This window comes from Candidatus Competibacter phosphatis, from assembly GCF_012939995.1.
GTDB lineage: Bacteria > Pseudomonadota > Gammaproteobacteria > Competibacterales > Competibacteraceae > Competibacter > Competibacter phosphatis.
The window spans coordinates 1-48,644 of sequence record NZ_SPMZ01000013.1 but is presented as its reverse complement, the minus strand read 5'-3'; the positions used below and the strand labels follow the sequence as shown (position 1 = coordinate 48,644).

41 protein-coding genes and 7 pseudogenes are annotated in these 48,644 nt (G+C 61.0%); 23 read left to right on the top strand and 25 right to left on the bottom strand.

Going from position 1 to position 48,644, the window contains the following annotated elements:
• From E4P82_RS04700 to mgtE, 4 genes and pseudogenes are all read left to right on the top strand, one after another.
• A partial coding sequence (locus E4P82_RS04700) for a bifunctional DedA family/phosphatase PAP2 family protein (RefSeq protein ID WP_169247810.1) occupies positions 1 to 1,880 on the top strand: 1,880 nt, incomplete at its 5' end.
• Between the two features lie 45 nt (positions 1,881 to 1,925).
• Positions 1,926 to 2,471: a hydrolase gene (locus E4P82_RS04695; protein WP_169247809.1), complete on the top strand. Its 546-nt coding sequence runs from the start codon at positions 1,926 to 1,928 to the stop codon at positions 2,469 to 2,471.
• 72 nt (positions 2,472 to 2,543) lie between these two features.
• Positions 2,544 to 3,792: pseudogene (gene ispG, locus E4P82_RS04690) on the top strand (flavodoxin-dependent (E)-4-hydroxy-3-methylbut-2-enyl-diphosphate synthase).
• A gap of 37 nt (positions 3,793 to 3,829) precedes the next feature.
• Entirely contained in the window at positions 3,830 to 5,278 is a 1,449-nt protein-coding gene (gene mgtE, locus E4P82_RS04685) for a magnesium transporter (protein ID WP_312914142.1), read from the top strand.
• 25 nt (positions 5,279 to 5,303) lie between these two features.
• On the opposite strand, the gene E4P82_RS04680 is transcribed toward mgtE, so the two are convergent.
• Both E4P82_RS04680 and E4P82_RS04675 read right to left on the bottom strand, forming a co-directional pair.
• Positions 5,304 to 5,831, bottom strand: a complete 528-nt coding sequence (locus tag E4P82_RS04680; RefSeq protein ID WP_169247808.1) for a hypothetical protein — start codon at positions 5,829 to 5,831, stop codon at positions 5,304 to 5,306.
• 128 nt (positions 5,832 to 5,959) lie between these two features.
• On the bottom strand, positions 5,960 to 6,313 hold the full coding sequence (locus E4P82_RS04675) for a hypothetical protein (RefSeq protein WP_169247807.1): 354 nt from the start codon (positions 6,311 to 6,313) through the stop codon (positions 5,960 to 5,962).
• A 216-nt stretch (positions 6,314 to 6,529) separates the two neighbouring features.
• Here E4P82_RS04675 and E4P82_RS04670 point away from each other — a divergent pair, with 216 nt between their 5' ends.
• Complete coding sequence (locus tag E4P82_RS04670; protein ID WP_169247806.1) at positions 6,530 to 7,294, top strand: ParA family protein; 765 nt, start codon at positions 6,530 to 6,532, stop codon at positions 7,292 to 7,294.
• A gap of 61 nt (positions 7,295 to 7,355) precedes the next feature.
• Here E4P82_RS04670 and E4P82_RS04665 read toward each other — a convergent pair whose 3' ends face one another.
• Positions 7,356 to 8,522: a glycosyltransferase gene (locus E4P82_RS04665; protein ID WP_169247805.1), complete on the bottom strand. Its 1,167-nt coding sequence runs from the start codon at positions 8,520 to 8,522 to the stop codon at positions 7,356 to 7,358.
• Positions 8,523 to 8,555: 33 nt separating this feature from the next.
• On the opposite strand from E4P82_RS04665, the gene E4P82_RS04660 reads away from it, so the two are divergent.
• The gene (locus E4P82_RS04660; protein WP_169247804.1) at positions 8,556 to 9,332 is read left to right on the top strand and encodes an NAD-dependent protein deacylase; all 777 of its coding nucleotides are present in this window, start codon (positions 8,556 to 8,558) and stop codon (positions 9,330 to 9,332) included.
• Here the strand turns inward: E4P82_RS04660 and E4P82_RS04655 are convergent.
• On the bottom strand, positions 9,327 to 10,418 hold the full coding sequence (locus tag E4P82_RS04655; RefSeq protein ID WP_169247803.1) for a hypothetical protein: 1,092 nt from the start codon (positions 10,416 to 10,418) through the stop codon (positions 9,327 to 9,329). The genes E4P82_RS04660 and E4P82_RS04655 overlap by 6 nt on opposite strands.
• 223 nt (positions 10,419 to 10,641) lie before the next feature.
• Between E4P82_RS04655 and E4P82_RS04650 the strand changes: the two genes are divergently transcribed.
• The gene (locus E4P82_RS04650; protein ID WP_169247802.1) at positions 10,642 to 10,959 is read left to right on the top strand and encodes a hypothetical protein; all 318 of its coding nucleotides are present in this window, start codon (positions 10,642 to 10,644) and stop codon (positions 10,957 to 10,959) included.
• A 346-nt stretch (positions 10,960 to 11,305) separates the two neighbouring features.
• Positions 11,306 to 13,816, top strand: a complete 2,511-nt coding sequence (locus E4P82_RS04645; protein ID WP_169247801.1) for a glycogen/starch/alpha-glucan phosphorylase — start codon at positions 11,306 to 11,308, stop codon at positions 13,814 to 13,816.
• Positions 13,817 to 13,918: 102 nt separating this feature from the next.
• On the opposite strand, the gene E4P82_RS04640 is transcribed toward E4P82_RS04645, so the two are convergent.
• Positions 13,919 to 14,731, bottom strand: a complete 813-nt coding sequence (locus E4P82_RS04640; RefSeq protein WP_169247800.1) for a M23 family metallopeptidase — start codon at positions 14,729 to 14,731, stop codon at positions 13,919 to 13,921.
• Positions 14,732 to 14,887: 156 nt separating this feature from the next.
• On the opposite strand from E4P82_RS04640, the gene gorA reads away from it, so the two are divergent.
• Both gorA and E4P82_RS04630 read left to right on the top strand, forming a co-directional pair.
• Positions 14,888 to 16,237 (top strand): glutathione-disulfide reductase, encoded by a 1,350-nt coding sequence (gorA, locus tag E4P82_RS04635; protein ID WP_169247799.1) that lies wholly within the window; start codon positions 14,888 to 14,890, stop codon positions 16,235 to 16,237.
• Between the two features lie 56 nt (positions 16,238 to 16,293).
• A pseudogene (locus E4P82_RS04630) lies at positions 16,294 to 16,815 on the top strand (gamma carbonic anhydrase family protein); the annotation flags it as partial.
• A 43-nt stretch (positions 16,816 to 16,858) separates the two neighbouring features.
• On the opposite strand, the gene E4P82_RS04625 reads toward E4P82_RS04630, so the two are convergent.
• Complete coding sequence (locus E4P82_RS04625; protein ID WP_169247797.1) at positions 16,859 to 17,479, bottom strand: LysE family translocator; 621 nt, start codon at positions 17,477 to 17,479, stop codon at positions 16,859 to 16,861.
• Positions 17,480 to 17,596: 117 nt separating this feature from the next.
• Here E4P82_RS04625 and E4P82_RS04620 point away from each other — a divergent pair, with 117 nt between their 5' ends.
• The 4 genes from E4P82_RS04620 to prlC all read left to right on the top strand — a co-directional run bounded on the left by E4P82_RS04620 (position 17,597) and on the right by prlC (position 21,959).
• On the top strand, positions 17,597 to 18,169 hold the full coding sequence (locus tag E4P82_RS04620) for a LemA family protein (protein WP_169247796.1): 573 nt from the start codon (positions 17,597 to 17,599) through the stop codon (positions 18,167 to 18,169).
• Positions 18,170 to 18,187: 18 nt separating this feature from the next.
• Positions 18,188 to 19,138 carry a hypothetical protein gene (locus E4P82_RS04615; RefSeq protein ID WP_169247795.1) on the top strand — a complete coding sequence of 317 codons (951 nt, stop codon included), beginning with the start codon at positions 18,188 to 18,190 and terminating at the stop codon, positions 19,136 to 19,138.
• A 269-nt stretch (positions 19,139 to 19,407) separates the two neighbouring features.
• Entirely contained in the window at positions 19,408 to 19,884 is a 477-nt protein-coding gene (locus E4P82_RS04610) for a bacteriohemerythrin (protein ID WP_169247794.1), read from the top strand.
• Positions 19,885 to 19,919: 35 nt separating this feature from the next.
• Positions 19,920 to 21,959 carry an oligopeptidase A gene (gene prlC, locus E4P82_RS04605; protein ID WP_169247793.1) on the top strand — a complete coding sequence of 680 codons (2,040 nt, stop codon included), beginning with the start codon at positions 19,920 to 19,922 and terminating at the stop codon, positions 21,957 to 21,959.
• A 90-nt stretch (positions 21,960 to 22,049) separates the two neighbouring features.
• Here prlC and E4P82_RS04600 read toward each other — a convergent pair whose 3' ends face one another.
• The 4 genes from E4P82_RS04600 to E4P82_RS04585 are packed head-to-tail and all read right to left on the bottom strand — an operon-like array spanning position 22,050 to position 26,715.
• The gene (locus E4P82_RS04600) at positions 22,050 to 22,661 is read right to left on the bottom strand and encodes an HAD family hydrolase (RefSeq protein ID WP_169247792.1); all 612 of its coding nucleotides are present in this window, start codon (positions 22,659 to 22,661) and stop codon (positions 22,050 to 22,052) included.
• 2 nt (positions 22,662 to 22,663) lie between these two features.
• Positions 22,664 to 23,851: a PilT/PilU family type 4a pilus ATPase gene (locus E4P82_RS04595; RefSeq protein WP_169247791.1), complete on the bottom strand. Its 1,188-nt coding sequence runs from the start codon at positions 23,849 to 23,851 to the stop codon at positions 22,664 to 22,666.
• Positions 23,852 to 23,898: 47 nt separating this feature from the next.
• Positions 23,899 to 25,425: a gamma-glutamyltransferase family protein gene (locus tag E4P82_RS04590; protein ID WP_169247790.1), complete on the bottom strand. Its 1,527-nt coding sequence runs from the start codon at positions 25,423 to 25,425 to the stop codon at positions 23,899 to 23,901.
• Between the two features lie 27 nt (positions 25,426 to 25,452).
• On the bottom strand, positions 25,453 to 26,715 hold the full coding sequence (locus E4P82_RS04585) for a DEAD/DEAH box helicase (RefSeq protein WP_169247789.1): 1,263 nt from the start codon (positions 26,713 to 26,715) through the stop codon (positions 25,453 to 25,455).
• Positions 26,716 to 26,982: 267 nt separating this feature from the next.
• Between E4P82_RS04585 and trxA the strand changes: the two genes are divergently transcribed.
• The 4 genes and pseudogenes from trxA to E4P82_RS04565 all read left to right on the top strand — a co-directional run bounded on the left by trxA (position 26,983) and on the right by E4P82_RS04565 (position 30,634).
• A complete protein-coding gene (gene trxA, locus E4P82_RS21775) occupies positions 26,983 to 27,312 on the top strand; it encodes a thioredoxin TrxA (protein WP_169247788.1) in 330 nt (109 codons plus the stop codon).
• A gap of 203 nt (positions 27,313 to 27,515) precedes the next feature.
• Positions 27,516 to 28,773 (top strand): annotated as a pseudogene (gene rho / locus E4P82_RS04575) (transcription termination factor Rho).
• 39 nt (positions 28,774 to 28,812) lie between these two features.
• A complete protein-coding gene (gene ubiT, locus E4P82_RS04570) occupies positions 28,813 to 29,331 on the top strand; it encodes a ubiquinone anaerobic biosynthesis accessory factor UbiT (protein ID WP_169247787.1) in 519 nt (172 codons plus the stop codon).
• 40 nt (positions 29,332 to 29,371) lie between these two features.
• Positions 29,372 to 30,634 carry an ATP-binding protein gene (locus tag E4P82_RS04565; protein ID WP_169247786.1) on the top strand — a complete coding sequence of 421 codons (1,263 nt, stop codon included), beginning with the start codon at positions 29,372 to 29,374 and terminating at the stop codon, positions 30,632 to 30,634.
• Positions 30,635 to 30,955: 321 nt separating this feature from the next.
• Here the strand turns inward: E4P82_RS04565 and E4P82_RS04560 are convergent, their stop codons facing one another.
• From E4P82_RS04560 to E4P82_RS21760, 12 genes and pseudogenes are all read right to left on the bottom strand, one after another.
• The gene (locus tag E4P82_RS04560) at positions 30,956 to 31,468 is read right to left on the bottom strand and encodes a GIY-YIG nuclease family protein (protein ID WP_169247785.1); all 513 of its coding nucleotides are present in this window, start codon (positions 31,466 to 31,468) and stop codon (positions 30,956 to 30,958) included.
• A gap of 110 nt (positions 31,469 to 31,578) precedes the next feature.
• Positions 31,579 to 32,496 (bottom strand): U32 family peptidase, encoded by a 918-nt coding sequence (locus E4P82_RS04555; RefSeq protein ID WP_246327363.1) that lies wholly within the window; start codon positions 32,494 to 32,496, stop codon positions 31,579 to 31,581.
• An 11-nt stretch (positions 32,497 to 32,507) separates the two neighbouring features.
• Positions 32,508 to 33,504 (bottom strand): annotated as a pseudogene (ubiU, locus tag E4P82_RS04550) (ubiquinone anaerobic biosynthesis protein UbiU).
• Positions 33,505 to 33,574: 70 nt separating this feature from the next.
• Positions 33,575 to 35,635 (bottom strand): serine hydrolase domain-containing protein, encoded by a 2,061-nt coding sequence (locus tag E4P82_RS04545; RefSeq protein ID WP_169247784.1) that lies wholly within the window; start codon positions 35,633 to 35,635, stop codon positions 33,575 to 33,577.
• 64 nt (positions 35,636 to 35,699) lie between these two features.
• Positions 35,700 to 36,998 carry a phosphoribosylamine--glycine ligase gene (gene purD / locus E4P82_RS04540; RefSeq protein WP_169247783.1) on the bottom strand — a complete coding sequence of 433 codons (1,299 nt, stop codon included), beginning with the start codon at positions 36,996 to 36,998 and terminating at the stop codon, positions 35,700 to 35,702.
• A gap of 43 nt (positions 36,999 to 37,041) precedes the next feature.
• The gene (gene purH / locus E4P82_RS04535; RefSeq protein WP_169247782.1) at positions 37,042 to 38,622 is read right to left on the bottom strand and encodes a bifunctional phosphoribosylaminoimidazolecarboxamide formyltransferase/IMP cyclohydrolase; all 1,581 of its coding nucleotides are present in this window, start codon (positions 38,620 to 38,622) and stop codon (positions 37,042 to 37,044) included.
• Positions 38,623 to 38,685: 63 nt separating this feature from the next.
• Positions 38,686 to 39,354: a carbonic anhydrase gene (locus tag E4P82_RS04530; protein WP_169247781.1), complete on the bottom strand. Its 669-nt coding sequence runs from the start codon at positions 39,352 to 39,354 to the stop codon at positions 38,686 to 38,688.
• Positions 39,355 to 39,360: 6 nt separating this feature from the next.
• The gene (locus E4P82_RS04525; protein WP_312914131.1) at positions 39,361 to 40,944 is read right to left on the bottom strand and encodes a complex I subunit 4 family protein; all 1,584 of its coding nucleotides are present in this window, start codon (positions 40,942 to 40,944) and stop codon (positions 39,361 to 39,363) included.
• A gap of 104 nt (positions 40,945 to 41,048) precedes the next feature.
• A complete protein-coding gene (locus E4P82_RS04520; RefSeq protein WP_169247780.1) occupies positions 41,049 to 41,435 on the bottom strand; it encodes a type II toxin-antitoxin system VapC family toxin in 387 nt (128 codons plus the stop codon).
• Between the two features lie 3 nt (positions 41,436 to 41,438).
• Positions 41,439 to 41,699 (bottom strand): type II toxin-antitoxin system Phd/YefM family antitoxin, encoded by a 261-nt coding sequence (locus E4P82_RS04515; RefSeq protein ID WP_169247779.1) that lies wholly within the window; start codon positions 41,697 to 41,699, stop codon positions 41,439 to 41,441.
• Between the two features lie 63 nt (positions 41,700 to 41,762).
• Positions 41,763 to 43,508 carry a complex I subunit 4 family protein gene (locus tag E4P82_RS21765; protein ID WP_338140964.1) on the bottom strand — a complete coding sequence of 582 codons (1,746 nt, stop codon included), beginning with the start codon at positions 43,506 to 43,508 and terminating at the stop codon, positions 41,763 to 41,765.
• Between the two features lie 324 nt (positions 43,509 to 43,832).
• Positions 43,833 to 44,315: pseudogene (locus E4P82_RS21760) on the bottom strand (proton-conducting transporter transmembrane domain-containing protein); the annotation flags it as partial.
• A 10-nt stretch (positions 44,316 to 44,325) separates the two neighbouring features.
• Between E4P82_RS21760 and E4P82_RS04505 the strand changes: the two are divergent.
• The gene (locus tag E4P82_RS04505) at positions 44,326 to 44,538 is read left to right on the top strand and encodes a hypothetical protein (protein ID WP_169247777.1); all 213 of its coding nucleotides are present in this window, start codon (positions 44,326 to 44,328) and stop codon (positions 44,536 to 44,538) included.
• Positions 44,539 to 44,553: 15 nt separating this feature from the next.
• Here the strand turns inward: E4P82_RS04505 and E4P82_RS21755 are convergent.
• Positions 44,554 to 44,697 (bottom strand): annotated as a pseudogene (locus tag E4P82_RS21755) (hypothetical protein); the annotation flags it as partial.
• Between the two features lie 685 nt (positions 44,698 to 45,382).
• Between E4P82_RS21755 and E4P82_RS04495 the strand changes: the two are divergent.
• Positions 45,383 to 45,568, top strand: a pseudogene (locus E4P82_RS04495) (tyrosine-type recombinase/integrase); the annotation flags it as partial.
• A 39-nt stretch (positions 45,569 to 45,607) separates the two neighbouring features.
• On the opposite strand, the gene E4P82_RS04490 reads toward E4P82_RS04495, so the two are convergent.
• On the bottom strand, positions 45,608 to 46,006 hold the full coding sequence (locus tag E4P82_RS04490; RefSeq protein ID WP_169247772.1) for a hypothetical protein: 399 nt from the start codon (positions 46,004 to 46,006) through the stop codon (positions 45,608 to 45,610).
• 407 nt (positions 46,007 to 46,413) lie between these two features.
• On the opposite strand from E4P82_RS04490, the gene E4P82_RS04485 reads away from it, so the two are divergent.
• The 3 genes from E4P82_RS04485 (at position 46,414) to E4P82_RS04475 (ending at position 47,970) form a co-directional block, all read left to right on the top strand.
• Complete coding sequence (locus tag E4P82_RS04485) at positions 46,414 to 46,809, top strand: lysozyme inhibitor LprI family protein (RefSeq protein WP_169247775.1); 396 nt, start codon at positions 46,414 to 46,416, stop codon at positions 46,807 to 46,809.
• A 377-nt stretch (positions 46,810 to 47,186) separates the two neighbouring features.
• On the top strand, positions 47,187 to 47,570 hold the full coding sequence (locus E4P82_RS04480) for a hypothetical protein (protein WP_169247774.1): 384 nt from the start codon (positions 47,187 to 47,189) through the stop codon (positions 47,568 to 47,570).
• A gap of 25 nt (positions 47,571 to 47,595) precedes the next feature.
• Positions 47,596 to 47,970, top strand: coding sequence for a hypothetical protein (locus E4P82_RS04475; RefSeq protein WP_169247773.1), 375 nt, complete (start codon positions 47,596 to 47,598; stop codon positions 47,968 to 47,970).
• A gap of 327 nt (positions 47,971 to 48,297) precedes the next feature.
• On the opposite strand, the gene E4P82_RS04470 is transcribed toward E4P82_RS04475, so the two are convergent.
• Positions 48,298 to 48,644 (bottom strand): IS4 family transposase (locus tag E4P82_RS04470; protein WP_281383645.1); only part of this gene is annotated, 347 nt, incomplete at its 5' end.

Sequence of the window (48,644 nt, the reverse complement as noted above, 5' to 3'; positions counted from 1 at the left end):
TCATCATCCCCGGCGCTCTGGTCATGTTCGGTCTGGGCGCGTTGATCGGTCTCGGTCACCTGGAATTCTGGTCGGCCTACTGGTGGTCGACGTGGGGCGCCATTGTCGGCGATGCCATCAGTTTTTGGATCGGCCGGGTGTTCCACCAGAGTATCCGCCAAGTTTGGCCATTCACCAAACACCCCGAAATGATCGCCCGCAGCGAGGCGTTCTTCCGTAAGCACGGCGGTAAGGGCGTGCTGTTCGGCCGTTTTTTTGGCCCCGTGCGCGGCACCATTCCCACTGTGGCCGGCATGATGGACATGACTTGGCGCAATTTCATGATCGCCAACGTCATATCGGCGGTACTGTGGGCGCCCGCCTACCTGATTCCCGGCATGGCGTTCGGCGCGTCCCTGGACATCGCTTCACGGGTGGCGGGGCGACTGGCGGCGCTGATCCTGATCGTCGCCGTGCTGCTGTGGTCGACCGCCTGGCTGGTCACCCATGTGGCGCGACTGTTTCAGACCCACGCCACCGACTGGTTGCAACGGTTTCACGCCTGGAGCCGAGGCCGGCGCTTCATCGGGCCGATCAGCGCCTCGCTGCTGGACCCGGCCCAGGGCGAACTGCGCGGTTTGGCGACGCTGGCGGTGCTGCTGCTGGGCGGAGTGGTACTGGTCAGCCTCAGCCTGAGCGCCGCCGGCCGCCAGTTGCCGAGCGGCCTCGACCAAAGCCTGTCTCATTTCTTTCAGGAACTGCGCACGCCATGGGCCGACGCCCTGATGGTATTCACCGCCGAACTGGGCGACTATCAGGTGATGCTACCGGTCAGCCTGGTCGTGTTCGGCTGGCTGGTCTGGCGGCGCAACCATTCCGCGGCCTGGCACTGGTTGGCGGCGTTGTGCTTCGGCATGGCCACCAATCTGTTGTTCAAGTGGCTACTGCCGGTGTCCAGCCCCGTCGAAGTCGCGCAAGGCCTATCAGGCTATTCGTTTCCCTCCAGCCATGCGACGTTCAGTACCCTGATCTTCGGCTTTCTGGCCGTGCTGATCGCCCGGGAAATCCCGTTGACCCGTCGCTGGATCGTCTATCTGGCGGCGGCGTTTCTCATCGTGCCGATCGCCTTCGCCCGCTTGTATTTAGGCGCTCACTGGCTGACCGACACTTTGGCCGGTCTCTGTCTGGGATTGATTTGGGTGACCGTGCTCGGTATCGCCTACAACCGCCATCCCAAGGCGGCGGTCCAATGGCGCGGGCTGCTGGCCTATAGCGTGATCGCCCTGCTGGCGACTGGCTTGCTGCACGTTGGATCCGATTACGGCGCCGACCTGCAACGCTACCAGCCCAAAACGACGCCGCGAGTGCTGACGCGAGAGCAATGGTGGATGGAGAGCTGGCGGGAACTGCCACAGCAGCGACTGGATTTCCGGGGCCACCGTCGACAGGACTTGGTGCTGCAATGGGCCGGCAGCCGCGAGGAACTGGAATCGCGACTGCGGGCAGCGGGTTGGCAGCCGGCCCCCGACCTGGATTTGCGCGGCATGCTGCTGTGGCTAAACCCGCAAGTGGAACTGCGGGAATTGCCGGTCCTGCCGCAAACTCACGCCGGCCGGGAGGACGCGCTCGCGCTGGTGCGCTACGATGATCAGTCCAACGCGCGCTGGGTGCTGCGCTTCTGGGACATCGACGCACACTTGCGCGAGGGCGGCCTGCCGATCTGGATGGGTAGTCTGATCCGCCAAAAGAAGGAACCGCGGATGGGGCTGTTCACCTTTGCGGTGGACGATCCGCAAAGCCGCGCGCCGAGCGATCTGCTGGCGCCGGCCTGGCGAGGTTTGCGGACTCGGGTGGTCAACGGCGCCAATCCCCAGGAGCGCATCACCCTGATTGCCGATTGACGCGATCCGCCCCGGCGGATTCCCAACCTCTGTGGGAGAACGCAAATGTTGATGAAGATCGAAACTTCCTGTCTGTTGGCGGTCGACTTTCAGGAACGGCTGATGCCGGCGATCCATGATGCCGACCGCATCGTGGCCAACGGCGCGTGGCTGATCCAGACTGCCCAACGGCTCAACGTGCCGGTGTTGGCCTCGGAACAGTATCCGCGCGGACTCGGTCACACGGTGGCGGCGATCCGCGAACGACTGCCGGCGGAGGCCTTCATGGAGAAGCTGCATTTCTCCTGCGCCGCCGAGCGGGACTGCATGCGGCGCATCGACGCCCTGGGACGCCAGCAAATCGTCGTGATCGGGGCAGAGGCACACGTTTGCGTGTTGCAGACCGCGCTGGATTTGCGAGCGGCCGGCAGGGACGTCTATCTGGTCGCCGACGCCGTGTCTTCCCGGTCGCCGCGCGACATCGAACTGGCGCTGGAGCGGATGCGCGCCGAGGGCGTGCGGGTGGTCAGCCGCGAAATGGTGGTTTTCGAGTGGCTGCATCAGGCCGGCGACGACCGCTTCCGCGAGATCAGCCGCGAGTTCTTGCGATAACCACCTCCCTCCAGCCCATCCCTCCCCACCATGGCGAGGGAATATTCACGACACTTCTTGGGAAATCACACCATGGCTCGTGCTGAGTTTGCCATCCCGCGCCGTTCCCGCGTCGCCGTCCGTATCGGCGCCATCACGGTCGGCGGCGACGCGCCCATCGTGGTGCAGTCGATGACCAACACCGATACCGCCGATATCGCGGCAACCGCCGCCCAGGTGGCGGAACTGGCGCAAGCAGGTTCAGAACTGGTGCGGATCACCGTCAACAACGAAGAGGCCGCCGCCGCCGTGCCGGCGATCCGTGAACGGCTGGATGCGCGAGGCGTCTCCGTGCCGCTGATCGGCGACTTTCACTTCAACGGCCACCGGTTACTGAGCAAATATCCGGCCTGCGCCAAACTGCTCGACAAATACCGCATCAACCCCGGCAACGTCGGCCGTGGCAAGAAAAAAGGACGAGCAGTTCGCCACCATCGTCGAAATCGCCTGTCGGCATGACAAACCGGTACGGATTGGGGTCAATTGGGGCAGTCTGGACCAGGAACTGGCGGCGCGACTGATGGACGACAACGCCCATCTGCCGCAGCCTCGACCCGCGAGCGAGGTCATGCACGAGGCGATGATCATTTCGGCGTTGGATAGCGCGGCGCGGGCCGAGGAGATCGGCCTGGGTCACGACCAGATCATCCTGTCGGTCAAGATGAGCGGCGTGCAGGACCTGATCGCGGTCTACCGCAAGCTGGCGGCGCGCTGCGATTACCCGCTGCACCTCGGTCTCACCGAAGCCGGCATGGGCAGCAAGGGCATCGTCGCCTCCACCGCCGCGCTGGCGGTGCTGTTGCAGGAAGGCATCGGCGACACCATCCGCATCTCGCTCACCCCCGAACCGGGCGGCAGCCGCAACCAGGAAGTGATCGTCGCCCAGGAAATCCTGCAAGCGATGGGGCTGCGCTCGTTCACCCCGGCGGTGGTGGCCTGCCCCGGCTGCGGGCGCACCAGCAGCGATTATTTCCAGCATCTGGCCCAACAGATTCAGGGCTACCTGCGCGAGCAGATGCCGGTCTGGCGCGGACGCTATCCCGGCGTCGAGGCACTGACCGTGGCGGTGATGGGCTGCGTGGTCAACGGCCCCGGCGAGAGCAAGCAGGCCCACATCGGCATCAGCCTGCCGGGCACCGGCGAAGTGCCGGTGGCGCCGGTCTACGTGGACGGCACAAAGACCGTAACGCTCAAGGGCGAGAATATCGCCGCCGAATTCCAACAAATCGTGACCGATTACGTGATCCGCCGCTACGGCGGGCGCGAGCACGTCGCCGGTTGATCTCGCCATCCCGCCATCCCGGACCCGCGACCCTGCCGTGACCGATGCCACCGCTTCTCACCAATCCACTCACAAGGTGGAGGATCACCTGCGGCAGATCGTCAAGCTGCTGGAGAAACACCGGCTGGTCGAGAGCATGGTGGATCGTGACCGCGCCAGCCCTCGCCATAATCTGATCGAATCGCTGGTGCACCGTCAGCACTTGGTCGAACTGCAACTCAAGCTGCGCAGCCTGCATCCGGCGGACATCGCCTACATCCTGGAGGCACTGCCGCTGGACGACCGCTTACTAGTCTGGCGGCAGATCGAGGACGGGCGCGGCGGCGAGGTGCTGCTGGAAGTCTCGGATGCGGTGCGGGATTCGCTGATCGAGACTTTGGAGCGGCCGGCGCTGGTGCGGGTACTGGGCCAGCTCGACGCCGACGATTTGGCCGAACTAGCCGAGGCGGTACCCGAAGAGATCCTGACGGAAGTCCTGCAATCGCTGAACGCCCGTGACCGCGACTGGCTGCAAGCCACCATGGCCTACCCGGAAGACGCGGTCGGCCACTTGATGTATCAGGATGTGCTGACGGTGCGCGAAAACCAACGGGTCGAACAGGTGCTGCTACTGCTGCGCGGCCGGGACGATCTACCACCCAACACCGACAGCCTGTTCGTGGTCGATGGCCGTCACCTGTTCAAGGGTGTGCTGCCGTTGCGGGCCCTCCTGCTCAACGATCCGCAAAAGCAGGTCGCCGAATTGATGCTGGCCGATCCGGTGATATTCCACTGCAACGAGGACGCCGCCGACGCAGCCCGGGCCTTCGAGCGCTACGACTTGGTATCGGCGCCGGTGGTCAACGAACGCGGCAAGCTGGTCGGTCGGCTCACGGTGGACGAAGTGATCGACTACATCCGCGAGGAGTCGGAGGAAGACGCGCTGAACATGGCCGGTCTGCGCGGCGACGAGGACCTGTTCGCGCCGATCTGGGACAGCGCTCGCAACCGTTGGCTGTGGCTGTCGATCAATCTGTGCACCGCCTTCATCGCCTCGCGAGCCATCGGTCTGTTCGAGGATGCCATCACCCAGATCGTGGCGCTGGCCACGCTCATGCCAATCGTGGCCGGCATCGGTGGCAACTCCGGCAACCAGACCACCGCCCTGGTGGTGCGCGGTCTGGCACTGGGCGAAATCACGCCGGAAAATACCTGGCACCTGGTGTTCAAGGAAATCGGCGTCGGCTTGCTGAACGGCGTGGCGTGGGGAAGCACGGTGGGGCTGTTCGCCTACCTGTTGTATTGGAACTTGCCACTGGGGCTGGTGATGGCGGCGGCGATGTTGCTGAACTTGTTGCTCGCGGCCCTGATGGGCGTGGCCATTCCCCTGATCCTGCATCGACTGGGACGCGATCCGGCACTCGGGTCGAGCGTGCTGCTGACCTTCATCACCGACGGCATGGGTTTCTTCATCTTTCTGGGACTGGCGACGGTGTTTCTGCTGTAGCTCGCGCCGGATCGTTGGAGCAGCCCTATTGCAAGGTCATGACCGGCGCCAGCGTGGCGCGGATTTCCGCCACGGTCAGATGACGCGGGTTCTGATCGCTGTTCTGCAAGTGCCCGCAGGCCAGCCGGAACACATCCGGCTGCCGTTCCGAACGCAGATATAGAAAGGTGGTGAACAACAGCAGGTGAGGACCATCCCGTTCGAACAGGGCGACGTAACGCAGGCCAGAAGCCCGGCTGGAAAAGATTTCCCACTCGCGACCGACCCGCTCCACCGTGAAATGGTCGGTTCGCACGGGATGCGGCGAATCGTCAACGGTTAACACCTCCAATCGGCAGACGGCGTCGTAGCGATACCGATCGCCGATGGCCGTGCCCTGAATGTTGACACCCGCCTGACCCGGCGGAACGATCAGATCCCGATGCAGTTCGAGCACGGTTCCGGTTGGAATGCGATAGGCGGGAGCCTGGCCTTCATAGTCCAGCGCCTGGCAGGCGGTCAGCAGTAACGAAACCACCAGCACCCATCCAGCCACCCAGAAACCCGCCCACATGGCTGCGCTACCCGTTAGCCGAGATCGGACACCGGGCCGCTCGCTGCAACTGCGACCGTTGGTGGATTTCGCTCACTCTCAGTTGATGTTTGTAGGCACGGAGCAGATTCAGCACCGCTTCCACGTAATCATGCGAGGAAAGCTCCTCGTCGGCGTAGCGCCGCAATAGAGTCAGCCAGCGGGCGTGAATGGCGCATGGCGACGACTCGTCGCCCCCCAGTCAACGGACAATCGGCACATCGCATCTGAGCCAGGGCATCGATCACGGCCTGTCTCCGCCACTGCCGGCGATATTGCAAGGCGTAGGTTTCTATCCATTCCAGCGCTCGCGCCTGACGCTCTTCGGCGGGAAACTGCTTGGTATAGTGCTCGATGGCCGCAACCTGTTGCAGTAGAAATTCCGCATCGGATAGTTGCAGATCGTGAGTATCCCCCACAAAACGACTGAGAAGCGCAAGCGTTGGATCATCTACGGTATTCATGATTATTTCTGCTTGGCGAAACCCCTTGACATCGGGCGATTCCACTATAGCAATAATTGTTGCGCTGCACAAATACCATATTCGACCTCGAAAAATTTAGCCCGGCGACCGTTGCGGCGATCGCTGGAAACCACTCCAACCATTCCATCCTCTCGACGCCTCCGCGCGGCTTGACTACACTTGCCTGAAACCACAGTAAAACCACGGAAAACCGCCATGCGCCGAGTCGTCTTCAATCAGAAAGGGGGAGTGGGTAAATCCACCATCGCTTGCAACCTGGCCGCCATCAGCGCGGCGCGCGGGCGACGCACCCTGCTGGTGGATCTGGACCCGCAGGCCAACGCCTCTCGCTATCTGCTGGGTAACGCGCTGGACGAGCAGAAAAAAACCCTCGCCCACTTCTTCGACGACATCCTGGCCTACAAGCTTTTTCCCGACAAACCAGACGCCTACGTCGCGTCGACGCCTTTTCCCAAGCTGAGCGTGCTGCCGTCCGATCCCCGGCTGGAAGAACTGCAACTCAAGCTGGAATCCCGCTACAAGATGTATAAGCTGCGCGAGGCGCTGGACACCCTCAAGGAATTCGACGATATTTTCATCGATACCCCGCCAGCGCTGAACTTCTACACCCGATCGGCGCTGATCGCCGCCGATACCTGCCTGATTCCCTTTGATTGCGACGATTTCTCCCGCCGCGCCCTGTACACTCTGATGGACAGCGTCCGTGAAATTCAGGCCGACCACAATCGCGCGCTGCGGGTGGAAGGCATCGTGGTCAACCACTATCAGGCTCGCGCCAACCTGCCGGTACGATTGGTCGAGGAACTGCGCGGCGAGGGGTTGCCCGTGCTGGACGCCTTCCTGTCGGCCTCGATCAAGATTCGCGAGTCGCACGCTCAGGCCCGACCAATGATCCATCTCGATCCCAAGCACAAGCTCAGCCGCGAGTTCGAAACGCTTTACGGCCTGCTGAACGGCTGATCCATCGGGCCGGCCCCCCGATGTTCCAGCGGGGAGCGCGTTCGAATCGCCAACCCGGCCATCAAACCGCGTCCCGGCCAGCCCGAATCTGCTCGTAAAACGCCAACAACGCCTGGGCCGGCCCTTCCGCCGTCCAATGCCGGGCGTACTCCCGCGCCTCTTGGCTCAGCCACCGACGCAATGCGGCATCGTCCAGCACGCGGCGGACCTGAGCGGCGAAATCGCTGACTTCCTCCTCCGCCACCAACGCGCCCTTGCCCGCCGCCAGGATGTCGCGGGTACCCATGACGGCGGTGGACACCACCGGCACCCCCAGACTCATGGCCTCCAGCAAGACCAAGCCTTGCGTTTCGGTGCGCGAGGCGAACACGAACGCCTCACCGGCCTGATAGCAGCTCGCCAGATCGGTCCCGCGCGCCAGATAACCCACGAACCGCAGGTTGTCCCGCACGCCAAGTTCGCCCGCCAAACGATGCAAGCGCCCTTCGGCCGGCCCTTCCCCGGCGACGATCAATACGATATCGGGATGGCTGGTCTGCTTGAGCGCCCGGACCACCTCCAGCAGGAATTCGATATTCTTCTCGAACGCCACCCGGCCCACGAATACCAAGGTCGGCTGATCGACCGCGATGCCGTGCCGAACGCGAAAAGCCTCTCTGTCGCCTTCCTGAAAGGCATCCAGCGGCATGCCGGTCGGGATCACCCGCATGGTCGTCCGCACCCCATAGCGTTCCAGCACTTCGCGCATCGCCCGCGAGGGCACCACTAGTCCATTCAGACGATTGCACTGGCGGCGCGAGAACAGCCGGGCGACCGCCCGCCAAGCGCTCTTCGGCAGCACCGGTAGATAATGAAACAGATACTCTTCGAAAAAGGTGTGATAGGTTTCGACGCAGGGCACGCCCCAGTGCCGCGCCAGCCGGAGGCCGGCGTAGTGAGCGACAAACGGAGTCTGGACGTGAACCAGATCGAAGCCTCGGCCGTTCAGTGCCCGCAACCGTCGGCCGAGCGGCCCCGACCGCATCATCCGATCCTCTGGATCGAACAATACTTGGCGGGATGGCACCCGATTGACACCCTCCTCCTCTGCGGTGGGCAAACCGTATTCCGGCGCCACCACCCAGACCTCATGCCCCAAACGCCCCAATTCGCGCCGAAAGGTCTGAATGGATGTGGATACGCCGTTCACGCGCGGAAAATACACATCGGAAAGCATTAGAATTTTCATTGGTTCCCCAACCCGTCCCAGCGAGGCCGCGCCATGAACGATCCAGATTCCACCACTGTCGCCCGCATCGTCGCGGAAATGCGCCGAGCCCGCCGGCTCCTGTTCATCACCGGCGCGGGCATCTCCGCCGATTCCGGTCTGCCGACCTATCGCGGCATCGGCGGGCTGTACAATAACGAATTGACCGAGGAAAACTTCTCGATCGAAACCGCTCTGTCCGGGTCGATGCTCGAAGCCGCCCCGCACATTACCTGGAAGTACCTGCACCAGATCGAAAATGCCTGCCGGGGCGCGCACTTCAACGATGCGCACGCCATCATCGCCAAATTGCAGGATCAGTTCGAGGTCTGCGTGCTGACCCAGAACATCGATGGCTTCCATCGCGACGCCGGTAGCCGCAATCTCATCGAAATGCACGGCGATGTCCACGACCTGTACTGCACCCGTTGCGACTATTCCGCCACGGTTGCCGACTACAGCCAACTGGACATTCCTCCGGCTTGCCCGCGCTGCCACGCGTTGGTGCGACCGCGAGTGGTGCTGTTCGGCGAAACGCTGCCATCACACGCCATCCAACATCTCTACCGGGAACTGGATGAAGGCTTCGATCTGGTGTTCAGCATCGGCACCACCAGCGTCTTTCCCTACATCGCCGGTCCCTTGGTGCAAGCCAGTCAGGCGAGTATCCCCACAGTGGAGATCAACCCCAGCGACACCAACGTCACTCGCTTCGTGGACTACAAACTGACCTCGGGCGCGGCGGCCAGCATGCGCGCCATCCACCAGGCTTATCAGGCACCGAATTCATAGAAGCGCTCGCTCCAGCCAAGCGGCGGCCTCGATCGTGCCGGACGGCGCCACCGGCGGTTTGGCCGGTTGCGCCAGCAGCACCCGCAAAGGTTCAGCCAAGTCGCCGGCCGCCAGTTGCCGGCGATCGATCTTGAGCGCATTCCCATGCTCCGTCAGCCAGCGACTCAGCCACGGTTCTTCCGGCCAGTCGTCGCGCCCGACGTAGAGCACTCGGGTCGCGTTGCACACCGCCTCGGCGAAAGCGCCGTAGCCGGGCTTGGTGAACAACACGTCGCAGGAACGGATCAGGTCCACCATCGAGCAATCATCGGTCAGAACCATCCAGCTTCGCACATCCGGTCGATCCACCTGGCCCCAATCCGGCGGGATCAACCAGCACACGTCCGCCAGCGCCGGCCATGCTTCCAACGGCGGGCGCAGGTTCACGCCTCCCAGGCCCATCAGCACCAGCGTTTCGTCGCCGTGCAAACCGAGCCGGCGATCGATCTCCAGTCGCCGGTCCCGGCCCAAGTCGGCGATGGGGCCGATGGACCGGGCATTGCGTAAATCCGGCATCGGCATGCTGGGCGCCGGCTGGAGAAAAACCATGGCACTATTGTAGGCCGTCAGCATCGGCGCGCGCAGCGCCGCCAGATCGGGAGCATCGGCACCGTAACCTTGCAGGATATCCGCCCAGTTCAGCGAACACAGCGCCAGCGCCGGAATCGCCAAGCGAGCCGCCGCCGCCAGACTCAGATAGGGAATATCGGCCAATAGCAGATCCGGCGCCGCCCGCCGCAGCATGCTTTCCTGCCAATCCAGCCGCGCCTCCCATTCACCATGAAAAGCCCGATAGGCAGCCAGACTATCGGCCAGCTTCACGTCCAGCGCATCCACCATCACCATGCCGAAATCGGCCGCGCCGGCCACGACCGTGAATTCGCCCGCGATCCGCCCGCGCAAGACCGGTTCCGGCAGCAGGCTCTGCACGGTCAGGCGAATCGCCGGATGACGCTGGCGAAGCGCGTTCAGCACCGGCGCCGTTTGCGCCAAGTGCCCGAACCCATGACCGGAAAGGGCGACGTAAAGATGGGAAGCCTCAATCACGCAAAACGTCCTCTAGATCAATGCGAAAGCGCTGTGATGACGCGCCGATGACAAATCGGCGACGATAAGCTTGCAATTCAGGTTGTTTGTATCGAAAAAAAACTTCTAGACTAAAATCGCAACAAGGTGTCTCATAATGTCAAATTGTTGTTTTTTTTGACACCCATCGTTCGCACCGAACGATTTTAGGCTGACCTCATTGTCAAGGCGCGAGGGCATGATCATGGCACAGATGCTGACTTTGCAAACCTTGGAAGCCGAAAACCAATCATTCGCGGGCACCGGCGGTATCAGTTCGGCCAACCGGCACTACGGTTTCACCCCTGGCTTCCTGGATCGGGAAACCGGCGCGGTCTACTGTTCCTGCTGGGCCGACGGCACTCCAGCCCCCTTCCACGCCCTGGATGGCCTACCCGACCATCTGGTATTGGCCCGCAACCCTTGCGGCCACATTGTCGCCATCAAATCCAGTGTCGTCGCCGGTTTCATCCGTTTCGGACTGTTCTACACCCGCGAACAGGCCGCCCACTGCCTTGAGTAGCGCCCCGCCCTGTCGGTTCCTCCGTTTGCCCCGACCCGATTGATCGGTCCACCTGGAAGACCATCCCGCCAGCCCGCCGTCGATTGTACCCGTAATTTCCTCTATCCTCCGCCGTGCCCGCGCCTGCCCATGGCCGGAAATCCAGCGCCTCCCATGTTCCCCCCCGACGGCATCGATAATGCCTTGCAATTGGCAATCGCCCGACTATCGTTTCTATGATGTTCAGCGAAGCCCTGACCGCAAGCCACGAGTTGCCGTCAGTAAAACCACTCAAGCATCTCGACGCCATCCGGCCCGGCGCCGGGTGCTTTCCATCTCACCAGCACATGCAACGGACTTTACCGCCATGACGATCCAAACCGTAGAAAGAAGCACGCCAGCATCCTGGCTGACGGAACTGCCGCCTTTGGGCATGGATGCCAAAAGCATCGCCGCCGACTTCCGACACTACTTCAGCCACACCCTGGGCCGCGACCGGCATACCAAATACACCTACTACATGTACGAAGCCCTGGTGCTCACCCTGCGCGACCGGCTGTGGGAGCGCTGGAAGAACACCCGCTATGCCTACGAGGCGGACGGTGGCGTGCGCCGGGCGTATTACCTGTCCCTGGAATTCCTGATGGGTCGGGCCCTGGGCAACGCCATGCTCAATCTGGGCGTCTCTGAACCGGTCAACAAGGCGCTGTACGACATGGGCCTGACCCTGGAGGAACTGGCCGAGTGTGAGAACGACGCCGGGCTGGGCAACGGCGGCCTGGGACGACTGGCGGCCTGCTTCATGGATAGCTGCGCCACCTTGCGGCTGCCGGTGATCGGCTACGGCCTCCGCTACGCCTACGGCATGTTCCGCCAGCGCATCGAAAACGGCTATCAGGTCGAGGAACCCGATCATTGGCTGCGCAGCGGCACTCTATGGGATCTGGAGCGGCCCGAGTATACGCAGCGAATCAAGTTCGGCGGTCGCACCGAAGGCTTCATGAAAGCCAACGGCGACATGGGCTGGCGCTGGCTGGATACCCACGACGTGCTGGCCGTACCCTACGATTTCCCGATTCCAGGCTACCAGAACGGTACGGTCAACACCCTGCGACTGTGGTCCTCGGCCGCCACCGACGAATTCGATCTGGAAGATTTCAACGCCGGCAGTTACACCGACGCCGTGGGCGCCAAGAACCTGGCGGAAAACATCACCATGGTGCTCTACCCCAACGACGCCACCGAGAGCGGCAAGGAGTTGCGGCTGCGCCAGCAGTATTTCCTGGCCTCCGCCAGCCTGCAGGACGTGATTCGGCAATGGGTACGGGTCCATGGCGAGGATTTCAGCCAGTTCGCCGCGAAGAACTGTTTCCAGCTCAATGACACCCACCCCACCATCGCGGTGGCGGAGCTGATGCGCCTGCTGATGGACGAGCACGATCTGGGCTGGGACGCAGCCTGGAGCATCACCAGCAAGGTCATGGCCTACACCAACCACACCCTGCTGCCCGAAGCGCTGGAGCGCTGGCCGGTGCGGCTGTTCCGGCAACTGCTACCCCGGCTGCTGGACATCATTTACGAAATCAACGCCCGCTTCCTGGCCGAAGTTGCCAGCCACTGGCCCGGCGACATCGACCGTCAGGGCCGGATGTCGCTGATCGAGGAAGGCTACGAACAGCAAGTCCGCATGGCCTATCTGGCCATCGTCGGCAGCATCTCGGTCAACGGCGTGGCCGCGCTGCATTCGGAGCTGCTCCAGCAAGGGCTGTTCCGCGACTTCTACGAATTGTGGCCGGAGAAGTTCAACAACAAGACCAACGGGGTCACCCAGCGGCGCTGGATGGCCAGTTGCAACCCCGGCATGAGCGCGCTGATCACCGAAGCCATCGGCCCCGGCTGGATCACCAAGCTGGACGAGTTGCGCAAACTGGCGCCGCATGCCGACGACCCCAAATTCCGGGCGCGCTGGCGGGAAATCAAGCAGGATAACAAGGTCCGTCTGGCCAGCTTGATCGAAGCCGACTGTGGCGTGGTCTTCAACCCCAAGGCCATGTTCGACGTGCAGGTCAAGCGCATGCACGAGTACAAGCGCCAGTTGCTGAACCTGCTGCACGTCATCCACCTGTACGACCGCATCAAGCGCGGCGATACCGCCAACTGGACTCCGCGCTGCGTACTGATCGGCGGCAAGGCGGCGCCCGGCTACTACATGGCCAAGCAGATCATCAAGCTGACCAACAACATCGCCAAGGTCATCAACAACGACCCCGAGGTCGGCGACAAGCTGAAGCTGGCTTTCCTGCCCAACTATCGGGTCACCGCGATGGAGATCATCTGCCCCGGCACCGATCTGTCCGAGCAGATTTCCACCGCCGGCAAGGAAGCGTCGGGCACCGGCAACATGAAGTTCATGATGAACGGCGCCGTGACCATCGGCACCCTGGACGGCGCCAACATCGAAATCCGCGAGGAAGTCGGCGACGAGAATTTCTTCCTGTTCGGCCTGACGGCGCGGCAAGTGGAAGAACGGCGGCGGGACTACAACCCGGTCGCCATCATCAACGCCGATGCCGACATTGCCCGGATCATGCACCTGCTGGAAAGCGGCCACTTCAACCAGTTCGAAAAGGGCATCTTCGACCCGATCCTGCACTCGCTGACCAGCCCGCACGATCCGTGGCTGACCATCGCCGACCTGCGCAGCTTCATCGAGGCCCAGCAGCAGGCCTCGCTGGCGTACCAGGATCAGGAAAAGTGGGCGCGGATGAGCATTCTCAACACCGCGTTCAGCGGCAAATTCTCCACTGACCGCACCATGCAGGAATACAACGCCGAGATCTGGAAGCTACAGGCGCTGCCGGAAATGCCGATGGCGTAAAACCCCGCCGGTCGTCTCACCCATACCCCTCTCTTCACCAAGAGAGGGGTAAATTTTGTTCGGATAGGCGCCAAGGACCGGTCGTCCTCTACCCTTCGCTCCCTATCGCGGCATCGGCGGCACGATCAGCGCCGGATCGATCCGCGCCTCGCGCCAATTCATCCGCCAGTCCAGATGCGGACCGGTTACCCGGCCGCTCTTGCCCACCGTGGCGACCACATCGCCCTTGCGCACCGGTTGCCCGACCCGAACATCAATCCGGTCTAGATGCATCAATGTCGAACTCAGCTGGTAACCGTGATCGATGATCAGCGTAGCGCCACTGTAGTACAAATCCGGTTCGGCCAGCGTGACGATCCCGTCGGCCGGAGCGCGTACCGGCGTGCCGACCGGCCTGGCAATATCGACGCCGTAATGCGGCTGGCGGGGTTCGCCGTTGAGAATGCGCTGGCTGCCGTACACCCCGCTGATGCGGCCGGTGACCGGCCAAGCGAAACCGCTCAGAAAATATGCTCGGGGAATCTCCTCCCGACGGACCGCGGCCACCTGGGTATTTTCCCGACGGATGCGCGCCAATACGGCGGGCGGCGGAGTGACCTTGCTCGACGGCAAACCGTCGAGCCGCTGGATGTTGTACTGGCGCGGCGAAATCGTTAGTTGTCGCTCGTCCCGGCTCCCGTCCGGGAACACGGCGCGCAAGCGCGCCATCGGCGGCGCATCGCGATGGAACCCGAACACAAACGCGCCTTCCGGGCTCACCGGCACCGCTTGCCCGTCCAGTTCCAGCCGGGTACCCGGCGGCGCCTGCCCGACGATCAGACCGCCCTGAGTCCATTGCCCCCGCCAGTGCAGTTCGCCCGCACCGACCCACAATGGCCACAGTAGTAAGATGAGACTCCATCCGAACCCACGCATCGATCACCTCCGGTCTTGTTCGGCCCACCCGGCAGATCCGTCGGGCACACGCTATAGTAACTGCTATTGTGCGCGGGATACCGCCGCCACTGGCCGCCTCTCCCCTCGCCCGAATTTTCGCCGGCATGATCATTACGCTCACCATTTGGAGGATGCATGACCCAGCATTACGACCTGATCGTCATCGGCGGCGGCAGTGGCGGCCTGTCGGTAGCGGAACGGGCAGCCCGCCACGGTGCCCGCTGTGCCCTGATCGAAGCCGACCGGCTCGGCGGCACCTGTGTCAATGTCGGCTGCGTGCCCAAGAAAATCATGTGGTACGCCGCCCACCTGGCTCATGCGCTCGATGATGCGCCCGGCTATGGCTTCCGACTGGATTATTTCGGCTTCGACTGGAAAAAGCTCAAGACCGCCCGTGACGCTTTCGTGCACAACATCAACGAATGGTACCTGGGCTATCTGGCCGAGGCAGGGGTCGAACTGATCCGTGGATTCGGCCGTTTCGCCGACGCCCGCACCCTGACGGTGGGCGATCAGCGCTATAGCGCCGACCATCTGGTCATCGCCACCGGCGGCCGACCACGGGTTCCCCAAGTACCCGGCGCTCAGTTCGGCATCACCTCCGACGGCTTTTTCGAGCTGAGCGCCTGTCCGCGACGGATCGCCATCGCCGGTAGCGGTTACATCGCGGTGGAGCTGGCCGGGATGCTGAACGCGCTGGGCGCCGAAGTGACGCTGCTGGTACGCAAGGACCAGGTATTACGGCCGTTCGACGCCATGCTGCGCGAGCAACTGATGGAGCGACTGCGCGAGGACGGCATCCATGTGCTGACCCGCACCCAGATCAATGCGGTGGCGCGTCTGGCCAAGGGCATGCTCAGCCTGCATTGCGACGGGCGCGGGGATACCCTGGAAGTGGATACGCTGTTGTGGGCCATCGGCCGCGACCCCAATACCGACACGCTCGATCTGGCGGCGGCGGGAGTGACGGCAAATCCGAACGGTACGATCCCGACCGATCCCTATCAGAACACCAACGTCGCCGGCATTTACGCCATCGGCGATGTAACCGAACACGCCCAATTGACCCCGGTGGCGATCGCCGCAGGCCGCCGATTAGCCGATCGGTTGTTCGGCCAGCAACCGGAGCGGCGCCTGTTTTACGAAAACATTCCCAGCGTGGTGTTCAGCCATCCGCCCATCGCCACGGTCGGACTGACCGAGGAGGATGCACGGCAACGACACGGCACGGCGGTACGAGTCCATCAGACCCGCTTCCGACCGATGTACCACGCCTTTACCCAGCGCCAGCCACCGACCGCGATGAAACTGGTGTGCGTCGGCCCGGAGGAAAAGATCGTGGGTTGCCACCTCATCGGCGAGAATGCCGACGAGATGCTGCAAGGCTTTGCGGTCGCCATCCGCATGGGCGCCACCAAGCACGATTTCGACGACACCGTCGCCATCCATCCGACCAGCGCCGAAGAGCTGGTCACGATGCGCTGAAGGTCGAAGGGCCACAAACAATCCAAAAATCCGCCCCTTGCATGAGAACCGATCCCATGGCAATCCGTCCTTTCGAACAACACACCCCGCAAATTCATGCCACCGTCTACGTCGACGACACCGCCCTGGTCATCGGCGACGTCGAAATCGGAGAAGACAGCTCGATCTGGCCGATGAGCGTGATCCGCGGCGACATCCAGCGCATCCGTATCGGCGCGCGCACCAGCATTCAAGACGGCAGCGTGATCCACGTCACTCACGACAGCCGCTTTTGTCCGGGCGGTCAGCCGACCCTCATCGGCAACGATGTCACGGTCGGCCACAAGGTCATCCTGCACGCCTGCACCATCGAGGATTACTGCCTGATCGGCATGGGCTCGATCATCATGGACAAGGCGGTGGTGCGATCGCGCGTGACCATCGGCGCCGGCAGCGTGGTACCGCCGGGCAAGGTGCTGGAAAGCGGTTTCCTCTATGTCGGCAGCCCGGTCAAGCAAGTCCGACCGCTGAACGAGCGCGAGTTGGAATTTCTCGAATATTCGGCCCAGAACTACCGGCGCTTGCGGGAGCGGCACCTGCAAACGATTGGCGCGGACAACGCCGCCGCCAGCGCTCCCGCCCCTAGCCCCAAACCGCCGAGGCCAGCGCCCAAAGCCCGAACCCGGCGACCAGCGCCCCCGAAACGCGGTTGATGCCACCCAGCGCCGCCGGAGTCAGTCGCCCGCGCAGCAACCCGACACCCCCAACCAACAACAGCCACCACAGCAGCGAGCCGGCGAACACCCCCAGCACCAACCATCCGGCCGCCGCGAAATCCCGTCCCTCGGCGGCCAGACCCAGCCCGGCAAAAATGGCCAGAAACGCCAGCACGGTGACGGGGTTGGCCAGCGTCAACGCCAAGGTGGACAGATAATCCCCCAATAGTCCGACGCGGTTGGGGCGAACGCACGCCTGCTCGCCAACCGGCGGAATCCGCCAGGTCCGCCAGCCCAGATACAGCAGAAACAGGCCGCCGATGATTTGCAACTCCATTTGCCAGGCCAACAGCAGATGCGCCAGCGAAGCCAGTCCGAAACCGGCGATACAGCCGTAAACCGCATCGGCGCTGGCTGCCCCAACACCGGACAGCAACCCCGCCCAACGGCCGCGCGTCAGCGTGCGTTGCACGCACAACAACCCGATCGGTCCCACCGGCGCGGCGATGGCGAAGCCGATCAGCATCCCCTTGAACCAGAACAGCATGGTGCTCTCTCCACGGCGCTAGCGTGTCTTTCTTTCCGCACCGTCAGCTAGACTTATATATAATTCTAGTGACTATTTACTTAAGCCACTCTCCACTATTCGCACGATACCGCCATCATGAACTTGTTCAGCATTGTCCTTATTGTCGCCTTGGTGCTGCTGGTCCTGTACGGCATCATCATCTACAACCGCCTGGTCAACCTCAAACACAACGCCGGCATATCCTGGTCCAACATCGACGTGTTGCTCAAACAGCGTCACGACGAATTGCCCAAGTTGGTCGAAACCTGCAAGCAGTACATGCGCTACGAGAAGGACACCCTGGAAGCGGTGATGCGTGCCCGCCAGGGCGTGGCCGATGCTCAGCAGCGCGGCGACGTACCGGCGCTGGGAGCGGCCGAAAGCCAGTTACGGCTTGGCCTAGGTCAGTTGTTTGCGGTGGCCGAAGCCTATCCCGAACTGCGCGCCAACGACAACTTCCGCCATCTGGAAAGCCGCATCACCGGCCTGGAAAACGCCGTCGCCGACCGCCGGGAGTTCTACAACGACAGCGTCAACCTGAACAACGTCCGCATCGAACAGTTCCCGGACGTGCTGATCGCCCGTTTCTTCAACTTCGAGCCATTCCGGCTGCTGGAATTCTCCGAACCGGAAAAACAGAACGTCGATCTCGCCAGTCTGTTCCGCTGAGCGGCGCGAAACGACCCGATGTACCGGCCCAGCCTGAAAGCGACGCTGGGATTCGTCGCCCTCTGGCTCGGTTTCTTTCTGTTGCTGCGGTACCCAGATCACGCCGGGCCGTCGTCGCCGACTCCGTTGCTGGCGCTGATACTGGCCGTCACGATCTTCGGTCTGTACGGCGCGCTGCATTTCGGGCGGAGAGCCTGGCGGCTGGCCGACACACCCATCGCCCGCATCCGTTCGGCGCCGCAGGGCTATGTGGAACTCCATGGCCACGCCCGGCTGTTGCCGGGACCGCCGATCCTGGCGCCACTCAGCTACCTGCCCTGCGCCTGGTACCGTTACCGGGTGGAGGAACGCACGTCGGGCAACCGCTGGTGGCCGGTGGATTCCGGCGAGAGCGATAGCCTGTTCCTCCTCGACGACGGCACCGCTCAATGCGTGATCGACCCCGAAGGCGCCGACTTCATCAAGACCCGTCACGAGGTCTGGTACGGTAATCCCAGCGGGGCGCGCACCCATGCGCTCTGGGGCATCGGCGCCACGTACCGCTATACCGAGCAACGCATCCTGCCCGACGAGGACTTGCACGTCATCGGCTTGTTCCGCACCGTCGGCGGTCTACGAGAAGCGCCCGACACCCGGCGCGAAGTCGCGGAACTGCTGGAGCGCTGGAAACGCGATCCACGACGGATGGCGCTGTTCGACCGCCGCCGCAATGGCCGGATCGATCCCGACGAATGGGAAGCCGCCCGCCGCGCGGCCTATCGACAAGTCCAGCGGGAACAGTTGCAACAAGCGACCCAACCGGATGTCCACCTAATAGCCGATCCTGGCGATACCAGCCGGCCGTTCATCATCGCTGCTTTTCGCGAGGAAAGCCGCTTGATCAATTACTTCTACTGGCGCGCGGCGCTGTCGCTACTAACGGCGTTGCTGGCAATAGGCTACCTAATATCACGATTGAATCTTAGCTGATGGAGCCGAAAAAAAACCCGGCTTGAATCCACGGAACCACTGATGGTAGACTAAAATTCCCTGATTTTTTAAAAGGATTTTGGGGCTTCTTCATAAGTCGGTCACAACCACTCAGGAGGCAAAACCCAGAAAACACGACTCGGGTAGGCATTGAACAGCTCTGGACAATGTCTTGGTTTTTCAGGAATCCGAATATCTCATCGATCATCGGACCCATCCAAAAAACTGGGTCAAATTTATTACATTACACAAATAGAGAGAATCCTGTCATGTCCGCCACACAAGAATATATCGCCTGGTCGCAAGAGCTCAGCGTGGGTATTCGGGAACTCGATGAGCAGCATAAAATCCTTATCGGACTAATCAATCAATTGTATAACGAAGCCATCTTGAAAAGACCCGACAACTCGGTTATCAGTGGTATCCTCAATGAATTGGCACAATACACGGTCATCCATTTTTCAGTCGAGGAAAGCCTGTTTCGCATATTCGATTATCCCAACACCGATACTCATCAGCAACACCATGAACAACTCAAGGAAAGCCTCTTCGATATTCAAAACAAATTCCGTCTAGGCACGCCTGTTACCCTTGAACTGATGGGCTTTCTAAGACAGTGGTTAAAACAACATATCATGAAGGATGACAAACAATATGAAGCCTTCTTCTTGGAAAAAGGCTTTAATGCCAACTGGTCTAAAAAAGCGGTCATGGGTTGGAAAAATCTGGAATTCAATTTATCTTAAGTAACCTCTTCAACACAAAGATTAACGTTCGCTCGATGACCAATCCATTGTTGACCACCGCTGACCTGCCCCGCTACGCCGCCATCCGGCCCGAACATATCGAATCCGCCATCGATCGGGTGCTGGCCGATAATCGTGTCGAACTCGAACGGTTGCTGGCCGCTCACCACACCTACACCTGGGACACTCTGATCCAGCCGTTGGAAGAGCTGGAGGACCGTTTGAATAAAGCATGGTCGCCGGTTAACCACCTGCACTCGGTCCGCGATTCCGAGGATTTGCGCGCCGCCTACAACGCCTGCCTGCCCAAGCTCAGCGCGTACTACACTGAACTGGGCCAACACGAAGGACTGTATCAGGCCTACCGGCAAATCGCCGACGGTCCAGAATACCCTCGACTCGATCCGGCGCAGCGCAAGGTCATCGACAACGCCTTGCGCGACTTCCGACTGTCCGGCATTGCCCTGCCGCCCGCACAACGCGACCGCTACAAGGCGATCATGCAGGAACTGGCGCAACTGAGCGCCAAGTTCTCGGAAAATGTGCTGGATGCCACTCAGGGCTGGACCCAACATCTCAGCGACGAGGCACAACTGGCCGGGCTGCCGGAATCGGCCAAGGCCCTGGCCCGGCAAACCGCCCGGCAGCGCGATCTCGACGGCTGGCTACTGACGCTGGAATTGCCATCCTATCTACCGGTATTGAATTACGCCGACGACCGGGAGCTGCGGCGGACGCTGTACGACGCCTACTGCACCCGCGCCTCCGACCAGGGACCGAACGCCGGCCAATGGGACAACGGCGCGGTCATGGAACGCATTCTGTCGCTGCGTCACGAAGTAGCCCAACTGCTGGGCTTCCATGACTACAGCGACTATTCGCTGGCCACCAAGATGGCCGACTCACCGGACCAGGTGCTGGCCTTTCTCGACGACCTGGCCCGCCGCGCCCAACCGCAAGCGCAACGGGAATTGGACGAACTGCGGCGTTTCGCCCACGACCGCTTCGGCATGGACGACCTCCAAGCTTGGGACATCGGCTATTACTCGGAAAAACTGCGCCAGCACCGCCATCGCTTATCGCAGGAAGAATTGCGCCCCTACTTCCCCATCAACCGAGTGCTGCCGGGGCTGTTCGCGGTGGCGGAACGGCTGTTCGGCATCGTCATTCACCCGCTGGACTCTATCGAAGTCTGGCATCCCGATGTTCGCGCCTACGAAATCGTCGATGGCGCCGGCACCCAACGCGGCCGGTTCTACCTGGACCTGTACGCGCGTCCGCACAAGCGCGGCGGCGCGTGGATGGACGGCTGCCTGCCGCGACGGGTCTTGAGCGGCGTCACGCGGCTACCGGTCGCCTATCTGGTCTGCAACTTCGCGCCGCCGGTGGACGACGAACCGGCGCTGCTGACTCATAACGAAGTTCAGACCCTCTTCCACGAGTTCGGGCACGGGCTGCACCACCTGCTGACCATGATCGACTACCTGCCGGTGACCGGCATCCACGGCGTGGAATGGGACGCGGTGGAACTGCCGAGCCAGTTTCTGGAAAACTGGTGCTGGTCGCGCGAAGCACTGAATCTGCTGGCCGGACATTACCAAACCGGTGTGCCCCTGCCGGAAGACTTGTACCAACGGATGTTGGCGGCCAAGCATTTCCAGGCGGGAATCCTCATGGCGCGGCAACTGGAATTCGCGCTGTTCGACTTCCGGCTACACCACGATTATGACCCGGCGCGGGGCGGACGAGCGCGGGAAGTGCTCGACGCGGTACGCCAACAAGTGGCGGTCATCCTGCCACCGGCTTACAACCGCTTCGCCAATGCCTTCACCCACATTTTCTCCGGTGGTTACGCGGCGGGTTATTACAGCTACAAATGGGCCGAGGTGCTGTCGGCCGACGCCTTCAGCGCTTTCGAGGAGAGCGGGATCTTCGACGCCGCGACCGGAGCGCGGTTTCGGGAAAACATTCTGGAGGTGGGCGGTTCGCGGCCGGCGCTGGCCAGCTTCGTCGCGTTTCGCGGTCGGGAACCACGTATCGAACCACTGCTGCGGTTGAGTGGGATCGCGGCATGAGTACCGTAAACCCCGCACCGTGGGGTTTATAACGGACTGAGGCAACCTTTACGTGCAGTCGCGCGCGGTTTACCTCGTCGGATCCATCCGTCAATAACCGCCCACGATCGGCCGGACATCGGTCGCCAGCATGCCGGCGCGGCGGGCGGCCTCCAGACCGGCGTCGGCGTCCTCAAACACCTGGCAATAGCAAGGTTCGATGCCGATCCGGCACGCCGCTTCCAGGAACAGATCGGGCTCGGGTTTCGGCGGCAAGCCGTCATCGGCGGTCAGCACCGCCAGAAATAACTCTCGCACACCAATCGCCCGTAGCGTCTGCTCCACATTGGCGCGGTTGCTGCCGGACACCACCGCCATCGGCATCTGGCCATGGTAACGCCGCGCCAGCGCCGCCACGGGCTCCATGGGCCGCACCCGCCGCAGTCGCGCCAAGGTCCGCCGCTCCTTGTCGGCGGTAAATCGTTCCACATCGACCTGCTGACCGAATTCCACGTTGTACAACGCCACGATCAGCGCGGTGGGCTTGCCGTTGTGCCGGATCAGGAATTCCAGCGGACATGCCAAGCCCAACGCGGCGAAGGTTTCTTCCCAAGCCGCATAGTGGGTGGGCAAGGTATCGGCCAAGGTACCGTCGCAGTCGAAAATGAGTCCCCTGACCCAAATCGGCACCTTGAGGATGGACGAGGAATCGACCGCCGCCACGCCTAGCCGACCCCAGGACGCGGCGGAGTGCGTGGACTCGCTACCCCTGGCACAGGCTTCTCTTCCTCCTCGGGTTCCGCCAGCGCTTCCAGCGACAACCCCATGCCGCCCGGCTTCTCTGCGCCCGGCGCCTCACCAGAGAGGTTGATCCGTAACCGCAGGTTGTTGGCGGAATCGGCATTCTTGATCGCCTCCTCGAAACTGATCTTGCCGGCCTTATGCAACTCGAACAGTGCCTGATCGAAAGTCTGCATCCCCATCCCGGTGGCCTTCTCCATGATCTCCTTGAGCCCGGCCACCTCACCGCGCTTGATCAGCGTCTCCACCATCGGTGAATGCAGCAGAATCTCGATCGCCGCCACCCGTTTGCCATCCACCGTCGGGATCAATCGCTGTGAAACGAAAGCCCGCAGATTGGCCGACAGATCGGTGAGCAATTGCGGACGCCGCTCCTCGGGAAAGAAGTTGATGATCCGATCCAGCGCCTGATTGGCACTGTTGGCGTGCAGGGTGGAAATCGCCAGATGGCCGGTTTCCGCGAACGCCAACGCATGCTCCATGGTCTCTCGGTCGCGGATTTCACCGATCAGAATGACGTCCGGGGCCTGTCGCAAGGTGTTCTTCAGGGCGTCAGCATAGCTGAGCGTATCCACGCCAACCTCGCGCTGGTTGACGATGGAACGCTTGTGACGGTGGATGAATTCGATGGGATCCTCGATGGTGATGATATGCCCACCGCTATGGGTGTTGCGATGATCGATCAGCGCCGCCAACGAAGTGGACTTACCCGAACCGGTACCGCCGACGAACAGGATCAGTCCGCGCTTGGACATGATCACCTCGGTCAAAACCGGCGGCAACCCCAAATCCTTGACGTTGGGCAAGTCGGTCTTGATGTTGCGAATCACCATCGACACTTCGCCACGCTGTTTGAAGATATTGACTCGAAATCGCCCCACCCCAGACTCGCTGATCGCCAAATTCAGTTCCAGTGTCTTCTCGAACTCCTTGATTTGCTCTGGATTCAGTATCGAATAGGCAATTTCCTTGACTCGACCATGAGGCAGTGGCTCCTTGTCCAGCGCGCGCAATACCCCTTGAAACTTGGCACAAGGCGGCGCACCCACGCTCAAATAAATATCGGAACCGTCTCGACGGGCCAGAATCAACAAATATTCCTTTAGGTCCATGTAGTTACTCCACGATGCCAATACCAGTTTCCAAGAATGCCAGTTTCTTAAGCGCGATCAAGCACCGCCGCATGCCCGCCTCGCCGTGGGTCACCGGCTCCCTGACCGTCGGGAGCCACCGCATGGACCCCGCCGAAGTACACATCCTGCACCGGCCAGCGGTTGAGCGGCCAGCGCGCCGCCAGATCCACCAGCGCCGCCTCGGCGAAGCCCGGCTCCACCTGCGCGTGCTGACCATCCCAGTGCAGGCGTGGTGCCTCGACTGCGGCACGCGGGCTCATGGCGAAATCCACCACGTTGCCGATCACCTGCAACATGGCGGTGCGAATGCGTTTGCTGCCGCCACTGCCCAGAACCAACTGGACCCGATCGTCGCTCAGCAGTAACGACGGCGCCATCATCGAGGCTACCCGCATGCCCGGCGGGCTGACGTGAAAGCCCTCTGGATGAAGATCGTCCTCACCCATCATATTGTTCAGCATGATCCCGGTACCAGGCACACAGTAACCGGAACCCTCACCGTTGGAGGTGGTCATGCTGGCGGCGTTGCCTTCGGCATCGCAGACGCTGACGTGGGTAGTGCCGCCGGACGCGGTGCGTACCCGCTCCATGCTTTCGTTCAAGCCCGACCCGCTCAGATCGGCCGGACTGAGATAGCCTTCGGCACGGCGGCGATCCACCTCCTCCATCACCGCCACCAGCAGCGCCAAGTGAGCTGGCGAACCGAAACCGAGTTTGGCCACGTCGCGCGCTTCCAGCAGGCGCAGCGACAGGGCGATCAGCGAACCCCCGAAGGAAGGCGGCGGGTTGGTCAGCAACCGGCAACCGCGATAATCCACTGGCAGCGGCTTTCGCTCGATCACCCGGTAGGCCGCCAGATCGGCCGCAGTCAGCAAACCGCCGCTTTCGTTCATATCGAAGATAAGGCGACGAGCCAGCTCGCCTTCGTAGAACTCCCGCTCGCCCTCAAGCGGCAGAGTTTCCAGAAATGCCGCCAGTTCCGGGTTGCGATACACATCGCCCTCGCCCAGATAGCGCCCGCCCGGCTGAAACAGCGTCCGCCCAGCGGCGGTCAGGGTCAGGATCGGCACCAGCAGATCCAAAAAATAAGCCTGCTTGGCATTGATCGCGACTCCGTCGCGCGCCAGTCCGACGGCCGGCGCCAGCACCTCGCGCAGCGGCAGGCGCCCCAGACGCCGGTGGACATGCAAATAACCGCGCAACACACCAGGCACCGCCACCGAGCCCATGCCGGCGTTGAAGACCTGCTCGCTGCCGGGAAAGCGCACCGTAACCGGCAGAAAGTGCGGCTCCAACTGGCTGGGCTGCAAACCCCGCCCCGGTGTATCCACAAAAAAATCGAATAACATCGCCCGCCCCTGTGCGGTACGGGCCAGCAGAAAACCGCCACCGCCGAGGCTGGTCAGTGCCGGCTCGGCCACGGCGGCGGCGAAACCGGCCGCCACCGCCGCGTCGAAAGCGTTGCCGCCGACACGCAAGATGTCGCAGGCCGCCGCGGTGACGCACGGATGGCCGCTCGCCACGCCGCCTCTGAGCGCCTGACTTTCCGTCATATTCCCCATCTCTTAATCAGCGTTCGCTCAAGTACGAGCCGGTCGCCGGTGCGGCGTGCGGTTGCGCGGACGATCGCCGCCGGGTGGCGGGCGGCGGTGCTCCAGTCGCTTGGGCGGTTTGTACTCCAACAGCAAATCCTCGGTCACCGGCAGCGCCGAAATTTTCTGGCCGATGAAGTCCTCGATCTCCGGCAGCGAGTAGACATACTCTTCGCAGGCGAAGCTGATGGCGTCGCCGCTGGCACCAACGCGGGCGGTGCGACCGATACGGTGAACATAGTCTTCTCGTTCCTGCGGCAGATCGAAGTTGATCACATGAGTCACATCCGCGATGTGCAGGCCGCGCGCCGCCACGTCGGTGGCCACCAGAATCGGCAACTCGCCGCGCTGGAACGCCTCCAGCAGACGCAAGCGCTTGTGCTGGGGAATATCGCCCGACAGCACACCGGCTTCATAACCGTTGCCGAGCAAGTACTCGGTCACCCGGTCGGCCGCCCGCTTGGTGTTGACGAAGATCATGGTGCGCTTGGGCGCCTGCTGGCGCAGTACCCCCAGCAGCAGCGGGATCTTGTCGTGACCGGAAACGTGATACAGCGCCTGGCGGACCTTGTCGGCGGTCACATGCTCGGTTTCGATCCGCACCACCTGCGGGTTGTTCATGTGCTCGTAGGCCAATTCCATGACCCGGTTGCTCAGGGTGGCGGAGAACAGCAGGTTGATGCGCTGATCGGGGGGTGGCATCTTGCGCAACAGGTAGCGGATATCGGCGATGAAGCCCAGATCGAACATGCGATCGGCCTCGTCCAGCACCACCACCTCAATGTTGGACAGCTTGTAGACGCCCTGCTTGTAGTAGTCGATCAGGCGACCGGGCGTACCGATCAGCACGTCCACGCCGCTTTCGAGCTGACGGCGTTGGCTATCGTAGCCGGTGCCGCCGTAAACCACGGCGAACTTGAGACCGGTGTAACGACCCAGCAGCTCGGCATCGCGGTGAATCTGCACCGCCAACTCGCGGGTGGGAGCAATCACCAGGGTCCAGGGACCGACCTCGCCTTCGGGAACCGGGGTTTCCATCAGGTGGTGTAGGGCGGCCAACAGAAAAGCGGCGGTCTTGCCGGTACCGGTTTGGGCCTGACCGGCAACATCCTGGCCCTGGATCGCCAGCGGCAAGGTGGCGGCCTGAATCGGCGTGCAGTGAACGAAACCGGCGTCCTCCACGCTCTCCAGCAACGCATCGTTCAAGCCGAGCGAGGAAAACGGGATATGAGTCAAATGGTCTTTTTGCATGAGTGAAGGATGATCCCGAATGAGCGGGGTTTGGGGGCACCACATTTGAATTTTGGCGGAATATCGAAAGAAATTTGTGCCTCGATGGATTATTTTGCCACAATATCCACCGTTGAACGCCGTGCGCCGTGGATTTTCGCGGCCGCGCCGTGGCGGTGGGCCCCTTCTGGACCCTCCCGACCATACCGTAACCCATCCGTCTTCGCGCATCCGCCAACCCGCGCGAGCGGTCCGCCGCCCTTCCCATCCCGAACCGGAGATCCTTCCGTGAGCGAGCAAATTGTGCATGTCACCGACGAAACCTTCGAGGCCGAAGTACTCAAGGCCGAACAACCGGTCCTGGTGGACTACTGGGCCGAGTGGTGCGGACCCTGCCGGATGATCGCGCCGATTCTGGACGAGATCGCCGGGGAGTACGCCGGTCGGGTCAAGATCTGCAAGCTGAACGTGGACGAAAATCAGGGTACGCCGCCCAAGTATGGCATCCGCGGCATCCCCACCCTGATGTTGTTTCACAACGGTAACGTCGAAGCCACCAAGGTTGGCGCCATTTCCAAATCGCAGCTAACCGCCTTTCTCGACAGCAATCTGCGTTAAACTTCCGGCGTTCGCCCGCCCGTGGCTGGACGCCGTTTCGCGGCCGTGCTAGCTTACCTAGCACACCGCGATCAAATACCGTCACAACGATCATTCCACACCCCGCTCCGCCGTAACTCGGCTGGCTTCCCGACACGCGAACCCCCGACCCTTCTCCGCGGACGCACCCCGCCGGCGCCCGCCGCCCCGAGCACGTAGCTTCCATGAATCTGACCGAACTCAAAAAAGAAATCCGCCGCCGAACTGATCGCCATCGCGCAGGAACTGAGGCTCGAAGGCACGGCGCGGTCCCGTAAACAAGATGTGATCTTCGCGATTCTCAAGGCGCTGGCCAAGAACGGCGAGGATATCTACGGCGACGGTGTCTTGGAAATTCTGCAGGACGGCTTTGGTTTCCTGCGCTCCGCCGACAGTTCCTATCTGGCCGGCCCCGACGACATCTACGTCTCCCCCAGCCAGATCCGCCGCTTCAACCTGCGCACCGGCGACACGGTCAGCGGCAAGATTCGCCCGCCCAAGGAAGGCGAACGCTACTTTGCACTGCTCAAGGTCGGCGACATCAATTTCGAGCCGCCGGAAGCGTCCAAGAATAAGGTGCTGTTCGAGAATCTGACGCCGCTGCACGCCAACGAGCGGCTGTCGCTGGAGCGCGGCAACGGCAGCACCGAGGATATCACCGCCCGGGTGATCGACTTGATCTCGCCCATCGGCAAAGGCCAGCGCGGCTTGATCGTCTCGCCACCCAAGGCCGGCAAGACCGTGATGTTGCAGAACATCGCCCAGAGCATCGCCGCCAACCATCCCGAGTGCTATCTCATCGTGCTACTGATCGACGAGCGGCCGGAGGAAGTCACCGAGATGCAGCGCTCGGTACGCGGCGAAGTCATTGCCAGCACCTTCGACGAGCCGGCCACCCGTCATGTGCAAGTCGCGGAAATGGTGAACGACAAGGCCAAGCGGCTGGTCGAGCACAAGCGCGACGTGGTGATCCTGCTGGATTCCATTACTCGGCTGGCGCGAGCCTACAACACGGTGGTGCCGGCCTCCGGCAAGGTGTTGACCGGCGGCGTGGATGCCAACGCCCTGCAGAAACCCAAACGCTTTTTCGGCGCGGCGCGCAACATCGAGGAAGGCGGTTCGCTGACCATCCTCGCCACCGCGCTGATCGACACCGGCTCGCGCATGGACGATGTGATCTACGAGGAATTCAAGGGCACCGGCAACATGGAAATCCATCTCGACCGGCGGATTTCCGAGAAGCGGGTATTCCCGGCCATCGATATCAATCGTTCCGGCACCCGCCGCGAGGAACTGCTGACCGAGGCGGACGACCTGCAGAAGATGTGGATACTGCGCAAGCTGCTGCACCCGATGGACGAGTTGCAAGCGATGGAATTCATGTTGGAACGACTCAAGAGCACCAAAACCAACAAGGAATTCTTCGATTCGATGAAGCGCTGAACGCTACTCTCCCCCACTCCCCAACCCTGCTGTAAGCGCATGAACGCCACCGTCGATACCGCCAGCGGTTTCCAAGCCCCACGCCGCCCGACCCTGCCCTCTCCGTTCGCTCTGCCGTTAAAACTGATTCCCGGCCCGGTGCATTCGATCGCGCTGATCACGGCCCTGAACGTGCTGTTCGCCGCGAGCATCCGCGAGGGCGAGTTCGAATTTCTGCGTGACCGGGTACTGGCGATTCAGGTGCGCGACGCCAAGGTGGAATACCGAATTCGCTTTGCCGGAGCTGCTGGCTTCGTACCCGGCCCGATCGGACAATCGCCGGAGCTGACCATCGGTGGCACGATCTACGATTTTCTGGCGCTGGCCACCCGCCGCGAGGATTCCGACACGCTGTTTTTCAACCGCCGGGTGGTCATGGAAGGCGATACCGCACTGGGTCTGGAATTGAAGAACTGGCTGGATGGGATGGACCTGGAGGCGACTGGCGGGCCATTGCCGTCGCTGCTGCGGGCCGCCAATGGGCTGATGGGGGCTTACGAGCGGTTCAGCGGCGGTTGAACACGCGAATTGATCGTCCCCCGACGCGTGGCTGGCATCGATGCTTGAACCTTCGACGGAACTCCTAAAACAAATAGCCCTCGGCGAGGATTCGGTCCTCGAACTGAAAACCGTCGAATTCAGTGGCGATAGGATTACCGGCCCCCACCGCAACAGCATGGCCGACGAGCTTGCCGCGATGGCCAATACCCATACCGGCATTGTCTTGCTCGGCGTGGATGATCAATCGAAAGCCATTCGCGGTGTTCCCAAGGATAAGCTGGACATCATCGAAGCTTGGCTGCGCGAAATCAGCAACGACCTGATCGAACCACCCTTGGACTGCGTAATCCGCAAAACCTTAATCACGGATGCGGATGGTGGCGAAAAAGCGATCATGCGTATCGATGTCCCACGTAGTTTGTTCGTGCATCGAAGTCCGGGAGGCAATTTTCGCCGCATTGGCAGCTCCAAACGACCGATGAGACCCGATGTGCTGGCGCGCTTGTTTCAGCAACGAAGTCAGGCCCGACTGATCCGCTTCGATGAACAAACGATTGTCAGCGCAAAGCCGGATATCCTTGAAGCATCGTTGTGGAGGCGATTCAGGACAGTGCTCTCGCCCGCCGACGATCAAGAATTTTTGGAGAAGATGAAGCTGGTTGCCCAGGATGAAGATGGAATCTTACGTCCGACCGTCAGCGGCGTGTTGATGGCGACCGAACATCCAGAGGTATTCCTTGCAACAGCTTATGTTCAGGCTGTTTGCTATCGTGGCACCGAGCGAAATGCCGCTTATCAATTGGATGCAAAAGACATCACCGGGCCACTGGATGTACAGATACGGGAAGCCTGTAAATTCATTGAGCGCAATATGCGAGTTTATGCGGTCAAGGTGCCGAATCGCGTCGAAACACCGCAGTTTTCAATGAATGCGGTATTCGAGGCGGTCGTCAATGCGGTAGCGCATCGCGATTATTCGATATACGGTTCCAGAATCCGTCTACATCTTTTCGCCGATCGCTTGGAGCTTTTCTCGCCGGGAACGATTCCGAACACGATGACGATCGACAGTCTTTCGGAACGTCAATCGGCTCGGAACGAATTGCTGAGTTCCTTATTGGCCCGTTGTCCGATGAACGTCAATGCCATTGGTAGTCAACGCAGTTTCATCATGGATAAACGCGGTGAAGGCGTTCCCATTATCATTACCGAGAGCGAAAGACTTTCTGGTCGCAGACCCGAATATCGATTGCTCGATGATGCGGAACTGAAGCTGACGATCTATGCAGCAAGCTCGCCGCATGGCGATGATCCGGGATGACACTTCTTGTATTTATAAAAATAAAAACAATAGGTTAATATCTTTTCTGGGCAACATGAAGTTACGAGTGTCTGCTTGAATTTTTTATCAGATTCCTCTTCAGCTCATCACTCGCTAAATTCATGAGCATGCGCAGCGCATGATTTACGGCTTCTGAATCCTTGAAGATCTCCGCAATATCGGGTTCCAAAAGAACAACATTCGTACCTTGCTGGTAGGCTCGATAGTGCTTTCCACGGATACCACCTGAAAAATCATATTCAGACTTTATTTCATATTAGATGAGATCTGTCTTTATCGTGCTAGTTTTCATCGATAAATTTAGGCATTAAGGAAAAAAAATTTATCGCACTTAATCTCAATCTTTGAGATATTATCCGCACGAAATACTTCCGTGTGCAACCGTTCGACGCCATCGCAAACGCAATCTATAGCGGTCTTTTCCCAAAGAGACCTGCATGGCCATATTTTCTTCAGTTTCAAGAGAGGTGCCGCGCAGCGATGGGCTCGAAGCCGTTCCTCAACATTTACAGTGAAACCAACCTTGAATCTTCCAGGATCGTGGTCGGGTTCGAGTTGAATTAGGTAAAAGTATCCAGATTCACTCGGAACCACATCTGGAGACAACTGAGAAAAATCGCGATCTGTTGCGATTTCGGTAGCTACAGCCTCGAACTCGGATTTGGTTATGTAGGAAGCGGTTTGGCCATGCTTTTCGGAACTCTTACATTTTTCAGGTTCAATACCGAGGCGCTTTAATATCTTGAATACGGTCTGCTTACGTTTTCCGCAACTTTGAGCTACGTCCGCGATTGAAATCAGTTCCTCAGCCATTGGTTTTTTTTAGCCATCTAACAAATAATCATATGGCTTCCGTATAAAAACAACCGTTACTCAAAGCGCATAGTCTCACGAACCATCTGCTGATCCAGCCAACAGTTCACCTACACCTCCTCCACCTGCCGCAACCCTGCCTGCCCCTGCCAATAACCGTCGCAAGCGCCATATGGCAACGCGGCATTCAGCGTCCGCGCCGCCTCCAGCGGATCACGGTCCCCGCGCAAACAGGCGGCGAACGCTTCGATAACCGCCTCGGTCCCCTCAGCTTGCGGACTAACTCGCAGCACATCCACTTTCAGTTCCCGTAACTCCTCCAGTTCCAACAACAGGTTGCAGGTCTGCGCCGACTGCGTCTGAATGCCGTTGAGTGCCAGGAACGCCTGCCCCTCGCGAGTGCTCACGGTCAGACCCTCCGGGTAATCCAGACAGCGGAAGCGGCAATCATCCTTGGGCAAATCGTGATGGCGGGCGGTAAAGCAGCGCGCCGAATACGCCAGCGGCAAGCGGCCGTAGACGAACACCTCGGTCTCCACTTCCGCCGGCCGCTCCGCCTGCATCACCGCCAGCGTCTCGGCCGATAGTTCCACCGGCATCACCCAACGCTTAGCGCCCAAACCGGCCAGAAAGCGCAGAGTCCGATCGTTATAGACGTTGATACCGGTACCTGACACGAACGACGCACCCCGCGCGGACAGTAACCGCACCGCGCCCATGTCATTGGCTTCCACGGTGAAGCGACCGTTCTCGCACAAGCGGTGCAGGGCCTTCAGTTCCGATTCGGCCTCCAGCAATGCCATGGTGGACAACACGACTTCCTTGCCGGCGGCGCTCAGTCGTTCGGCCAATGCCAGCCATTCCTCGGTATTCAGCGCGCGGCGCTTGGCGCAGATCGTTTCGCCGAGATACACGATATCGACCGGCGACGCGGCGATCCGCTCGTAGAAATCCAGCAACTTTTCCTTGGGCCAGTAGTACAGCACCGGTCCCAGCGCCAGTTTCGGCATGCGTGCTTCAATCGTCATGGCGATGACTCCTATTGCCAAGTCCGATGATAAGCGCCCAAGGTCGTTTGGTGACCTTCGGATACCTTGCCCAGTTCTCGCAACCACTCTGGTTTGGGCACGTAAGCGGTGGGATTGCGTCGGCAAGCATCGATGGCCGCGCGCCAGACCTTGGTGACCTGGGTCACGTAGGCCGGACTGCGTTGGCGACCCTCGATCTTGATCGCGGCGATACCCATGTCTTGCAACTCCGGCAGCAATGCCAGCGTATTGAGGCTGGTCGGTTCCTCGATGGCATAATAGGTCTGATCCGCCACCGTGAACCGGCCCTTGCACAGGGTCGGATAACCGGCCGGCTCGCCCGGCGCGTGGCGGTCGATCAGCAAGCCACCCAGCCGGGTTTCCAAGCCACGCGGCGTTTCCTCCCAGCGCACCGCCTTGGCCGGCGAGCAAACCCCGCACATGTTGGGCGATTCGCCGGTTACGTAGGACGACAGCAAACAGCGGCCTTCGACCATGATGCATAGCCCGCCGAAGCCGAACACTTCGAGATCCACCGGGCTGTTTTCGAGCACATGGCGAACTTGCGGTAAGGACAGGACGCGCGGCAGCACCACCCGGCGGATGCCGAAGTGCTCGTGATAGAAGCGAATCGCCTCGTAATTGGTGGCGGAACCTTGCACCGACAGATGCAGTGGCAGATCGGGATGCCGGCGGTGGGCGTAGTCCAGCACGCTGATGTCGGCGGCGATCACCGCGTCCACCCCCAACTCCGCCGCTTGATCCACTGCCCGCCGCCAACGCTCCCAACCGGACGGTTGCGGGAAGGTATTGAGCGCGACGAACACCCGCCGACCCTTGGCATGGGCGTATTGCACCCCCCTGCACGGCGGTCTTGGCGTCGAAATTCAGGCCGGGGAAATGGCGGGCGTTGGTATCGTCGCGGAAGCCGATGTAAACCGAATCGGCCCCATGATCGACAGCGGTTTTCAGCGAAGGGAGATTACCGGCGGGACAGACCAGTTCCAGCGGTTTGGACGGAGTGGATACAGTAGGCATGGGGAAGAGATTTCCACGAATGGGAATAGCTTGAGTGAGGTCAGCCGGCGGCGGCCAGCGTCACGGTGATCGCCGTGATCGCCGTGTCCGACGGGCCGTACACCATCAGATAAGCGCCCGCCGGGGCGGTACTGACGCTGCCGTTGCCCAGGCCGGACGCCAGCAACTTGAGATCGGCGTCGTACAACTTCCACGCGCTGGCGCCGGCGATCGCCACCGTGCCTCCCACCGACAATTTGCGCCACTCGGCGAAACCTTCGCCTCCGATCACGACCGCGCTGTCGCCGACCGGCAGCACCGGCACGCTGGCCTGTGGACGGAACAGCGTGCTGCCGTAACGTACCCATTCTTCGCCGTCGCGGGTCTCGATGACCACATCGTTCAGATCGCGCCCAAAGTTCACGGGGATTTTCAGGAACATTCGCGCCAGGGTATCGCTGCCGGCCGGATCGACGATTTGCGAGCCCGTGTGAATCGCTGTGGCAAACAGGTAGCCGGGCAATCCGTCGACCACGTCCAGGGCAAACCGGGGTGGTGCCGTTCCTTGGACCAACGGAATGGACTGCGCATCCTCGTTGACCACCAGCCAGCGCTGACCCACGCGCGCTTGCCAAGCCGTCGACAACGGGGCTGCCGGTTGAACCTGCTGCCCAAAGGGAATCTCCGCCAGATAATGGCCCAAGCCGACGGGCCGACGCGCAACCAAATAGCGCCGCCCCTCCCCGTCGATGGTTCGATACGCCACGTTCGGCGCGGCATCGCTGGAAAAGCTGCCGTCGATGCGCCGTTTCAAATCGTTGGCGATTTCGGTCCAGACTCCGTTGCTGTACCTGGAAATCTTCAGGCTGCGGTCGGGTAAGGCTTCGATCCGCAGCAAAGCCTCGAATTGCGCGTAATCGCCGACGATGGCGGCTAGATCGGCATCGGTCGCGGGCTGTTTGGGTTGCGGCGTGTCGGGCAGCGGGGTGGGCACGGCGAGAATGCTGCCGCGCTCGGCCAGGGCGTGCAGCATGATCCGTTCGGCCAACTGACCCACACTGAATTTGACGGAAGCGCCCGTCACCATCACCGCCAGCCGCTCGTTCGGCGCCACGAAGAACTCGGAGCCGTAGGTTAGGGTGCCGCCGTTCTTATGCCAGGCGGTCACGCCCACGGCGGCGAGGCCGGACTGTGCCACACCATCCCAACCCAGTCCCCAGTGAAATGTGGGTATGGGGTTGAAAAGCAGATTCCGCGTCTGGTCGCGGCCCATCTCGGCCACCGACGATGCCGACAAAACGCGGACATTGCCATATCGACCACCGTTCATGAACATCATCGCCAAATGGGCCATGTCGTTGGGCGTCGAATAGAGACCGCCCGTGGCATAGGCATTGGTGTATTCCTGGGGATCGGCGCGGTCACCCGTATAGCCCGGCGCGAACGAGCCAGCCAGGAAGGGCTCCAGCGCGAAACGACTGTGGGTCATGCCCAGCGGCACGAGGATCTCGTCCGTCACGAACTGGGTATAGGATCGACCCGATACCGCCTCCACCAACGGCTCGATCATCGTCAAACAGTCATTGCAATACACCGCCATCTCGCCCGGCACCGGCGCGTTGGTGAAACCGTTGCGATAGTCGGTGCCCCCAAAGCCCGCCGAATGATTGAGCAACATGCGCACGGTGATTTGCGGGTATTCCGGCGCGGCCATGCGGAAATCGGGTAGATACTGGACGAGCGGCGCGTCGAGATCGATCTTGCCCTGATCGACCAATTTCATGGCCGCCATCGCGGCGAACACCTTGCTGACCGAGCCGATGCCGTACATCGTGGTCGGGCTGGGGGCGGTTAGCGTCGCCTTGTCGATATAACCGAAAGTTTCGCTCCAGACGATGCGATCGCCATCGATCAGCACCACCGACGCGGAGGGCGTATCGGTATCGACGAGCGCCTGCCGCACAGCGACGCGGCCGTCGACAATGGTTTCCGCGTAGTTGAGCGGAGCCGGATCGTTGTCGTCGTCGTTGCAGCCAACCAGCAGGCCGAGCATCAATACACTGACGCCAGCCAGACGCGCCAAATTCCGGCAAGCCAGTAACACGGGACTGTTCTTTTCCATACGCTCTTCTTCCTTAAAATGGTTATATTTAAATCCGTTATCGTCTTACACGGCTCTATCCGGGTTATTCTCCCCGTTCCCGGGCAATGGCCCGATAGCCGATATCGGTGCGGTAGTAAGCGCCATCCCAACGCACGCGCTTGACCAGGTTGTAGGCCAGATTCTGCGCTTCGGCGACCGTACCGCCGAGCGCGGTGGCGCACAGCACCCGGCCGCCATGGGTAACGATATGACCCTCCTTGGTTTCCAGCGTGCCGGCGTGGAACAGCTTGCCATCGTCGCCCAGTTCCTCGTCGTGACGCGGCAAGCCCTCGATCACGTCGCCCTTGCGATAGGGACCCGGATAACCGGCGGCGGTCATTACCACCCCCAGCGCGGCGCGCGGGTCCCAATCCACTGTCATCTCATGCAGCCGCCCGTCCAGGGCCGCCTTGCACAGCTCCACCAGATCGGAGCGCAGGCGTAGCAGCAATGGCTGCGTCTCGGGATCGCCCAGTCGGCAATTGTATTCCAGCACCTTGGGGCCATCGGCGGTGATCATCACCCCAGCGTAAAGGAACCCCACATAACGGCAACCCTCCGCCGCCATGCCGCGCACGGTCGGCTCGATGATTTCGGCCATGATGCGCTCGTGCAGTTCCGGGGTGACCACCGGAGCCGGCGAATAGGCGCCCATGCCGCCGGTATTGGGACCTCGGTCGCCGTTGTCGCGAGCCTTGTGATCCTGCGACGAAGCCAACGGCAGGATGGTCTCGCCATCGGTCATGACGATGAAGCTGGCTTCCTCGCCATGCAGAAACTCCTCGATCACCACCTGCCGGCCCGCCTCGCCGAAATCGGCGCCGCTCAGCATGCCGCGCATGGCGGCGATGGCTTCCTGCTCGTTTTGGGCCAAGATTACGCCCTTACCGGCCGCCAGTCCGTCAGCCTTGACCACGACCGGCGCGCCCATTTCGTGGATAAAGGCTTCCGCCGCGTCCGGGTCGGTAAAGCTCTGGTAACGAGCGGTGGGGATCTTATGGCGGGCCAAGAAATCCTTGGCGAAGGCTTTGGAACCTTCCAGTTGCGCCGCCGCCTGAGTCGGCCCGAAGCAACGCAGGCCAGCGGCGGCGAAACGGTCGACGATCCCCAACACCAACGGCACTTCCGGGCCGACGATCGTTAGATCGATGTGATGATCCAGGGCGAATTGCAGCAGATCCGCCGGATCGTCGGCGGTAATGGTGATATTGGTGACCTTGGGTTCACGAGCGCTGCCGGCGTTGCCCGGCGCCACATAGACGTTGTTGACCCGACTGGACTGCGCCACCTTCCAGGCCAGGGCGTGTTCGCGGCCACCGCCGCCAACGATCAGGATGTTCATGGATTAACCCTCACCCCACTCCCGAAGGGAGAGGGGCCTATCGTCAATGTCGGAAATGCCGCATCCCGGTCAACACCATGGCCATGCCATGCTCGTCGGCGGCGGCGATCACCTCGCTGTCGCGCATCGAACCACCCGGCTGGATGACGGCGGTAATCCCATATTCGGCGGCCAGATCGATACCATCGCGGAACGGGAAGAAGGCGTCGGAACCCATTGCCGCGCCCTTTAGATCCAGCTTTTCCTCTTGCGCCTTCATGGCGGCGATGCGCGCCGAGAATACCCGGCTCATCTGCCCGGCGCCGACTCCGAGAATCATGCCGTCCCGACCGTAGACGATGGCGTTGGATTTGACGAACTTCACCACTTGCCAAGTGAACAGCAGATCAGCCAGTTCCTGATCGCTGGGCTGGCGCTGGGTGACCACCTTCAAATCGGACAATCCCACCTGGCCCAGGTCGCGGTCCTGCACCAGCAAACCGCCGGTGACCCGCTTGTAATCCCAACCCGGCGCCCGCGCGCTGTCCCATTGACCACAGGCCAGTACCCGCACGTTCTGCTTGCTGGCGGTCGCCGCCAGTGCCTCCGGCGTGACTTCCGGGGCAATGATCACCTCGACAAACTGCCGGTCCACGATCGTCTTGGCGGTGACCGCGTCCAGTGGCCGGTTGAAGGCGATGATGCCGCCGAAGGCCGAGGTCGGGTCAGCCTGGAAGGCACGATCATAAGCGTCGAGAATGGTCGAACCGACCGCCACGCCGCAGGGATTGGCATGCTTGACGATCACGCAGGCCGGGCCGGCGAAACTCTTGACGCACTCCAGCGCGGCATCGGTGTCGGCAACGTTGTTGTAGGACAGTTCCTTGCCCTGCAACTGGCGAGCGGTGGCGATGCAAGCTTCGGCCGGCTTAGGCTCGACGTAGAACGCCGCTTGCTGGTGCGGGTTCTCGCCGTAACGCATGTCCTGAGCCTTGACGAATTGCGTGGTATAGCTGCGTGGGAACGGGTCACGCCCGCCCTCGGCGCGGATCGAACCGAGATAGTTGGCGATGGCGCCGTCGTAGTGAGCGGTATGCTCGAACACCTTGACCGCCAGTTCGAAGCGGGTGGCGGCGCTGACCACTCCATCGTTGTCCCGCATTTCATTCAGAACCCGTCCGTAGTCGCCGGCATCGACCACCACGGTGACCGCCGCGTGGTTCTTGGCCGCCGCCCGCAGCATCGCCGGCCCGCCAATATCGATGTTCTCGATGGCATCGGCCAGCGCGCAGTCCAGCTTGGCGACCGTGGCCTCGAAGGGATAAAGGTTCACCACCAGTAGGTCGATGGGGGCGATGCCGAACTGGTTCATCGCCAGATCGTCCTCGCCGCGCCGACCCAGCAGCCCACCGTGCACTCGGGGATGCAGAGTCTTGAGCCGCCCGTCCATCATTTCCGGAAAACCGGTGTAATCGGCGACATCGATGACGGGGATATCGTTTTCGGTCAGCAACCGGGCGGTACCGCCGGTCGAGAGCAGTTCCACGTCGAGTGCAACCAGGGCGCGAGCGAAATCCACAAGGCCGGTCTTGTCGGAAACGCTGAGCAGGGCACGGCGGATGGGGAGAGCGGGTGTTGGGTTCATACAGGGGTCCGTTGCCTCAATGTAAAGGGAGTTAGCCAGAATGGCAAACAGCGCGACTGATCGTCAGGCAGGGTCCGCCGTGGGCACTGGCCCGAAATACAGATCGTAGAAACGGTCCTTTTCCGGGTCATACTGCATCAATTCGCCGTTCTCCAGATCGTAATACCAGCCGTACAGGTTCAAGGTACCTTCCTCGACTCGTTGGCGGATAAATGGGAACGTCAGCAGATTGGTCAGCGAAGTGCGCACGCCGGCCCGTTCGCAGGCCCGCTGTTTGAATTCGCGACTGGCATCCGGCCAGCGCCGCAGTACCTCGTCGCGGGCGGGGGCGGCGATCCGCACCCAGGGCGCGATATAACCTTCGCCCTCGTCATTTTCACCATAACCGTCCAACAGGGCGTTGATACCGCCACAGTGTGAATGACCGAGCACGATGATGTTATGAACATGCAGATTGCAAACCGCGAACTCCAGGGCGGCGCTGGTACCGTGATAGCGGCCAGTGGTTTCGTAGGGCGGCACCAGGCTGGCGACGTTGCGCACCACGAACAGATCGCCGGGCGCGGAATCGGTGAGGATGGCGGGGTCCACCCGAGAATCGCTGCACCCGATCAGCAAGGTGCCGGGGGTTTGTCCCCGCATCGCCAACCGGTTGAACAGCTCCCGGTTCGGCTCGAAGCTCTTGACGCGAAAACGTTGGAAACCTTTCAGTAGTTCGTGGATGTCGGTCATGGCGGATCACTGCGGTGGCTTGAATTCGTGTGCATTATACCCCGCCATTGCCGCGGAACCTTCCACCTCTTGCCCCGTCACCAGCCGCGCCACCCAAGCGTTGCTGGCACCCGCCGTGACCCCCTGCACCCACTGCGGAAACAACCCGCCGATCAGCACCAGCAACCCCAGCACACCGGCCACCAGCAGTTCGCGCGGCCGCAGATCCAGAGCAAACGCCAATTCGGGACTGGCCACCGGCCCCAGGAACGCCCGCTGGAAGAAACCCAGAAAATAAGCGGCGCTCAGAATCACACCCCCCAACGCCACCAACGCCAGGCCGGGGGATACCTGCATAATCCCAAGCAGAATCAGCAATTCGGCAACGAAGCCGTTGGTTCCCGGTAAGCCGATGGACGCCATCCCCAACAGCAGGAAAAAAGCAGCGAGCAGCGGCAACGGGCCGACCAAGCCACCCAAGCTGGCCAGATCGGTCGAGCCCAGCCGGTGATGCAGAAACCCGACTAGCAGCATGAGGCCGCCCGCGACCACTCCGAAATTCAGCAGTTGGAAGATCGCGCCCTGTATGCCCTGGCTGTTCATGGCGGCGATGCCCACGATCACCAGTCCGACATGGCTGACGCTGGAAAAGGCCAGCATCTTGCGAAGATTGGACTGCCGCAGCGCCACCAACGCCCCATAGAGCGCGCCGAACCCGCCCAGTACCGCCATCAGCCAAAAGTATTCGCGCGCCGCCGTCGGGGCCAGCGGCAAGGCAAAGCGCAGGATGCCGAATGCACCGAGCTTGAGGCCCACCAGCAACGCGCTCAGGCCCACCGGCCCCTCTCGCAGCACGGTCGGCAACCAGGTATGAAACGGAAACAGCGGGGCCTTGACGGCAAAACCGAAAAATAGCAGCAGAAAGACGGCGGTCTGCACCGAGGAAGACAGCGGTTGTTCGAGCAGCGTCAGGTAATCGAACGATAATCCACCGGGAATCGACGCGCCCGTGGCGGCGGCATGATGCAGTCCGAGCAACAGGATGGCGAACAGCAGCGGGATGCCGCCGGCTAGCATGAACAGGGTGTACTTGATGGCGGCGAAGCGCCGCTCCGGGCCGATGCCCCACAGGCTGATCAGGAAATAGATCGGCACCAGGGTCAGCTCCCAGAACAGGAAGAACAGCACCAGATCCAGGGCGCAGAACACGCCCATGGTGACGCTCTCCAGTGCCAGCAGCAGGGCGAAATACAACCGGGGCAGGGTCTGGATGCTGGTCCAGGACGCCAGGATCACGGCGCAGAACAGCAGCGCGGTCAGCGGCGGAAACAAGGCGGAAATACCGTCGATTCCCAGCAGGTAGTGAACGTTCAGGCTGGGAATCCACGCCACCCGTTCCATGAGTTGCATCCCGGCATCTTCCGGGCGCAGCGCCGCCAACATCAGCAGCGACAGCGCCAGTTCCAGACCGGCGCCGACCAACGCCCAGACCCGCACGGTCCGATGCTCGCGCAGAAAGGGCAGCACCAACGCCCAGACCAGCGGCAGCAGGATCAAGAGGCTCAGAATGGGGATGCCAATGGGAGACAGGGATTCGTGATTAAGCAACACTCTTGCCAAGCTCCTGGGAAAAGTGGTGGAAACTGACTTGCATTTCGAAACACGGATCAGCTGCTCATAGCCCGATGCTAATCATCGCCGCTCACAGCAGTCTGCTACACCACCCGAACGGTGGTGCCGTAGCGCGCGAGCTTGGCATCCACCGTCAGCAGAATGAGCGGCTCGCTCAAGGATTGCGCCACCAGCAGACGATCGAATGGGTCCTTGTGGTCAGCGAATACCGGCAACGCGGCGATCCGCAGGATATGCGCGTTTTCGATGGGCAGCCAGGAAAACCCATCAGCGGCGACCCTCTCACAGAATTTCGGTAAATCCACGCCGAGTTTGCCCAGATTGATCTTGATGGCGATCTCCCATAGCGAGGCACGGCTCACATAAACCGGGGCATCCGAACCTTCGATCAGTTCGCGAGCTGCTGACGGGACCTTTGTTCGCATACCCTGCCACCAAAGAATCAAGTGTGTATCCAGCAGCAATCGCATCGGTCACGCATCCGTTACCGAAACAGATTCGCCATTCTTCAAGCAGTCGAACAGATCGTCGATTGGCTCATCGAAGTCGTCCGCCATCCAGATCTCACCCTCCATGCCGCCCGGCGGCGCGATCCGGCGGCGAGGCGGTTTGTAGGCAACCAGCGTGGCAATCGGCTGACCGGCACGGGCGATGACGACCTCCTCACCACGCTCGACAGCTTCCAGAAGTCGGGAAAGGTGGGTTTTGGCTTCGTGAATATTGACAGTCTGCATGGCGTTCCTCGGGTTAGCTATTGCTTAGTCTAGTCGAGTGACGGCAATGGTGAAAAGGCGGTATCACCCGCCTCCCGCCTCGAATACTCGCGCCACCTGTTCCACCGCCTCGCTGATGGTCTCGATCCATGGATCGGCGTACAGCCCGACGCCGATGAGCACCGCGCACAGCAACCCGGCCACGATCAATTCCCGCGACCGCAGATCGACCAAGGGCAAGGTCACGCCCTTGGGATTGCGGGCCAGGAAAATCCGCTGATAGGCCCACAGCAGATAACCGGCCGCCAGCACATTGCCGGAGGCGGCGACGATGGCCACGCCCCAGCCATAGGATTCGAACACTCCTTCCAGCGCCAAATGGGCCGCCTCGAAACCGGGCGTGCCCGGCATGGCGATGCTGCCCAGCACCACCACCAGAAAGGTCAAGCCGAGCAAGGGCGCGGCGTCGAACAAACCGCCCAGACGGTGAAACCGGGTCGTACCCAAGCGGCGGTATAGCAAACCCGCGACGATGAACAGCCCCGCTGCCGCCAACCCCAGATTCAGGCTGAGCAGGAGACCACCCTTGAACCCGGAGGCGGTCAGCGAGAACAAACCGGCCACCAGCGCCCCGGTATGGCTGATCACCGCAAACGCCAGCAAGCGGCGCAAGTCGGTGCGGATGAAGGCCAGCAGCGCGCCGTACAACATGCCAGCCAAGCCTAGCGCCACGATGGCCGCATCCCACTGCCGGGCGGCGGCGGGCAGCAGCGGCAGGACAAAACGCAGCAGCGCGTAAATTCCGACCTTCGCCCCCACCAGAAACACCATGCCGACCGCGACCGTGCCGTGCTTGGCCACGATGGGCAGCCAGGCGTGCAAGGGGAACAGCGCCAGCCGCACCGCCAACCCCGCGAACAGCAGGATGAAGATCAGCGACTGCCGTCCTTCCGGCACCGGCGTTGCCAGCAAGGCGGGCAGATCGAAGGACCAAACACCATCGGCCGCGTCGGCATGGTTCCAAGCCAACAACACGATCCCGGCCAGCAGCATCGCCAAACCGCCCAGCATGGAGCGCACAAACTGCCAGGCTGCCCGGTTGCGCCCCGGACTGGTCCCGTAGTAGGCGATCAGCACGGTGGCGGGAATCGCCTCGGCCAGCGCGAACAGCCAGAATTGCAGCAGATTCAAGGCGGTGAACATCCCCACCAACGCCGCTTCCAGCGCCAGCACGCTGCCGACGAACGCGCCGGACCGTTCCTGTCGGTGCGACTGGGCGTAGAGGATGACGAACAACGTCAACAGCGCCGTCAGCGGCAGAAACAACACGCTGAGGCCATCGACGCCAAGGTGAATGCCCAGCCACGGCAACACCTCGAAACGCTCGACGAACTGCATCTCCGGCACATGCGCTTGGAAACCGGCCAGCAATTGCACCGCTAAAATCAGTTCCACCACCGCGACGCTCAGACCCAGCGCAAACGCGGTCCGCGCCTGTCGGGTGCGCCAAGCCGCGATCATGCCGAGCAAGGGAACGCCGAGTAGCGCGCTCAACAGCGGAAAACCGGCCGACCCGGTTCCCGGTTCCACGCCGCCGTGCATCATCTCGCCGATCCCGGCCAGTATCGCCAGGATCACCGCTATCACCGCTATCCAAGTCCAGGAGCGCCCCAGCCAGCGTTCCACCCGGCTCAGTCCGTAGCCCATGCGGTGACTGCTCGTCACGATCCCCTGCCCGACGGCTTTGAAGACCAGTTGTTCCTCGACCCGGTGGAACGCCGCCGCCGTCCATTCGGTCACATGCCCCACGATCCCTTGTCCCCGGTCCATGGCGTCGGGTGCGCGTTCCAGCACCCGACCGGTACCGAGTTGCCGCTCCTCCCACTGGGCCAGCGACGACAAGGCACTCACCGCCGGCGCCGGCAAACCGGTCGCCCGATCCACCACGGCGGTATCGAACACACTCAAATAACCCGCCAGACGGCGCAGCGGCCGGACCACGCTCCAGTTGGCGAGGTCCTCCAGCCAGAATCGCTGCAACGCCGCCACGTAGACCCGCCGCCGACGAGCGAGCCAAGCCGGCACTGGGCGGGCGCGGGCACCGTGCAGTTGGTACAAAATCGCCGGCGCGCTGAGGAACTGATAGGCGCGAAACACCGCGTGACAACACAGATGCACCAACGCCAGTCGCCAGAAGCCGAGTCCACAAGCCAGGAACATCAACCCGACCTGCCCCGAAGTGGAAAAGATCAGGGCGCTCTTGATGTCGGTCTGCGCCAGTCCGCCCAGAAATCCATAGAGCGCGGTGGCCAACCCAACCACCACCATCGTCGCCATCACGACTGGCGACTGCTCGAACAACGGTTGCAGGCGTAGCACCAGATACACGCCGGCATGCACCATGACCGCGCCGTAGAACAGGGCGCTGGACGGCGTCGGCCCCTCCATCGCCCGCGCCAACCACGGTGCCAGCGGGACCTGGGCCGACTTGGCGACCGCCGCCAGCAGGAAGCAACCAGCCAGTATCCCGGCTTGTGACGAACTCAAACCCGCCGCGCCGGCGGTCACCATTCCCCAATCGGCGCTGCCCAGCCAATGGAACGACAGCGCGATCCCCAGCAGAAAACCGGCATCGCCGACCCGGTTGGTGACGAAGACGCGGGTGGCGTTGCCGGCCGCAACCGGTCGGTCCTGGAAAAAACGCGATCAGCAGATAGGAACACAGGCCGGCGACTTCCCAACCGACGAAGGTCAGCACCGCGTTACCGCCGGTCACCAGCAGCGCCATCGCCGCCGCGAACAGACTCAGAACCAGGAAAAAGCGATGGAAACCGGGTTCTCGATGCAGGTAGTTCACTGAAAACCGGGCAACCAGCAAGCAGGCCAGCGACGCCAATACCAGCAGCGCGAGACTCAAATCGTCGATGACGAAGTTCAAATCCACCTGAAACTCGCCGCTGGCCAGCCAGCGTCCGAGCACCACCTGGTCTGGCAACGGTCCAGCGAACCGGGCGACCATCAGCACCAGCGTCGCCGCGAACGAGGCGCCGCAAGCCGCCAACACGATTTGGCTGGTACGCCGCTCGTGCGCTTCGCCATTGGCCCGTCCAAACAAAATAGCCACGCCAATCCACGATGCGGCGGCCAACGGCAATATCGGGATCAGAGCGACGATCCACTCAAGCATGGTCAACACCTCCGCATCATCGTTCGGCTTCCATCGATTGTATGGCGTACCCAGTGCCTAATATAGAACAATGGGTGTATGGCATGAAAACCATTGTGGAATTGAACGACAGCCTGTTTGCAGAGATCAAGCACCATGCCGCGCGGCATCACACCGCCTTGTGGGCGATGCTGGAGCGCGTGCCGCACCACTTTCTGAAACAGCGGACCGTGTTATGTTGCCTTTTCGCATGCGGCGCGCGACGTGCTCGGGGAGCGGCCCGCAGGTCGGAATTCAGGAGGAGAACTGGAACCCGATTCGATCCCGCATCCACGAGGGGAAAGCGGATAATCGCGGTCGATATCGATTCGGCTGAGAAATCTTCGACGCGGCCTGGCAAGAGTGCCTTGCTCACCTGTGCTACGCCAAGGGCCACCGCGAGACAAGCTGCCACGCTGACAGCATCGGCTTGGGGCTGTGAGCGAACTGGCTTCAGGAGGCCGGCAAGGACTGGTAGCAGGCGGACACCTATCCTCGAGGGATGCTACAAAAGACTGGGATCGAGAAGAAGATCAGCCCGCATAAGTTGCGGCATAGGTATGCCGCCAATTTGCTGAACATCGGGGCGGAGTTGGTGGACAGCCAGGCGCTGTTGGGACATTCGACCCTCAACACCACCCCGATTGACACCTATGTGGATCAGGACCGCATGGCGGCGTGGTGAATAAGTCGTAGGCACCTGGATCGTTCGATGCCAACGGACTTACCACCGGGGCAACGGAGGTAGCGGAGGTGGCGGGGGTAACGGTACTACGGGTGGCGCCATTGCCGGCCGTCGATAGCCGACCCGAGGCGGCCCGTAGTCGCCGTGGAAACCTCGATAGTCACCGTGCGGGTAGTAGCGGCGGTGACCTCGATAGTAGCCACCGGGCCGTCCGTAATAACCATGACGCCCGTAATAACCATGACGCCCGTAATAGCCGTGGTGACCTCGATAGTGCACTCGGTAAATGCCGTCGTCGTCACCATGGTAGTCGCCGAAACGTGTGGTGGCGTTGCCATCTCGACCGTAGAGGTGGCCATCTCTCGCATGGGCGCTTTGTAACGGGACCATGATCGCGGTGGCGACCGCGACGCTCAGCAGCCATTTCATTGCGTTCATCGGTTCGCTCCTGTCCGCCCACACGGGCGGCCTGATTCTTCATCAAGGATGGAATTGGAACTCTTCACGCGGGCGAGATTCGCCATCCATCGCCCGGTGACTCGAATGATCCCGGAGTTCGCCTGAGCACGGGCTGAATGAAGGGCGAACGAAAGCTGAACGGCCGTGCGGCGCGGCAACGAACCGAAACGGTAAAAAGCGACGATCCTCGGTAACTCGGATATCATGCAACGTGCGAGGCAGGTAGAGAGGAGTAAGGCGAGATGAGAAAAGCAAAGCATTAGCCGGAGTGAAGATTGAGACGTTCGGCAAACGTCAAAGTACCAACGGGAAGCAGGGGATGGAATATGCTTTAAAATAGGTGTTATTCGACAAAATGACAATTTCTTATCGCACAGGAGATAGCTATGCAAATCAAATTGATGATCGCTATATTGACAGGTCTGTTCGCTATTTCAAATTCAGTGATCGCCGAAGAGTGCAATAGCCGATCAGAAGATTCAGTTTTTATCATGGATTGTCTTGCGGCGCGTTATAAAGCAGCCGACAAAGAACTCAACGCGATATACGATGAAGCCATGAAATCGCTTTCAAGCGACGGAAGGCAGAAACTTGAGGTAGCTCAAAAAGCATGGCTTAAATATCGCGATGCCAGTATGGCATTCATAACGGAAGTCAATAGAAAAACGGGGTCTACCGGTAATTTTATCATTGAGGATTACAGATCAGCCCTTGTGGAAAAACGAGCTGCGGAATTGAAGTATATCCTTAGCGGCCCTGATGCGGGTCCAGCCACATGGTAAGGCGATCAGAACGGCAGTAGTTACAAGCACGCCATTGCTCCAAAAACCCTGGGCACTCGATGATCAGCATCATCTAGATTTATACGCCTATGTTGGGCAGGATGCGCATGGAGAAGGTGGTGGGGAGGTTGCGAGCGAAGGACTCGCCATATGTGCCTCTTTGGTTAGTTTATTACTGCATAAGTTAACCGTCGAGAAGTTATGCGGAACCGCATAATCACTTGTTAGCGTACAGTAATAACGAATCACTTTACCAAACCAGAGAACTAGCGCCCTAAACAATGACAGTCACCGGCATACTTAGCTCGCCATCGCAAAAAAGAACCTTTCTGCTCACCTCTAGCATGGTACTCTTTATTTGCATAATCGGTATTTTTATGATTGCCTGGTTTGCGCCAAGCACGCCCATTTGGAATTCGCTAAGCAGTTTATTCATTTCATCTGTAGCCAGTGGCGTCTTTGCGCTCGTAGCTGGTCTCTATATCTACTACTTTTTCGTCGACCCCAACGATATTGCTGCAAAAACCACCATACTTCCACAAGACATTAAACAAACGTTGCATGTCATCGCCTTGAGAGCGAAGGACTACAAAATCTTCGTGCGGACGGGTAGGCATTTTCGCGCCGAGATTCTTCCGGTGCTCGTCAATCGGGCCTGCCAAACGCGATGCCCAATCCGAGTGGAGGTGGTCTTGCTCGACCTTCGAGACAAAGATCTCTGTGAAAAATATGCCAATTTTTCGCAAGGTCTCATCATTTGACCGCCAAGCTTGGAACACTTCCTATGTGCAAACTCAAATTCTGGCGACTATCTTGGCGCTCATCCACGCCTCGCGAAAACACTCTGAATTGGTCAATATTCACTTATTTTTGAGTAAGCGACTGTCAGTTTTCCGTATCGAAGGCTCGACCGATGAGATTTTGGTGACCCGAGAGGACCCAAAAGATACGGCTTCGCGCTACTCTCATAATCATCGCGACTTTGGGGCATACGTCACTGAGTTCAGTTGGGTACGGGATGAAGCCTTTCGCGTGCTCAACAACGAAGCAGGGATTGGGCGGACAATGCTTCCAGAACTGTTTGGTAAAAATCAAGAAATTATAGAATTGGAAGTCGAAGCTAAAAAGGCTTGTAGTGAATCATCCCCTTATGTACGCTGACCTCGATTTTCCCCTAACAAGAGACCATGTCCGTAACATTCCGGCGCCTATTCTTTTAGGTGCCGTTAGATCGTGGCTGGAGCGGGCGAATCCAATCTGCCTCATGCACCCCCATGGCTTTTACGTCGTACTTCTCAGTCGCAACGACACGGAGGAATGGCGTTTTCACTTTTGGCCAAAAGAATCCCGAGCTATTACTGGCATGCCTGCCTACATCCATACGCATGATCGCCAAGTTGATAGTCGGGTCTTGCAGGGTCAACTCACTAATATCCTCTATGATGTGAATACAGTTTCAGTTGGTGGACCTGTCCATTACACAGATCTCTATCCGGCTGAGGGAGCAAGGAGCTCGGAAGCCAACTGCATCCCCCAAGCGAGATCACGGGCGCGCTGCAAACCGATCCAGAGCGCTTGAGGGCCGGGAGGGCCGTCGCACTTGCGGCCCAAATGGCCGCCCAGGCGCGCGATCCAAGCGAGCAAGATCGGGAGTGCGGGCGGCGTTTCCGGCGGGGATTTGCGGTGGATGGCAACGTAGACCGCCCGCCATTCGGCGGGGTCCAACACGGCATCACCGGGCAACTCGGGAATGGCTCGACCGAGCACAGTGAGGTAGTGCAGACGCCAAGCGATGATGAGATACAAGGCCAAAGCCGGCTCCAACCGTTCCAGGG

Bases quoted from the DNA above. Each gene is read 5' to 3' on its own strand.
- E4P82_RS04695 (WP_169247809.1), top strand. From the start codon at position 1,926: ATGTTGATGAAGATCGAAACTTCCTGTCTGTTGGCGGTCGACTTTCAG.
- E4P82_RS04680 (WP_169247808.1), bottom strand. From the start codon at position 5,831: ATGTGGGCGGGTTTCTGGGTGGCTGGATGGGTGCTGGTGGTTTCGTTA.
- E4P82_RS04675 (WP_169247807.1), bottom strand. From the start codon at position 6,313: ATGAATACCGTAGATGATCCAACGCTTGCGCTTCTCAGTCGTTTTGTG.
- E4P82_RS04670 (WP_169247806.1), top strand. From the start codon at position 6,530: ATGCGCCGAGTCGTCTTCAATCAGAAAGGGGGAGTGGGTAAATCCACC.
- E4P82_RS04665 (WP_169247805.1), bottom strand. From the start codon at position 8,522: ATGAAAATTCTAATGCTTTCCGATGTGTATTTTCCGCGCGTGAACGGC.
- E4P82_RS04660 (WP_169247804.1), top strand. From the start codon at position 8,556: ATGAACGATCCAGATTCCACCACTGTCGCCCGCATCGTCGCGGAAATG.
- E4P82_RS04650 (WP_169247802.1), top strand. From the start codon at position 10,642: ATGGCACAGATGCTGACTTTGCAAACCTTGGAAGCCGAAAACCAATCA.
- E4P82_RS04645 (WP_169247801.1), top strand. From the start codon at position 11,306: ATGACGATCCAAACCGTAGAAAGAAGCACGCCAGCATCCTGGCTGACG.
- E4P82_RS04640 (WP_169247800.1), bottom strand. From the start codon at position 14,731: ATGCGTGGGTTCGGATGGAGTCTCATCTTACTACTGTGGCCATTGTGG.
- gorA (WP_169247799.1), top strand. From the start codon at position 14,888: ATGACCCAGCATTACGACCTGATCGTCATCGGCGGCGGCAGTGGCGGC.
- E4P82_RS04625 (WP_169247797.1), bottom strand. From the start codon at position 17,479: ATGCTGTTCTGGTTCAAGGGGATGCTGATCGGCTTCGCCATCGCCGCG.
- E4P82_RS04620 (WP_169247796.1), top strand. From the start codon at position 17,597: ATGAACTTGTTCAGCATTGTCCTTATTGTCGCCTTGGTGCTGCTGGTC.
- E4P82_RS04615 (WP_169247795.1), top strand. From the start codon at position 18,188: ATGTACCGGCCCAGCCTGAAAGCGACGCTGGGATTCGTCGCCCTCTGG.
- E4P82_RS04610 (WP_169247794.1), top strand. From the start codon at position 19,408: ATGTCCGCCACACAAGAATATATCGCCTGGTCGCAAGAGCTCAGCGTG.
- prlC (WP_169247793.1), top strand. From the start codon at position 19,920: ATGACCAATCCATTGTTGACCACCGCTGACCTGCCCCGCTACGCCGCC.
- E4P82_RS04595 (WP_169247791.1), bottom strand. From the start codon at position 23,851: ATGGACCTAAAGGAATATTTGTTGATTCTGGCCCGTCGAGACGGTTCC.
- E4P82_RS04590 (WP_169247790.1), bottom strand. From the start codon at position 25,425: ATGACGGAAAGTCAGGCGCTCAGAGGCGGCGTGGCGAGCGGCCATCCG.
- E4P82_RS04585 (WP_169247789.1), bottom strand. From the start codon at position 26,715: ATGCAAAAAGACCATTTGACTCATATCCCGTTTTCCTCGCTCGGCTTG.
- ubiT (WP_169247787.1), top strand. From the start codon at position 28,813: ATGAACGCCACCGTCGATACCGCCAGCGGTTTCCAAGCCCCACGCCGC.
- E4P82_RS04565 (WP_169247786.1), top strand. From the start codon at position 29,372: ATGCTTGAACCTTCGACGGAACTCCTAAAACAAATAGCCCTCGGCGAG.
- E4P82_RS04560 (WP_169247785.1), bottom strand. From the start codon at position 31,468: ATGGCTGAGGAACTGATTTCAATCGCGGACGTAGCTCAAAGTTGCGGA.
- E4P82_RS04555 (WP_246327363.1), bottom strand. From the start codon at position 32,496: ATGACGATTGAAGCACGCATGCCGAAACTGGCGCTGGGACCGGTGCTG.
- E4P82_RS04545 (WP_169247784.1), bottom strand. From the start codon at position 35,635: ATGGAAAAGAACAGTCCCGTGTTACTGGCTTGCCGGAATTTGGCGCGT.
- purD (WP_169247783.1), bottom strand. From the start codon at position 36,998: ATGAACATCCTGATCGTTGGCGGCGGTGGCCGCGAACACGCCCTGGCC.
- purH (WP_169247782.1), bottom strand. From the start codon at position 38,622: ATGAACCCAACACCCGCTCTCCCCATCCGCCGTGCCCTGCTCAGCGTT.
- E4P82_RS04530 (WP_169247781.1), bottom strand. From the start codon at position 39,354: ATGACCGACATCCACGAACTACTGAAAGGTTTCCAACGTTTTCGCGTC.
- E4P82_RS04520 (WP_169247780.1), bottom strand. From the start codon at position 41,435: ATGCGATTGCTGCTGGATACACACTTGATTCTTTGGTGGCAGGGTATG.
- E4P82_RS04515 (WP_169247779.1), bottom strand. From the start codon at position 41,699: ATGCAGACTGTCAATATTCACGAAGCCAAAACCCACCTTTCCCGACTT.
- E4P82_RS21765 (WP_338140964.1), bottom strand. From the start codon at position 43,508: ATGGACCGGGGACAAGGGATCGTGGGGCATGTGACCGAATGGACGGCG.
- E4P82_RS04490 (WP_169247772.1), bottom strand. From the start codon at position 46,006: ATGAACGCAATGAAATGGCTGCTGAGCGTCGCGGTCGCCACCGCGATC.
- E4P82_RS04485 (WP_169247775.1), top strand. From the start codon at position 46,414: ATGCAAATCAAATTGATGATCGCTATATTGACAGGTCTGTTCGCTATT.
- E4P82_RS04480 (WP_169247774.1), top strand. From the start codon at position 47,187: ATGATTGCCTGGTTTGCGCCAAGCACGCCCATTTGGAATTCGCTAAGC.